49 protein-coding genes, 3 tRNA genes and 1 pseudogene (2 of these 53 cut by a window edge) are annotated in these 57,671 nt (G+C 64.3%); 14 read left to right on the forward strand and 39 right to left on the reverse strand.

The annotated features are described in order from the left end of the window. From KIH76_RS05910 to KIH76_RS05950, 9 genes are all read right to left on the reverse strand, one after another. A protein-coding gene (locus KIH76_RS05910) for an MATE family efflux transporter (protein WP_219069830.1) crosses the window boundary here: on the reverse strand, positions 1-770 show its 5' portion. The gene continues 613 nt to the left of window position 1, outside the view; the window shows 770 of its 1,383 coding nt (coding positions 1-770); its start codon is at positions 768-770; the stop codon falls past the left edge of the window. A gap of 163 nt (positions 771-933) precedes the next feature. Next, a complete protein-coding gene (locus KIH76_RS05915; RefSeq protein WP_219069832.1) occupies positions 934-2,127 on the reverse strand; it encodes a DUF3322 and DUF2220 domain-containing protein in 1,194 nt (397 codons plus the stop codon). A 3-nt stretch (positions 2,128-2,130) separates the two neighbouring features. After that, positions 2,131-5,628 (reverse strand): ATP-binding protein, encoded by a 3,498-nt coding sequence (locus tag KIH76_RS05920; protein ID WP_236036860.1) that lies wholly within the window; start codon positions 5,626-5,628, stop codon positions 2,131-2,133. Between the two features lies 1 nt (position 5,629). Then, the gene (locus KIH76_RS05925) at positions 5,630-6,337 is read right to left on the reverse strand and encodes a DUF4194 domain-containing protein (protein ID WP_219069834.1); all 708 of its coding nucleotides are present in this window, start codon (positions 6,335-6,337) and stop codon (positions 5,630-5,632) included. A gap of 1 nt (position 6,338) precedes the next feature. Beyond that, positions 6,339-7,865 (reverse strand): DUF3375 domain-containing protein, encoded by a 1,527-nt coding sequence (locus KIH76_RS05930; RefSeq protein ID WP_219069836.1) that lies wholly within the window; start codon positions 7,863-7,865, stop codon positions 6,339-6,341. A gap of 85 nt (positions 7,866-7,950) precedes the next feature. After that, complete coding sequence (locus KIH76_RS05935; protein WP_219069838.1) at positions 7,951-9,150, reverse strand: ABC transporter permease; 1,200 nt, start codon at positions 9,148-9,150, stop codon at positions 7,951-7,953. Then, positions 9,143-9,931 carry an ABC transporter ATP-binding protein gene (locus KIH76_RS05940; protein WP_338023589.1) on the reverse strand — a complete coding sequence of 263 codons (789 nt, stop codon included), beginning with the start codon at positions 9,929-9,931 and terminating at the stop codon, positions 9,143-9,145. Before KIH76_RS05940 ends, KIH76_RS05935 begins: the two co-directional genes overlap by 8 nt. After that, positions 9,928-11,055: a peptidoglycan-binding domain-containing protein gene (locus tag KIH76_RS05945; protein ID WP_219069840.1), complete on the reverse strand. Its 1,128-nt coding sequence runs from the start codon at positions 11,053-11,055 to the stop codon at positions 9,928-9,930. The genes KIH76_RS05940 and KIH76_RS05945 overlap by 4 nt, the downstream gene beginning before the upstream one ends. Before the next feature lie 152 nt (positions 11,056-11,207). Beyond that, positions 11,208-11,996 (reverse strand): hypothetical protein, encoded by a 789-nt coding sequence (locus tag KIH76_RS05950; protein ID WP_219069842.1) that lies wholly within the window; start codon positions 11,994-11,996, stop codon positions 11,208-11,210. Between the two features lie 160 nt (positions 11,997-12,156). Here KIH76_RS05950 and KIH76_RS05955 point away from each other — a divergent pair, with 160 nt between their 5' ends. After that, positions 12,157-12,828: a response regulator transcription factor gene (locus tag KIH76_RS05955; RefSeq protein ID WP_219069844.1), complete on the forward strand. Its 672-nt coding sequence runs from the start codon at positions 12,157-12,159 to the stop codon at positions 12,826-12,828. Next, complete coding sequence (locus tag KIH76_RS05960; RefSeq protein WP_236036861.1) at positions 12,825-14,225, forward strand: sensor histidine kinase; 1,401 nt, start codon at positions 12,825-12,827, stop codon at positions 14,223-14,225. Before KIH76_RS05955 ends, KIH76_RS05960 begins: the two co-directional genes overlap by 4 nt. 36 nt (positions 14,226-14,261) lie before the next feature. Here KIH76_RS05960 and KIH76_RS05965 read toward each other — a convergent pair whose 3' ends face one another. Together KIH76_RS05965 and pcp are read right to left on the reverse strand one after the other, a co-directional pair. Beyond that, entirely contained in the window at positions 14,262-15,071 is an 810-nt protein-coding gene (locus KIH76_RS05965) for a M15 family metallopeptidase (RefSeq protein ID WP_236036862.1), read from the reverse strand. Between the two features lie 215 nt (positions 15,072-15,286). Then, complete coding sequence (gene pcp, locus KIH76_RS05970; RefSeq protein WP_214373779.1) at positions 15,287-15,937, reverse strand: pyroglutamyl-peptidase I; 651 nt, start codon at positions 15,935-15,937, stop codon at positions 15,287-15,289. 211 nt (positions 15,938-16,148) lie between these two features. On the opposite strand from pcp, the gene KIH76_RS05975 reads away from it, so the two are divergent. From KIH76_RS05975 to KIH76_RS05985, 3 genes and pseudogenes are all read left to right on the forward strand, one after another. Continuing rightward, positions 16,149-17,750 carry an ABC-F family ATP-binding cassette domain-containing protein gene (locus KIH76_RS05975; protein ID WP_214373778.1) on the forward strand — a complete coding sequence of 534 codons (1,602 nt, stop codon included), beginning with the start codon at positions 16,149-16,151 and terminating at the stop codon, positions 17,748-17,750. Between the two features lie 183 nt (positions 17,751-17,933). Next, positions 17,934-18,962 (forward strand): annotated as a pseudogene (locus KIH76_RS05980) (cation diffusion facilitator family transporter). Between the two features lie 112 nt (positions 18,963-19,074). Next, a complete protein-coding gene (locus KIH76_RS05985; protein ID WP_214373777.1) occupies positions 19,075-20,205 on the forward strand; it encodes a 5-methyltetrahydropteroyltriglutamate--homocysteine S-methyltransferase in 1,131 nt (376 codons plus the stop codon). 104 nt (positions 20,206-20,309) lie between these two features. Here the strand turns inward: KIH76_RS05985 and KIH76_RS05990 are convergent, their stop codons facing one another. Next, positions 20,310-21,080: a carboxymuconolactone decarboxylase family protein gene (locus KIH76_RS05990; protein ID WP_219069846.1), complete on the reverse strand. Its 771-nt coding sequence runs from the start codon at positions 21,078-21,080 to the stop codon at positions 20,310-20,312. Positions 21,081-21,115: 35 nt separating this feature from the next. Further along, positions 21,116-21,589 carry a MerR family transcriptional regulator gene (locus KIH76_RS05995; protein ID WP_214373775.1) on the reverse strand — a complete coding sequence of 158 codons (474 nt, stop codon included), beginning with the start codon at positions 21,587-21,589 and terminating at the stop codon, positions 21,116-21,118. Positions 21,590-21,764: 175 nt separating this feature from the next. Here KIH76_RS05995 and KIH76_RS06000 point away from each other — a divergent pair, with 175 nt between their 5' ends. Next, on the forward strand, positions 21,765-22,550 hold the full coding sequence (locus tag KIH76_RS06000) for a hypothetical protein (RefSeq protein WP_219069848.1): 786 nt from the start codon (positions 21,765-21,767) through the stop codon (positions 22,548-22,550). 25 nt (positions 22,551-22,575) lie between these two features. Here the strand turns inward: KIH76_RS06000 and rlmN are convergent, their stop codons facing one another. From rlmN to KIH76_RS06055, 11 genes are all read right to left on the reverse strand, one after another. Next, the gene (gene rlmN, locus KIH76_RS06005) at positions 22,576-23,763 is read right to left on the reverse strand and encodes a dual-specificity RNA methyltransferase RlmN (protein WP_214373773.1); all 1,188 of its coding nucleotides are present in this window, start codon (positions 23,761-23,763) and stop codon (positions 22,576-22,578) included. 93 nt (positions 23,764-23,856) lie between these two features. Beyond that, positions 23,857-24,843 carry a phosphatidate cytidylyltransferase gene (locus tag KIH76_RS06010; protein WP_214373885.1) on the reverse strand — a complete coding sequence of 329 codons (987 nt, stop codon included), beginning with the start codon at positions 24,841-24,843 and terminating at the stop codon, positions 23,857-23,859. A 73-nt stretch (positions 24,844-24,916) separates the two neighbouring features. Beyond that, the gene (gene frr, locus KIH76_RS06015; RefSeq protein ID WP_214373772.1) at positions 24,917-25,471 is read right to left on the reverse strand and encodes a ribosome recycling factor; all 555 of its coding nucleotides are present in this window, start codon (positions 25,469-25,471) and stop codon (positions 24,917-24,919) included. Positions 25,472-25,545: 74 nt separating this feature from the next. After that, on the reverse strand, positions 25,546-26,286 hold the full coding sequence (pyrH, locus tag KIH76_RS06020; RefSeq protein WP_214373771.1) for a UMP kinase: 741 nt from the start codon (positions 26,284-26,286) through the stop codon (positions 25,546-25,548). A gap of 136 nt (positions 26,287-26,422) precedes the next feature. Then, a complete protein-coding gene (locus tag KIH76_RS06025; protein WP_214373770.1) occupies positions 26,423-27,106 on the reverse strand; it encodes a hypothetical protein in 684 nt (227 codons plus the stop codon). A gap of 158 nt (positions 27,107-27,264) precedes the next feature. Beyond that, positions 27,265-28,122, reverse strand: a complete 858-nt coding sequence (gene tsf, locus KIH76_RS06030; protein WP_214373769.1) for a translation elongation factor Ts — start codon at positions 28,120-28,122, stop codon at positions 27,265-27,267. 74 nt (positions 28,123-28,196) lie between these two features. Next, complete coding sequence (gene rpsB, locus KIH76_RS06035; protein WP_214373768.1) at positions 28,197-29,018, reverse strand: 30S ribosomal protein S2; 822 nt, start codon at positions 29,016-29,018, stop codon at positions 28,197-28,199. A gap of 282 nt (positions 29,019-29,300) precedes the next feature. Then, positions 29,301-29,786, reverse strand: a complete 486-nt coding sequence (locus KIH76_RS06040) for a peptide deformylase (RefSeq protein WP_214373767.1) — start codon at positions 29,784-29,786, stop codon at positions 29,301-29,303. 3 nt (positions 29,787-29,789) lie between these two features. Then, a complete protein-coding gene (locus KIH76_RS06045) occupies positions 29,790-31,838 on the reverse strand; it encodes an AMP-dependent synthetase/ligase (RefSeq protein WP_214373884.1) in 2,049 nt (682 codons plus the stop codon). A gap of 61 nt (positions 31,839-31,899) precedes the next feature. Beyond that, on the reverse strand, positions 31,900-32,379 hold the full coding sequence (locus KIH76_RS06050) for a hypothetical protein (protein WP_214373766.1): 480 nt from the start codon (positions 32,377-32,379) through the stop codon (positions 31,900-31,902). Positions 32,380-32,573: 194 nt separating this feature from the next. Further along, on the reverse strand, positions 32,574-33,695 hold the full coding sequence (locus KIH76_RS06055) for a GuaB3 family IMP dehydrogenase-related protein (protein ID WP_214373765.1): 1,122 nt from the start codon (positions 33,693-33,695) through the stop codon (positions 32,574-32,576). Between the two features lie 151 nt (positions 33,696-33,846). On the opposite strand from KIH76_RS06055, the gene KIH76_RS06060 reads away from it, so the two are divergent. The 5 genes from KIH76_RS06060 to KIH76_RS06080 all read left to right on the forward strand — a co-directional run bounded on the left by KIH76_RS06060 (position 33,847) and on the right by KIH76_RS06080 (position 40,460). Next, complete coding sequence (locus KIH76_RS06060) at positions 33,847-35,067, forward strand: NADP-dependent isocitrate dehydrogenase (RefSeq protein WP_214373764.1); 1,221 nt, start codon at positions 33,847-33,849, stop codon at positions 35,065-35,067. 130 nt (positions 35,068-35,197) lie between these two features. Then, positions 35,198-36,844 carry a type 1 periplasmic-binding domain-containing protein gene (locus KIH76_RS06065; RefSeq protein ID WP_236036863.1) on the forward strand — a complete coding sequence of 549 codons (1,647 nt, stop codon included), beginning with the start codon at positions 35,198-35,200 and terminating at the stop codon, positions 36,842-36,844. Positions 36,845-37,036: 192 nt separating this feature from the next. Continuing rightward, complete coding sequence (locus KIH76_RS06070; protein ID WP_420829258.1) at positions 37,037-37,471, forward strand: YraN family protein; 435 nt, start codon at positions 37,037-37,039, stop codon at positions 37,469-37,471. Further along, positions 37,471-39,000 carry a YifB family Mg chelatase-like AAA ATPase gene (locus tag KIH76_RS06075; protein WP_214373763.1) on the forward strand — a complete coding sequence of 510 codons (1,530 nt, stop codon included), beginning with the start codon at positions 37,471-37,473 and terminating at the stop codon, positions 38,998-39,000. The genes KIH76_RS06070 and KIH76_RS06075 overlap by 1 nt, the downstream gene beginning before the upstream one ends. Positions 39,001-39,047: 47 nt before the next feature. Then, positions 39,048-40,460, forward strand: coding sequence for a DNA-processing protein DprA (locus tag KIH76_RS06080; RefSeq protein ID WP_214373762.1), 1,413 nt, complete (start codon positions 39,048-39,050; stop codon positions 40,458-40,460). On the opposite strand, the gene KIH76_RS06085 is transcribed toward KIH76_RS06080, so the two are convergent. Beyond that, entirely contained in the window at positions 40,437-40,781 is a 345-nt protein-coding gene (locus KIH76_RS06085; protein ID WP_214373761.1) for an MGMT family protein, read from the reverse strand. The two genes, KIH76_RS06080 and KIH76_RS06085, sit on opposite strands and share 24 nt — an antisense overlap. 48 nt (positions 40,782-40,829) lie before the next feature. Here KIH76_RS06085 and KIH76_RS06090 point away from each other — a divergent pair, with 48 nt between their 5' ends. The 3 genes from KIH76_RS06090 to KIH76_RS06100 are packed head-to-tail and all read left to right on the forward strand — an operon-like array spanning position 40,830 to position 44,436. Then, entirely contained in the window at positions 40,830-42,719 is a 1,890-nt protein-coding gene (locus KIH76_RS06090) for an FAD-binding protein (RefSeq protein ID WP_214373760.1), read from the forward strand. A gap of 59 nt (positions 42,720-42,778) precedes the next feature. Then, positions 42,779-43,723 (forward strand): succinate dehydrogenase/fumarate reductase iron-sulfur subunit, encoded by a 945-nt coding sequence (locus KIH76_RS06095; RefSeq protein WP_214373759.1) that lies wholly within the window; start codon positions 42,779-42,781, stop codon positions 43,721-43,723. A gap of 41 nt (positions 43,724-43,764) precedes the next feature. Beyond that, complete coding sequence (locus KIH76_RS06100) at positions 43,765-44,436, forward strand: O-methyltransferase (RefSeq protein ID WP_214373758.1); 672 nt, start codon at positions 43,765-43,767, stop codon at positions 44,434-44,436. Here KIH76_RS06100 and KIH76_RS06105 read toward each other — a convergent pair. The 14 genes from KIH76_RS06105 to pflB form a co-directional block, all read right to left on the reverse strand. Then, on the reverse strand, positions 44,426-45,184 hold the full coding sequence (locus tag KIH76_RS06105) for an LOG family protein (RefSeq protein WP_214373757.1): 759 nt from the start codon (positions 45,182-45,184) through the stop codon (positions 44,426-44,428). The two genes, KIH76_RS06100 and KIH76_RS06105, sit on opposite strands and share 11 nt — an antisense overlap. A gap of 48 nt (positions 45,185-45,232) precedes the next feature. Next, entirely contained in the window at positions 45,233-46,507 is a 1,275-nt protein-coding gene (locus tag KIH76_RS06110; RefSeq protein WP_214373881.1) for a Na+/H+ antiporter NhaA, read from the reverse strand. Between the two features lie 195 nt (positions 46,508-46,702). Further along, positions 46,703-46,776, reverse strand: a tRNA-Arg gene (locus KIH76_RS06115). A 34-nt stretch (positions 46,777-46,810) separates the two neighbouring features. Next, a tRNA-Arg gene (locus KIH76_RS06120) sits at positions 46,811-46,884 on the reverse strand. A 47-nt stretch (positions 46,885-46,931) separates the two neighbouring features. Beyond that, a tRNA-Arg gene (locus tag KIH76_RS06125) sits at positions 46,932-47,005 on the reverse strand. A gap of 80 nt (positions 47,006-47,085) precedes the next feature. Beyond that, positions 47,086-48,420 carry an ATP-dependent Clp protease ATP-binding subunit ClpX gene (gene clpX / locus KIH76_RS06130; protein WP_214374548.1) on the reverse strand — a complete coding sequence of 445 codons (1,335 nt, stop codon included), beginning with the start codon at positions 48,418-48,420 and terminating at the stop codon, positions 47,086-47,088. A gap of 76 nt (positions 48,421-48,496) precedes the next feature. Then, positions 48,497-49,222, reverse strand: coding sequence for an ATP-dependent Clp protease proteolytic subunit (locus KIH76_RS06135; protein WP_214374547.1), 726 nt, complete (start codon positions 49,220-49,222; stop codon positions 48,497-48,499). A 5-nt stretch (positions 49,223-49,227) separates the two neighbouring features. Continuing rightward, positions 49,228-49,833 carry an ATP-dependent Clp protease proteolytic subunit gene (locus tag KIH76_RS06140; RefSeq protein WP_214374559.1) on the reverse strand — a complete coding sequence of 202 codons (606 nt, stop codon included), beginning with the start codon at positions 49,831-49,833 and terminating at the stop codon, positions 49,228-49,230. 59 nt (positions 49,834-49,892) lie between these two features. Then, on the reverse strand, positions 49,893-51,335 hold the full coding sequence (locus tag KIH76_RS06145; RefSeq protein ID WP_236036864.1) for a chloride channel protein: 1,443 nt from the start codon (positions 51,333-51,335) through the stop codon (positions 49,893-49,895). 135 nt (positions 51,336-51,470) lie between these two features. Further along, positions 51,471-52,868 carry a trigger factor gene (gene tig, locus KIH76_RS06150; protein ID WP_214374546.1) on the reverse strand — a complete coding sequence of 466 codons (1,398 nt, stop codon included), beginning with the start codon at positions 52,866-52,868 and terminating at the stop codon, positions 51,471-51,473. 54 nt (positions 52,869-52,922) lie between these two features. Continuing rightward, positions 52,923-54,212 carry an HRDC domain-containing protein gene (locus KIH76_RS06155; protein ID WP_214374545.1) on the reverse strand — a complete coding sequence of 430 codons (1,290 nt, stop codon included), beginning with the start codon at positions 54,210-54,212 and terminating at the stop codon, positions 52,923-52,925. Then, entirely contained in the window at positions 54,209-54,853 is a 645-nt protein-coding gene (locus tag KIH76_RS06160) for a DUF3000 family protein (RefSeq protein WP_214374544.1), read from the reverse strand. Before KIH76_RS06160 ends, KIH76_RS06155 begins: the two co-directional genes overlap by 4 nt. A gap of 143 nt (positions 54,854-54,996) precedes the next feature. After that, positions 54,997-55,878, reverse strand: a complete 882-nt coding sequence (gene pflA, locus KIH76_RS06165; RefSeq protein ID WP_214374543.1) for a pyruvate formate-lyase-activating protein — start codon at positions 55,876-55,878, stop codon at positions 54,997-54,999. 90 nt (positions 55,879-55,968) lie between these two features. Beyond that, a protein-coding gene (gene pflB / locus KIH76_RS06170) for a formate C-acetyltransferase (RefSeq protein ID WP_219069850.1) crosses the window boundary here: on the reverse strand, positions 55,969-57,671 show its 3' portion. The gene runs 670 nt beyond the window's last position; the window shows 1,703 of its 2,373 coding nt (coding positions 671-2,373); its start codon lies off the right edge, out of view; its stop codon occupies positions 55,969-55,971.

A 57,671-nucleotide genomic window follows, 5' to 3' on the forward strand; every position in this document is an offset into this window, starting at 1 on the left:
AGGTTGGTGATGGCCGCGGGGATACCGATGGCGAAGATGTCGCGAATCTCATGCGCGGCGATGCGCAGTCTGCGCGCGGCGTGGTCGATGATGAGCCGCGGGTCGATCGACAGGTTCGGACTGCGATGCCGCAGGAACCAGACGAAGTACAGGTCGGTGCAGATGTTCGCGATCACGGTCGCGCCGGCCGATCCGGCCGCACCCCAGCCGAACACGTGGATGAACAGCGAGTTGAGCACGATGTTGACGGCGGTGCCGGCCATCGAACCGATCATGGACTGCACGGCGTGCCCTTCGGTGCGCAGCAGGTTGACCGGCGTCATGGACACGATGATGAACGGCGAGCCGATGATGATGAGCGTGTAGAAGTCGGATGCATGCCGCCACGTGTCGGTGGTCGCGCCGAGCAGGGTGAGCATGGGATCACGAAAGACGAGACCGAGCATGAGAATGAGGATGCCGGTGGCGATGGCGGCGTAGAAGCAGAACACGCTCAGTCGTTTGCCGTCCGCATACCGGCGCTGGCCGAACAGGCGGGAGATGACCGAACTGCCGCCGAGACCGAAGATGTCGCCGAGCGCGATCATCACCGTGAACACGGGTGCGGTCAGGGACACGCCGGCGACCATGCTCGTGTCGCCGGTGTGCGCGATGAAATACGTGTCCACCATGTTGTACACGAGCGTGACCAGCATGCCGAGCACCACCGGCATCGCCAGCGAGAAATACGCCTTCGGCACCGGGGTCTTCTCGAACAGTTCGCTATCCATGCGTCTCGTCCTTTCCTCTCACGCGTGCATCCGTCGATCACCTGTCACTTTGCGCAATGTCACGGGCATCATAGCCGCCACAGTGCGGACAAACGACACGCCGGCATCGACATAAGCACAAGCAAAGGTGCGGATGGCCAGGTACAAGGGCCGGCCGTCGTCCTCAATCCATCACCACGGGAATCCCCATGCCTCGCAATGCGACCGCCGCATCGAGGATCGGAATGCGTTCCTGTTCAAGCCGCAGATACGGCACTCCGTCCCCCGTACATAGTGCTTCATACAGTTCCCGTTCGTCGCTGCGCAATCCGGGTGAAGGTTTCGGCTGCCGAGGCTTGAGCGGCCTGTCGGCCTGATCGTGGTTCGTGCCGTATCGGCCATATCGATCATAGGCAGCATGATCCATGAACAGGGACTCGCAGTCGATTCCCAGTTCTCGCACGCCCGACAGTATCTCGAATCCATCCGCATCCATATCGCCCCAATACACCACGCGAACGTGCTTGGCACGCTCATCGAACAGCCAAGGCAGCAATCGCAGACCATCCACCGCTGCTTTGCCCGAACCGAACACGCACAGGCCGTCCCGGATCGGCGGCATCAGCTGGTATGTGTCCTTGTTCTCCACGATCACCACATACCGGGTGCCCAGCCCGACACCGTCATTCCATGGGCGGACGACCACCGCATCCGGCAACGGCACGCGTGCCGGATCAAGATGCCGGAACCGCAGCTCCCGCGGCCGTTCGTCCAGTTCCAAAGACCGTTTGCCGCACAGCAGCTCCACCGCCCTGTGACGTTTCGTCTTCTTACGGTCCAACCATTTCGCGCTGAACCCGGCAAGCGGCACCGCGCGTGGACGCAGACCGGTGACGTCATGCGTCGCACAGTATTCGGCGACCTGCAGCAGCAGATCGAAATCCACGTCGTTTTCCGTATCCGTCATCTTGGCCGCGGACAGCAGATCCGTCTCGTCGACATGCCGGAACCGTTCACGAATCCGTTCGACGCGTCGACGGGCGCGACGATACGTGGCCGCCGACGCACGATCGACCGACCGCAACGCGACCGTCTCATCGTTCACGGTGACGTTCGCGATCAGATCGACCGTCACATTGCCGATCAGGCGACGCTGTACGGTCGTCCCGCAGCCGGTGTTCGCCGCCCAGTCGCGAATCGCCTTATTGTTGGCATGCACGTTGTCATCGGCATGCACGGCGAGCGCCGCGTCCTCGAGATCGCTTTGCCGCGCCGGCAACTGCACGGATACTGTGTATGGCCACGCGTCGCCGGCCGCGTATCTGCTTGCCGATAGTCGTTGGCCGATCATCGCCGTGATGTCCCTGACCGTGCGCATCCGTTACTCCCGGGCGGCGTCTGCGTCGAGGCTGGCCTCTCGCAGCGTGGTGTGCCCGGTGTCGGGATCCTTGTAGGTGACGTACGCCTTGGTCGACACCTCGAGGATCTCGCCGGTCTTGCTTTCCGGGGCGGAGACGATCACTTGGAAGCCGAGTCGCGGCAATACCATGAGCGCACGCTTGGTGTACCGGCCGTCCGCCTTGATGAGCGCCTCGTCGAGGAACAGCGTTGTATAGGATGGCTCGCCGGTCACGCTGCCTTCGCCGAGCAGATAGATGAGCGCCGCGCCGTAGACGAACGAGGTGAGTTCCTGCAGTGCGCCGCCGGAACGGCCGCCGGTGGAAGTGATGCGTTCGTCCGGCCCGTCCTCGTGGTGCACGATCGCATAGAACGAGGAACGGCAGCGTGGGTCGAGATCGCGCGCGCCATACTGTTTGATGCCGGCGGAGTCCTTGACCTGTGCCAGCTGGTCGTGCAGCATGTCGACGAACGGTCGACAGGATCGGAACGTCTTGCGCAACGCGATCACGTCGGCGCCGGATTGCTGCTGCCATGAGGTGAGCGTTTCGCTCATGCGCCGTAAGGCCGTGCCGAACGCGCGTTCGGGAGGGCGTACGGTGATGTTCAACGACAGGCGACCGCCCTTGGGGCCGAACTGCTGGCCTGTGAGCATCGAGTTGATGCGAGACAGCTGTTCCTTGATGGTGGCCTCGTCGGATTTGAGCGTGCGCTGCAAGGTGAGGACGTCCCAGTACAGTTTGTGCAGGCAGTTGGCGTATTCGGCTTCGGTCGCGTCGTTGGCCGCCAGATGCGACAGGCTGTCCAATTCCTGCTCGTAATACCGGTAATCGGCCACGGTGGCGGTCAGCGCGTCGTCGTCCTTCGCATACACGTCGCGGTACGCCTGCATCTGCGATTCGAGCGTCTTGCGGGCCGCGTCGGCTTGCGCGGCAAGCATGGTGCGACGGGTGTCGATCTCCTTGCCGATCTGGTCGATCATTGTGTTTTCGAATCGCATGTCGTCAGCCGCGGCCGCACGGCCGGCTCCGATGATCAGATGCGCGCGCGTGGCAGGGTCGGTCTGGCCGGCGAATTGGCGTTCGTATGCGGCGCCCAGGCGTTCCGCCACATCGTCGCCGAACGCGGTACGCCCCTCCTTGGCGTCTGTCGCATCCCCGTTGCCGGCTCCGTTGCATTCGAGCCATTCGCGGGCGGCGTTCACCGCCTGCGTGCACTGGTCCGCGGCGTTCTGAGCCTTGAACCGTCGGTCGTTGCTGTGGTCGAGTTCCTGTTCCAACCGCTCCCGCGCGGCGGTGAGTTCGGCGAGTTTCGGATCGCGGCGGATCGTGTCGATGTCCTGTTCGATGCGCGCGATGCGTTGCTTGACGTCCTGCACGGCGACGCTGTTCCAGTCCGTGTCGTTCAGGGTTTCGGCGAGCGCGAGTCCGCGGCGCAATTGTTCGGCTTGTTGTCGGATCGCCTCGTATGTCTGGTCGGCCTCTGCAAACGCGGTTTTGGCGTCCTGCGTCTGCCGGAGCAGCTCGTCGAGGTAGGCCTGGTTGACGAATCCGATGACCTGGCGGATGTCTTTGATGCCGTGCTGGCCATGTCGGCCGGATTTGATCTGGCCGTCGGGTTGAACCTGGCGGGTCTGTTCATCCGTATCGTCGATCACGTCGACGCATAGCGCGTCGTACCGTTCATTGGCGGTCTGTGCGCGTAGCCAGCCGACGAACGGGGAGTCTTCCCGGTAGCGCAGTTTGCCGGACAGCCAAGGCCCGTCTTCGACGTGGTTCTCGGCGGTTTCCGGATTCCCGTGGTCGCGGCCCGTGTCCACGAACCGCCAGGTGCGCCGTGACATGAGATGCGGGTCGATGGTGCTCACGCGTGCGGCGAATCCCTGTTCGTGGCGTTGGTCGACGAGGATCGTGCGGGCGATCGGCCCGTAGGCGACGTTCATCGCGGTGCGCCATGTCTCCTCGTCCTCGCGCACGTCCATGAGTTCGGCGACGTAGGGCAGTTCCTCGGCGTTCAGGCCGGTGGCGCGGCAGAGCATGACGCGCTCCTCGTCCATCTGCTGGGAGATGCGCGTGCGTTGGGTGCGCTGGCGTTCGTAGTCGCGGGTGAGACGATCCAGTTCGTCGTTGGCCTGCGAGCGCGCGGCCGCGGCCTCGTACTGGTCGTGATCGAGCTGCGTGCGTCGCCGTTCGTAGTCCGCGACGAATCGTGCGGCCTGTTCCTGCCGTGCCAGCCATGCGTCGCGGGTGTCGGGAATGTGCTCGCCGATGGCGGCGAACTGGCGGGCGATCCGGTCGTGGTTGTCGGCCACGACGTTCAGGGTCTGCTTGGCTTGGGTCAGGTCGAGTTCGAGCCGTGCGAGGCTGCCGCCGTCGACGCCTTGGATCTGCGCCTTGACCGTGTCGATGCGCGCGGTGATCTCGTCGCCGTGCGCGCGTTCGGCGGCGGCGTCCTGCATGTGCCGGTCGCGTTCGCGTTCGTCGTGCGGCAGTTGGGCGGTCACTTCCTCGGCCATGTGCGCCAGCGCCCAGCGGCGGATGGCGGTGCGGCCCCGTTCGCCGTTCGGGTCGACGACGTCGAACGCGTGCACGTTTGCCTGCGCCTGGTCGTATTGTCCGTGGGATTGGCGGATGCCCTGCAGCATCTGCATGCGGCGGGCCTTCTCCTCCATGCTGTTGAAGTTGGCGGCGTACCGCTCGTAGTCGCCGACCAGGTCCTCGGCCTTGCCGATCGCCGCGGGCACGCCGAGCACGCCCTGTTTGAAGATGTCGTCCAGTCGTGACGGCGCGTCGGCGGACTGGATCTTGTGCAGCAGCCGGCATGCCTCCTCGGTCAGGCCCATGACGCCCCAGATGCGGGCGTGGAACGCGTTCGCGTTCGAGAAGATCGAACAGCCCTCGTAGGTCGCCTTGAGCTGGGTGGGTGTGAACGGGCCGTCGCGGAACTGGTCCATGAGACGCGGGTCGATGGCATGGTTCCAGGTGACGTACTGGCGGCGCACGTCGCCGCGGCCCTCGCCCGGCATCAGGTAGAGGAACTTGCCGCAGGAGAGCGTCTGCCCGGTGGTGGCGTTGCGGTACGTGTCCACGATCGCGCCCCATACGCTGTGCGGCATGCCGTCCGCGTCGGTGCCGCGCAGGTACATCGGCGCGTCGTCGGTGTCGCCCACGCCGATCATGCCGCGCAGGTACGTGTAGTCGCTGCGTTCGGAACGTCCGGAGTTCGACGCCTTGTTGAACGGCGTGCCGGACGGGTACAGCAGGGAGATCTGCGCGTCGACCAGCGTGGATTTGCCCGATTCGCTGGCTCCGGCGAGCAACGTCACCGGCAGCTTGTCGTCCGTGGACGGGCGGAACACATGGTATCCGTCGTAGGAGCCCCAGTTGACGAGCTGTCGGCTTTCCATCATCCACCGGTCGGGAACGATCTGGATGTCGCGCGCGCCGTCCGGCATCGTGGGCTCGCTCATGGTGTCCGTCATGTCACTCCCCTTCCTCGTTGTCGGCTTCATCGTCCGTGCCGGCCGCGCCGTTCGCATCGTCGTTTTCAGCGTCGTCGGCCGGATCGTCCGAGCTGTCGTCCACGTCTTCGTCGTCGATCTCGTCCCGGCCGTCCAGCCATGTCTGTGCAAGATCGCGGTCCAATACGACGGGTACGAGCGCGGTGATGCGCAGCATCGCCTCGTCGTCGGCCGAACGTTCCAGATACCCGTACGTGGTCAGGGACGAGACGATCGCGCCGATCAGCTTGAGCACGCCCTCCTCGTCGTTGCGCGAGGCCAGATAGCCGGCGCCGGTGGCGAGCGCCGCGCGGATCTCCTCGAAGCTGACGAACCATTCGTCCGCTGGCGTGTGCAGGTTCTCGTATTCGAGGACGCGGATGCGCAGGAACGCGAGCAGCGCCGCCTCCTCGCGGCGCAGGCTGACGCGCGTCTTGAGCGACCGGGGGTTCTGGTCGGCGTCGGGGACGGGGGTTGCGTACATGATCCGGTAGCGTTCGTTGACGACGAGTTCGAGCATGTCGTTGTTGAGCGAACGGGTCACCTGGTCGAGGTTGTCCATTGCGGTGTCGTAGGTGGTCCCGCTGATGTACCGGTCGCGTTTGAGTGCGATAGCGGCCATGCGGGCCGGTGCGCTCATGTCGCCGGTGTCGCCTTCGAACAGTGCTGCGGTCGCGTTGTCGTCGCCCATGTCATCCTTCCTTGATCGTCTCGTTGAGTTCGTCCATGCCGGCCGTGACCCGTCGTGTCGTCCAGTCGCGCGGCGTGCCATCGAGTGATGTGCAATGCCAGACCGTCTGTTCGCCGCCGACCGTTGCGAGTGCGGACAGGAAGCCGACGATCTCGCTTTCGCGTCGTTCGTCGGCGGGCAGCCGGTTGAAGCTGGCGGCGATGTCGACGCGTTCGGTGCCGTCCTGTTCGGTCACGGTAACCGGGTCGTGCATGATGAGCCGGATCATGTGCCGTATGCGCGGGCCTCCTCCGACGATCATGGAGCGGATGTCCGGTTCGGGGACGTTGACCGGCGTGGCATGCTCGTCGAGGCCGGGCACGGCCGCGCGGGACATCGATCGTGCCGGCCGGGTCGGCAGCCCGGCGAACGTGGCGTCGCCCACGTCCGTGCGGTAGGGACGTGTCTCGTCGTTCGGATGCGTTCTCGCCGCCGCGTTGATCGTGGTGTACAGGCGGTTGAGCGTGACGAGCATGGTGCGGTATCTGGTGTCGGTCTGTTGGCGGACGAGTCGGCTGATCGCCTCGTCGGAGACGCGTATCTGCTGGCGGACCGCTTCGATCCCGTCGTAGATACGTTCGAGTTCGGCGGTGACCTGGTCGAGCAGCACGCTGGATTCGCCGGCCAGATACGGTGTCGTGGCGATGGCCGCGACGGCCTCGTCGATCTGCTGGCGGCCTTCGTCGGTGATGATCACCTGGAAGGCGTCGTTGAACCGGCGTCCGGAGTCGGACTCGCTGAACGAGCGGCGGAACGCGTCATGGTAGGAGGTGAGGTTGTCGTTGACGTCCATGTCGCCGGCCTGCATGCGTCGGCGCAGCGCGTCGCCGTTGTCGCGTTCGGCGAGCGCGAGTTCGCGCAGGTCGATCGGCACGTCGCGCAGTGTTTTGTGGATGACGGCGATGATGTCGCCGACCTGTTCGTCGCTGAGCCGGTCGCGTTGCCGTCCCTGTTGGATCTGTTCGATCTCGCGTTCGCGTGCGGCGATCTCCGCTTTGAGCAGTCGGATGCGTTCGCTTGGATCGGCTGTCAGCTGCATGCGCGCGTGTTCGATCTCCATGATGATACTGTTGGCCTGAGCGCCGGACAGCGAGCTGGTGGTGTCCTGCAGACGGTCCAGCGCTTCGATGGCGCGGTGCGCGCGGGCGGTGAGTCGGTAGAGGAATCGGTGCGAGGCCATGTCGAGCGAGTTGGCGAGCCACGCGTAGTCGCCGTTGCCTTCGCGGGTGAGATCGACGAGGATCTGGTGCGCGGAGCCGATGAGGTCCTGGTCGTCCTCCAGCGCGTATTCGCCGGCGTCGATGAGGCTTGACAGGCTTTGCGCGAACCGTTCCTCGAGGATTTCGCGGGGCAGTTCGCCGGTCAGCGGGTTGAACGCGGCGCGCAGCAGCGCCACGTACGTCATGGAGTGCTTGCGCAGCAGCAGGCGGAGCACGCCGGTTTCGTAGACCGGTCGCAGCCGTTCCATTTCCCGCCTGACATCGCCCATGAACCCAGCCTCGCTTTCCTTGCCGCAACTTACAAGGCTATCATGCCGGTTCCCGGGATTCGGCGCGGCGATCCCGGGAACCGGTTTACTCGCTTCTGAGCGCCTCGGTCGGGGTGAGCCGGGCGGCGCGCGAGGCCGGGTAGAGGCCGGCGAGGATGCCGACCGTCACGGCCGCGCCCCATGCGAGTGGCAGACCTTCCCAGTCCAGGGCGATCGGCTGGCCGGCCGCGAGCGCCACGCCGCCGGCCGCGCCCGCGCCGATGAGGATGCCGGCCAGTCCGCCCAACGCGGAGAGCATGGCCGCCTCGGTCACGAACTGCATGCGGATGTTGCCGGGCGTGGCGCCCAAGGCGCGTCTCAGGCCGATTTCGCCGCGGCGTTCCATGACAGTGACGATCATCATGTTGGCGATGCTCATACCGCCCACGGCGAGCGCGATCACGCCGATCATGAGGCCGAGCGTGGTCAGCGAGTCGTTGGTGGCGTTGCGCGCCTTGGACAGGTCGGCGGATGCGGTCACGCTCACGTTGCCGCCCGTGAGGTTGGCCGCGTGGGCGATCGTGCGGCGCAGGGTTTCGGCATCACCGGACGTGGTGCGTACGTAGATCGCGTTGATCCTGGCGATGCTGGCCGCCTGGTCGGGATAGTGCGCGATCGCCCATGCCCGGCCGATGATGGCGGACGTGTTGAGCGTTGCGGCCTGCGGCAGCGGATCGAGGATGCCGATGACCCCGTACCATTCGTTGTCGATGAGCACGCGGTCTCCGACGTCGGTGACGCCGAGCCGCCATGCGGCCTCGGAGCCGAGCACCGCGACGGGCAGATGCTCGTTATTCCGGTCGATGCCGCGGCCTCGCGCGTAGGTCGCGCCGAGCGTGTCCAATGCTCCGGGCGCCATGATGTTGAGGGCGAGCGCGTTGCCGTTGGAGGTCGGCACGAGCTGGTTCTTGAAGATCTGGATCTTCTCGGGCGGTGTGTAGAAGACGCCGACCTGTTCGACGGCCGGTTGGCGGGCGATCGTCTCGGGCGCGTAGTCGGGCAGCGGGATGGTCTGCCGGGACGCATCCTGCCCGGGGGTGACGACCTGCAGGTTCGCGCCGAGCGCATCGAGCCGGGCGAGCAACGCCGCCTGGTTGGAGGCCGCGATGCCGGACAGGGCCACGTAGGCGGCGACGCCGAGCGCGATGCCGAGCGAGGCGATCACGGTGCGCGAGACGCGTCCTGTCGCGCCGATCCACGCGGAATGCAGCAGGTCGGCGATACGTGTGCGCAGCGGCTTACGCATGATTACTCTCCTCTCGCGTCATCGCAGTTCGTGCGGCATCCCCGGTCAGTGGGAGCCGTCCGACTTCGTCGGATTGAGGGGATTCCGCCGTTGTCTCCCCCGCTATCTCACGCACCACGCCGTCGCGGATGCGCAGTCGCCGCGGGAACCGTGCGGCCACGTTCGGATCATGCGTGACGACGACGAGGCTCGAGCCGCTGTCGGCCGCGTCGAACAGCAGCTCGAGGATCGTGTGTCCGGTGTCGGTGTCGAGCGCGCCGGTCGGCTCGTCGGCGAAGATGATGTCGGGCCGTTTGACGAGCGCTCGCGCGATGGCGACGCGCTGCTGTTCGCCGCCGGACAGTTGCGACGGCCGGTAACTCAGCCGATGTCCCAATCCGACCTGCTCCAATGCGACGGCCGCACGGTCGCGGCGCTCCGCACGCGGCAGGGTCGTGTATTGCAGGCCGACCATCACGTTCTCCAGCGCGGATACGCCGGCGATGAGATGGAACTGCTGGAACACGAAGCCGATGCGCTCGGCGCGCAGGTCGCTGCGGTGCCGTTCTCCCATCGCGGTCACGTCGTCGCCGTCGTAGCGCAACGTGCCGGACGTGGGCATGTCGAGCGTGCCGAGCAATGACAGGAGCGTTGATTTTCCGGAGCCAGACGGACCCACGATCGCGATGCGTTCGCCGCGTATGATCGTCAGGTTCGTCGGATGCAGGATCTGCGTCATCGTCCCGTCCTTGCCGGCAAACGCCTTGGTGACGTTTTCCAACGTCAGCAGAGGATCCGTCACGACACCACCACCTTGTCGCCGGTCTTCAAGCCGTCGGCCTTGGTGAGCTGCACCTGCGCGTCGGCGACCAGTCCGATCTCGACCGGCACGCGCACGAGCGCGTCGCCGCGCACCACGTCGACCGCGTACGTGGTGCCGGCGGAGGCGACGATCGCGGTCACCGGCACGATCAACGTTTCGGTATTCGCCGACGCGGACGTGTTCGGAATGACAAGGCTGACCGCAACCGGCCCGAACTGCGCGACCTGCGACTGGTCGGGGAAGTCGACGCGCGCCGACGGCGAGGTCACCTGCCCGTCCGTACCGGTGGACTGGCCGCCCTGGTCGACGGCCGTGAGCGTCGTGTCGAGAGTCGTGTTGTCGGGCAATACGACCTGCGCCTTGTCGCCGGCCTTGAACGTGGCGGCCTGCGTGGCGGTGAGCGTGGCCTCGACGTGCAGGGTGACGTTCGTGTAGCTGGCGGGGCTTACGTTCGACTCCCCCAGTTTCGCCTTGACCTGCGTGATGCGGATCGGCGCGGACGAGGCGAGTGCCACGGACGACGGCTGGAACACGCCGTCCGCCGCATCGCCGGTCAGTCCCAGCGACCGTTGCCATTGGCGGACCGCCTCGCGGGTCAGCCAGTCGAAATGTGTGTCTGGCGCACCGCTGAAGAAGCCGAGTTCGACGAGGTTCTGTTCGAGCTGGGTCACGTCCGGACCGTCCGCGACATCCGTCTGCAGGGTGCGCCAGAACGGGCGCTCGCCGTGGAACAGCGGCACGGGCACGCCGTCCATCTCGTACACCTGTTCGCCGGTGTTGATCTGTTTGCCGGCGACCGGCAGTTGCGTGATCGTGCCGGTCGCGGCCGCGAAATCGTTCGCCTTGTCGTATTGCAGGGTCGCGCCGAGCCTGGTTTCGGCGTTGAGCACACCCTTGGTGACCGACGCCGTGCGCAACGTGGCCACGTCGACGTTCCGCGACGCCGCCGAGCCGGACTGCTCGCCCGCGGTCAGATGGCCGATCAGGTTCCACGGTTTCGTCACCGCACACGTTGTGACTAATCCGGCGATGACGACGATCGCCGTGATCGCCGCAACGACCTTGCGTCGTCTGTCGAACCGTCGCGTTTCCGTTCGTGTCATATTCGTTGCTCCTTGACGTGAGTTCATCAATGTCTGTCATGTCGACCGGAGGCGCAGCCGGAGCGGAGACATCCTTTCCTGTCGGACATTCCCCGTGCAAGATTTCTCGACTCGCCGCGCTCGTTCGAAATGACCGACACCGCCCGACGCGCTCACTGCGCGTCGCGCATCACCTGCGTGTAGTCGTAGCCGAACTCCTCGGGCGTGCCGTCGAAACCGAACGAGACGCCCGTCTCGCCCACCGGGCAGTCCTTGAGGAAGCGGCGGAATTCCTCCTCGCTTACGGTCTTCGGGATCATGATCGTCGTCGGATTGTCGCCGTCCGGGTCCGCGACCCAGCCGTACCCTTTCTCGCGCGCCTTCCTGGCGAAGTCGAGCGCCGCCTGCTTCTGCGCGTCGGAGACGGCCGGCTGCATGTCCGCGCCTTGCACGGGCTGGGTGAAGCCCGGCACCTGCGCCTGGCACGCCGCGTAATCCTGCTGCTTGGATTCATACGGGCTGCCGGCGAGCGCGGTGGCGTCCGCGAACATGACCCACACCTTGTCGTCCTCGACGGATGTGAACGTCGCGCCCGTATACAGTTGCTGGGCGTCGGAGTCGACGGTCATGCCGTTCGAGTCGCCGCCGACCGGAACCGGGTTGCCGGCCTTGTCGATCATGCGCAGTTCGACCGCGTTCTTCACCGTTGGCGTCTTGGATGCATCCGCGGAACCGGACATGTCGGGTGCGGCCGCGGCCTGCGCCTCGAAGCCCTTGCCAGTGAGGCATGCGATGAACTTCTTGACGTTTGCATCGGTCGACACGGCGGCGTCGTTACCGGAAGCGGCGGTGTTCGACGGGTCGCCGCCGTTCGCCGTGAGCGGCGTGGAGCAGCCGGCGAGCGCCGACAGGGCGAGCGTGGATGTGAGGGCGACGGTCAGGATGCGCGGGTTGCGGTTCATGGTTCCTCCTTGGGATCGGTGTCGTCATCCATCCAACCGTGTCGTCCGTGGCGTGTCGGTGAGGTTGAGTCTTACCTTCGCATTACCGACAGGGCGGGAGGATGGGGATGATAATGGGTGGAGCACCCGAACCGTACGCATCGCACGAAAGAGGCACGACATGCGAATCCTGATCGTCGAGGACGACCACGAACTGGCCGCCGCGCTGGATGACGCGCTGCGCTACGAAGGCTATGCGACGAGCCTCGCCGCGACCGGCACCGAAGCGTTGCAGGCGCTCGCCGACCAGAGCATCGACATAGTGCTGCTCGACCGTGATCTGCCGGTGCTTTCCGGTGACGCGGTGATGGCGACGATCGCCGCGAACCGCATCCCCGTCGCCGTCATCATACTCACCGCCGCGGCCGAAGTGAGCGACCGGGTCAGCGGCCTCGACCTCGGCGCCGACGACTATCTGACCAAACCGTTCGCCTATCCGGAACTCCTCGCCCGCATCCGCGCGCTGCAGCGGCGCTCCGGCAAGTCCGCCGCTACCGCGGCGGTGTTTACGCGCGGCGACATCACGCTCGACACGACGCGACGATTGGTGTTCCGCGACCACGGGCGTACGCTCGTCAAACTCACGCCAAAGGAGTACGGCGTATTGCTCGAGCTCATGCGCGCCGACGGCGGCTACGTGAACGTGCCGGAACTCTACGAGGCCGTATGGGACGATCCGACCGCCGCGGAACCGGCCGACGTGATCAAGACCACCGTGTACTTGCTGCGCCGCAAGCTCGCCGACCGCGACGCGATCGTCTCGACCCGCGGGGAAGGATACCGGCTGCGATGAACCGTATGCGAACGATCTCCGCGCGGTTGAGACCGCGCACGTTCCGGGCCGTCATGGTGCTGTCCATCGCGGTCATCGCCATGCTGATGATGGCGGCCGTCATCATCACGCAGAACGTCATCGTCGCCCGCGTCGCCGCCGAACAGAACATGGCCGTCATGTGCGTTTCCTCGTTCGACTCGTCTGGCTCGTCCAACTCATCGGGCGGCACCGATGCCGACTCCTCGGATACGAAGTCGGCGGATGTCTGCGATCAAGGCGCGGTCACGCTCGGCGACGGGGCGAACATCGACGTGTTCGGCCAATCCGATGCGGACCACTACTCGTTCGGCATCGCCCGGACCGTGGACTCGGTCACCAGTTCGTTCGTGAACACCATGCGGGCGTCGTCCATCGTCATGATGGTCGTGTTCGGACTGCTCGCGCTTGGCGTCGCATGGATCGTCGGCACGAAGCTGTCGAACCGTGTCGCCGACGTCGGCCGGCAGGTCGAATCGCTCGACCCGGACGATCTGCACGCACGGATCGACGATACGCATAGCCAAGACGAGATCGGCCGGCTGGTCACGTCGATCAACGGTCTGCTCGACCGCGTTCAAACCGCGTCCGAGGCGGAGCGACGGTTCGTGTCGAATGCGTCGCATGAACTGCGCACGCCGATCGCCGCCGTCGAAACGAACCTCGACGCGCCGCTCGCCCAAGGCCGCTTCCCCGCCGACGTGGAACCGTCCGTGCGACGCGCGCTCGCCGCGAACCGGCGTGGCGCGCAGCTCGTACAGGCGCTGCTCACGTTGTCGCGCATCCAGAACGGCGCGATCGGCGGACGGCGGACGGCATCGGGCATGCCGAACGATGGTGCACATGATGCCGCGCACGGCAAGACGGTACCGCAGGCCGCGGCGAACGCCGCCGTTGGCACGGCCGATGTCGCTCGCGCGACGGATCTGACCGGCTGCGTGAACGACATGGTCGACGACATCTCGGACGATGCTGCAACGCATGGCATCATCATGTGCACCGACGACCTGCCGTCCGTGCATGTGACGGCCGACCGTGCGCTGCTCGAACTGGCCGTGGGCAATCTCGTCCGCAACGCCGTCGTGCACAACGTGGACGGCGGGTCGATCGACGTTGCGATTACGACGGGCGAAGACGGCGATGGCGTCGGCAACGTGACGTTGGTCGTGACGAACACCACCGACGAGACGTTGCCCGACGATCTCAATGATCTGATCCAGCCGTTCCATCGCGGCGAGCATTCGCGCATCAGCGCCGTGCCCGGCGTGGGATTGGGACTGTCGATCGTGGACGCCGCATGCGATGCGATGGGCGCGACGCTCGACCTGTCACAGCCCGATTCCGCCACGTTCCGTGCGACGATCCGGTTCTCTCGTTAGCATTCCCGCTCCACTAGAAGTGGGAGCAGGTTATGGTCACCGCGTGTATTCCTCGAGCGTGATGCCGCGGTCGTGAATGGCTTTGGCCACGTCCGCGCCAACAAACCGGTAGTGCCACGGCTCGTATTGGTTGCCGGTCACGTCGGTTTTGCCGTCCGGGTAGCGCAGGATGAACCCGTATGCCCACGCGTTCGCGGCGAGCCAGTTATACACGCGCTGGTTGGCGTCCGCGTTCGCTGCGCCAACCGCATTGAGGTCGACGGCCAGTCCGATCTCGTGTTCGCTGGTACCGGGGATCGCGACGAGCTGTTCTGCCTCACGAGTGGCGTCTTTGGCGCTCATGCCCTGGTTTTCGTACAGGAAGACCTTGTCGCTCATGATCTGCTGTTGCTGCGCGTGGGTGCGGTATCCGGCCGTCACCTCCGGGTCGAGCCCGTCGGCACGCATCGCGTCGAACATGCGCTGCAGGTCCGGGTAGATGCGCGAGTCGACCTGCTGGCCGTTGGCAAGCTGCGTGAGTTCGGGCGCGGGATAGTCGTCAGGGATGCGATGCCAACGGTTGACGACGATCATGTTCCATGACTGCGCGGAATATTTGGCCTCGGGGATACCCGGGGCGAACGGCCCCCAGTGGGCGATGCGGCCGAGGCCGAACAGCGCGCCGACGATGAGCGCCACGGCGGCGATCATCGTGACGGTCAGACGCGCCACGGACTTGGCCATGCGCTCGCGCCGGTATTGCGCGAAATTGCGCACCGCTCCCCTGCCGTTTGCCGCTGACCGGCCCTTGTGGCCGTTCGCATTCATGCACCCCGATGCGACGGGGCCCATCGTGGTTCGTGTCATCGTTCATCCCTTTCCCTGCCGACGGTCGCACCGCGGTTGGCGTGCAGCCGAATCCGCGTGCAATAGAAAACCGTTGCGATACCTCTCAATCGTAGGAATCGCAGCGGTTTCGCACTATCGGCCGGCGGGATGAACCGACCCTGATCCTTGGGGATGACCGCCCGGAATCAACCCCTAAGGGTCACCCCGAACCGGCCGTCTCGGCCGCTCTCCGGTCAGTGGGTCTCGCCCATGATCTCGGTCGCGTCGGTCGTCGCGGTCACGGCCGCTTCGATCGCATATCCGAGGGCCCTGGCCATCGTGGCGATCTCCATGACCGGCGTGCCGTTCGCCTTGCCGACGCCCTGTTCGACCGCGTACGGCACGTGGATGAAGCCGCCCTTGACGCCGGGGAACCTGCGGTCGAGCAGGTAGAGCACGTGGTACATGATCGCGTTGCACACGTAGGTGCCGGCCGTGTACGACATGAACGCGGGAATGCCGTGGTCGTTGATGTTCTTCACCATCGCCTTGACCGGCAGGGTCGCGAAGTACGCGGTGTCGCCGTCGGCGCGCAGAGGCGTGTCGAACGGCTGTTCGCCGTCGTTGTCGGGGATGCGCGCCTCGGCGAGGTTAATCGCGACCTTTTCGACGGTGATCGCGGAGCGGCCGCCGGCCTGGCCGACGCACAGCACCCAGTCCGGCCGTTCGCGTTCGATGGCCGCCTCGACGACCTGTGCACTGCGCGTGAACGCGGTCGGGATCTCGAGTGTGACAACCGTCGCGCCGGCGATCTCGTCCGGCAGCAGTGTGACGGCCTCGAACGCGGGATTGACGGATTCGCCGCCGAACGGGTCGAATCCGGTGACGAGGATCTTCTTGGACATAACTGCTCCTTACCTACCTGCGCTGGAATGACGCCACGGCCGCTCATACGGACCTGCGCATGCCACAGCGTAGCGCGGGATCCGACGCATGTTCGGCACCCCTTCGCTATAGTGGACGGTTGGACTTTGACCGGCACGCGGCATGCGGGCCGGCATATGACGATACGCGACGCAATACGACGACACAGGCGAAAAGGACGGACGAACAGGCATGGCCATCGAAGCGCAGGGACTTGAGATTCAGATCGGCGCGCGCACGCTGCTGCACGCCACCGACTTCCATGTGGCCAAGGGCGACAAGATCGGTCTGGTCGGTCGCAACGGCGCCGGCAAGACCACGCTGACGCGCGTGATCACCGGCGACATGCTGCCGTCCGCCGGCAAGGTGCGCGTCTCCGGCAAGCTCGGCTATCTGCCGCAGGACACGCACGCCGCCGACCAGACGCAGACCGCGCTCGACCGCATGATGAGCGCGCGCGACATCGCGACGATCATCGCCCGCATGCGCAAATGCGAGAAGGAAATGACCGATCCGGACCCGGACGTGATGACGCGTGCGATGAACCGGTACGACAAGATCATGCAGGACTTCGACAAGGCCGGCGGCTACGCGGCGCAGTCCGAGGCGATCGCCATGGCCGACAGCCTGGGCCTGCCGCAGGACGTGATGAACCGCGAGCTCGGCACCCTGTCCGGTGGCCAGCGCCGTCGCATCGAACTGGCCCGCATTCTCTTCTCCGACGCGGACACACTGATCCTCGACGAGCCGACCAACCATCTGGACGCCGATTCGATCGAATGGCTGCGCGGGTTTCTGAAGAAGTTCGAGGGCGGCTTCCTCGTGATCTCCCACTCGACCGAATTGTTGGACGAGGTCGTCAACAAGGTGTGGCATCTCGACGCGCAGCTCGGCCAGATCGACATGTACTCGCTCGGCTGGAAGGCGTACCTGCACCAGCGCGCCGTGGACGAGGAGCGCCGCCGCCGTGAACGCGAGGTCGCCGAGAAGAAGGCCGAACGCCTCATGAAGCAGGGCATCCGCCTGCACGCGAAGGCCACCAAGGCCGTGGCCGCGCAGAACATGATGCGCCGCGCCGAAAAACTCCTCGAGAACACGTCCGAGGCGCAGAAGAAGGAGAAGGTCGCCGACATCCGCTTCCCCGAACCGGCGCCCTGCGGCCGCACGCCGATCATGGCGAAGGACATCTCCAAGGCGTACGGTTCCAACATCGTGTTCGCCGGCGTGAACCTCGCCGTCGATAAGGGCTCGCGCGTGGTCATCCTCGGCTACAACGGCGCCGGCAAGACCACCACGCTGCGTCTGCTCGCGCACATCGAACAGCCCGACACCGGCACGGTCGAATACGGCCACGGCTGCAAGATCGGCTACTTCGCGCAGGAGCACGACACGCTCGACCTGAACGCGACCGTGCTTGAAAACCTCACGCACGTCGCGCCCGAGCTCAACGACACGCAGGCGCGTTCCATCCTCGGCTCGTTCCTATTCTCCGGCGACGACGCGTTGAAGCCCGCCCGCGTGCTCTCCGGCGGCGAGAAGACCCGACTCGCGCTCGCCACGCTCGTCACGTCCCGCGCGAACGTGCTGCTGCTCGACGAGCCGACCAACAACCTCGACCCAGCCTCGCGCGACGAGATTCTGAAAGCCATCGCCAAGTATGAGGGCGCGATCGTGCTCGTCACCCACGACGAGGGCGCGGTGCAGGCGCTCAACCCGGAACGCGTGCTGCTCATGCCCGACGGCGACGAGGACCTCTGGAACGACAGCTATTTGGAGCTTGTCGCCGAGGAATAGCGGTTGTGCGATAACGGAGCGTCCTCCACGTTGCTCCTCGGTCGACGTGCTGAAGCACGCCTTCCCTCGGTGCGCCTTGAGGCCGCACACGTTATCGCGCACCGTCCTTCATCATTCGCCGCAGGTCCCCGATGCTCCTACAATGTGTGGTGTTTCAAGGCACATCATGGGCAAGAGGGAATCATGAGCGAAACGCATAACCGGATTGCGGCCGACGACGCGGCGATCCACCAACAGACCAAGCATGCAGGAGCCGCCGTCAAAGCGGCCCTCGCCGCGAACATCGGCGTCGCGGCCGCCAAACTGTGAGCGGCCGCGTTCACCGGATCATCCGCCATGCTATCCGAATCCGTGCACTCGATCGCCGACTGCTCGAACGAGATCGTCCTCATGATCGGCGGCCGCTTCTCCAAGCATCGCACCGACGGTGACCATCCGTTCGGCCTGTACCGTGCGAAATACCTCGCGTCGTTCGTTGTCGCCACGCTGCTGTTCTTCGTCGGCGGCTTCTTCTCCACCTCCGAGGCGGTCAAGAAGATCATTGCCGTCGCCGCCGATCCGGCGTTGCGCGACGCCAACCAGATCGAACTGACGGCCGCGCTCGTCGTGGTCGTCGTCAGCGCCTGTCTCGAAGGCTACGGCCTGCATTCGAGCGTCAAAGAAGCGAACGAACGCATGACGCGCACGCGCACGCCGCACATGGGCATCTTCCGGTTCTGGCGGCGCACCAAGTCGGCCGAACTTGCCTCCGTCATCATGGAGGACACGCTCGCGCTGATCGGTCTCGCGTTCGCCGGAGCCGGCATAGGCCTCGCGATCATGCTCGACGATGAACTGTGGGATGCGATCGGCGGCCTGATGGTCGGTCTGGTATTGATCGCCGGTTCGCTGCTGCTCGCGTTCAAGTCCGGCTCACTCTTGCTCGGCGAGACCGTCGACCGGGTGACGCGCGACGAGATCGTCGCCGCGGTCACGTCGACGCCCGGCGTGGACCGGCTGCTCAACATGCAGACGATCCACATGTCCGAAGACGACATCCTGCTGTGTCTCAAGGTCGAAACGTCGAAGCTCGACCGCGACTACGACGTGGAAACGGTCGACAAGATCGAACGCGCGGTGCGCGGCGCACTGCCATGGTACCGGTTCGAAATCTACGTGGAACCCGATGTCTTCCGCCCGGAGGCGCACCGCAACGCGAACGCGAACGCGTGACATGACCGGTGCGTGGGACGCGCGGCGTACCAAGTCGGCCGGGTTGCGGTAAGGTTACGCAACGTACCAACCAATCGCAATGCGCAACCGATGCGCAAGATCGTGAGGAATCATGGCATATTCGCACAACGCGCCGTTCCGCGCCGACGTGGTCGGCAGCTACCTGCGTCCGGCCGAGCTCAAGGCCGCCCGCGCCGACTATGAAGCCGGTCGGATCGACGCCGCCGCGCTCAAGGCCGTCGAGGATCAGTGCATCACCGAGCTCGTCGCCAAGCAGAAGGCCGCCGGACTGCACGCCATCACCGACGGCGAGTTCCGCCGCGGCTGGTGGCACCTCGACTGCATGTGGGGCTTCGCCGGTGTTGAGAAGGTCTCCATCGACCAGGGCTACGTGTTCCACGACGAGGTGACCCGCGCCGAATCCGCCCGCCTATCCGGCAAGATCGCGTTCGACAGCACGCACCCATTCGTCGACCACTTCCGCTTCCTCAAAGCTTTCGAGGACGACACGGTCGTGGCCCGCCAGACCATCCCCTCCCCCTCGCAGCTGTACGCCGAGCTGTTCCGTCCGGAGAACATCGCATCCGTGCACGAGTTCTACGGCGACGACCAGGCCGCCTACGACCAGCTGGCCGACGACACCGCGGCCGCGTTCCACGGCCTGATCATGGCCCTGTACGAGGCCGGCTGCCGCAACGTGCAGCTCGACGACTGCACGTGGGGCATGTTCTGCGACCCGAACTTCAACTCCCACTACACTCCCGAGGAGTTCGCCGCCATGCAGGAGCAGTACGCGGCGATGAACAATGCGGCGATCGCCGACCTGCCCGCCGATCTGGTGGTCGCCACGCACGACTGCCGCGGCAACTACCATTCGACGTGGGCGTCCGCCGGCGGCTATTCGGTCGTGGCCGACGTGTTGTTCGGCAAGGAGAACGTCGCCGCCTACTACCTCGAGTTCGACGACGACCGTTCCGGCGACTTCGCCCCGCTCGCCAAGGTCTCGGGCGACAAGAAGGTCGTGCTCGGCCTGATCACGTCGAAGAAGCCCGAGCTCGAGGATCCCAAAGTCATCAAGGCGCGCATCGCCGAGGCCGCGCAGTATGTGCCGCTTGACCGTCTGTGTCTGTCCACCCAGTGCGGTTTCGCCTCCACCGAGGAGGGCAATAAGCTCACCGAGGAGCAGCAGTGGGCCAAGATCGCGCTCGTGCAGTCCATCGCCAAGGAGGTCTGGCACGACTGATCTCGTCGCGAGGCGAGCCGTCATGACATGAGAACGGGGTTGTGGCGGCCGGGGAGAATTTCCCTCCGGCCGCCACAACCCCGTTCTCGTATGTTCGGGCTGTTTTACTGCTCGTCCGCCTTCGCAGCTGCCTCGTTGATGCACCGGATCGCGTTGAGCGTGCGTGGATAGCCGATGTACGGCATGCACTGCGAGATGACCGCGATCAGGAACGCCTTCTCGTTGCCGACCTTGAGGTTCGCGCCCGCATGCGCGACCAGCTGCGGTTCGCAGCCGCCCTGCGCTGCCAGGAAGCACAGCGTGATCATCTCGCGCTGGCGATGATCGAGTCCGCCGCGCGTGTAATAGTCGCCGAAGCAGTTGCCGGCCAGCCATTTGTTGATATGCCGCGTCTCCTTCGGACCGGAGTGCGCGAAGCCGCGCATGTGCTCGCCGAAGATGTCGACCTGCGCTTTCTCCCCGGCATCCACACGCGTTTCCGGCGTGGTGGTCGACTGCGGTGCGAGCGGCAGGGCGATGTTCTTCGACTCGAACACCTCGTTGGTCTTCTTCAGGAACGGCAGCACGCGGCCGAACCCGAGATAGGCGACCGACTGGTACACGATCTCCTTGATTTCGACAGGACTGACCCCTGATTCCAGAGCCACCGGCACCATCAGCTCATAGTCATCAAGCCCCTGGCATCCGATCAGCGTGGCGAGGATCGCCATCGCCCGCGTCGCGTCGTCCAAATCGGGATGGTTCGCTCCCGGCTCGTTGATCACCTCGTCATACGCGAAATTCGAGAACAGTTCCACGAATTCGGGATCGGTTTCGGCCAGCGTCTTATCGCTGTTCCAGAATTTGTTCATGCTGTTGCGCAGCCCCTCGAACATGTTCGACTCCTTGAAATCCGTTCATTGTATGGTGGTCACTGTCCGGCTTTGCCGCCGACTTGCAGCCGCTTGACCTTCTCCACGATATCGCGGTTCTCCTCAAGCAGTTGCTCCGCATCCTGCTCGCGTCCCTCGGCGATGGCCCGCCAATACAGGGTCTTGAACGAGACGTACGCCTGCTGCATGCGGATACTCTCCGCCTTGGCCGCCAGCCGCAATGCCTGCGCGTCAAGCAGTTCCATCTGCCGGCGCGCCCCGTCCGGACCGTCGAAACGGTTCCTCAGATACGCGCGCATCGCATCGATCGGCATGCCCGTGGCCGCAAGACAGGAGACGATGGAGATCGCTTCGAGATCGTCGTCGGAATATGCGCGGTGCCCGGAGCTTGGATCGCGCGCGATGGGGTCGATGATGCCGATCTGCTCGTAATAGCGCAACGTGGATTCTGGCAGTCCGGAAATCAATGACGCCTCACGGATCGTGTGCCAAGTGGTGGTCGTGGTGCTCATGATTCGTACTCTAGATACTTCAAGCACTCGAAGTAAACCGACGACACGCCAGGCATGTCCGCGTTCGCCATTCGTTCCCGTCCGATCATCGCGTGGCACGGGGCACTAGACTGTTTTGCCGACGACAGGATGCGCGGGCATGGCGTTTGCCTCCACGCGGAAAGGAACGCGAGCAATGGGACTCTTCGCAACGATCGAACATCTATTCAATCATCAGATCGGTCGTCAGGCGACGATCGGCCAGCCGCTGACGCTGAAGGACGCGAAACAGGTGCTGTCCGTGATCGCAGTGCATCAGCCTCTGGCGGATATGCGCAAGGTCGCCGACGCGGTCAGGGAGATACAGGACACCACGCCGCAGTATGTCACGTTCGGCATGTCGCACTACTACAGCGAGCCGAAACGCGTTCGGTTCCAATCCGAAGGCGGCAGATTCGTCGACGCTGATGCGATCGCCACCGCATACGCGCAATCCGCCGTGCTGATCGACGAATGCGACATACAGCATCTTATGGGAGACATCGCCGACAACCGTGAGCATCGCGATCCCGAACACACGCCGGCCGTGCCGATCGAGCCGCTGGTCGCGGCGACCCGCGAACGGCTCGACGGGCCTATCGCCGGTCGCCGCGCATGGCTGTTCGCCCTGTACGATCAGCTGGATGACATCGACGAGGCGACCAAACATGATCTTGCGCCGTTGGCGGCGGCACTGTCCTCGGCCAACGGCCATGTCTCGACATCGAACGGTGCCGTGCATGATGCGACGAAGGAAATGGTGGCCGGTTTGGTCGTCGCACTGCTGTTCGACGACCAAACCCACTCGTCACAGGCTTCAGGTGGGGACGAGCGCACGGTGCTTGCCGCCCCGCAGACGCCGTCGACAGGCTACATGGCCGCCGTCGACGTTTTTCGCCGGCACGGCGTCGCCATCGCACCGAAAATCACCTTGGACGATTAACCGAACGACGTCCGGAGCTGCCGGTTCATGACCGACGCTCGAACGCCGCCTTGGTCTTGGCAGCAAGCTGGCCGCACGCGCCGTCGATATCCTGACCGCGCGTGTCACGCAGCGTCGCAGTGATGCCGGCGGCGTGGAGGATATCGAGGAACCGCTGTTCGTCCTCGGGCTTCGACGCCGTCCAGCGCGATCCCTCGATCGGGTTGAGCGGGATCGGGTTGACGTGCGCCCAGTCGTCGCCGTAATGGTTGAGCCGCTTCGCCAGCAGACGGGCATGCTCGGCCTGGTCGTTGATGCCGCGCATGAGCGCGTATTCGATGCTGACGCGGCGTTTGGAGGCAAGGAAATAGTCATGCGCGGCATCCAGCACCTGCGTGGTGTTGAACCGGCGGTTCATCGGCACGAGCTCGTCACGCAATTCGTCACTTGGCGCGTGCAATGACACAGCAAGACGCACCGGAATGCCCTCGGCGGTGAGTTTCTTGATGCCGGGGACGACGCCGACGGTGGAAACGGTGATGTTGCGGGCCGAGATGCCGAATCCCTCGGGCGGCATGGCGCTGATCTGACGCACCGCGGACAGCACGGAATTGTAGTTGCCCATCGGCTCGCCCATGCCCATGAACACGATGTTGCTCAGTCGGCCCGGGCCGCCGGCGACTTCGCCGTCGCGCATCATGCGCGCGGCGACACGCACCTGTTCGAGGATCTCCCCTGCGGACATGTTCCTGGTAAGTCCCAGTTTGCCGGTGGCGCAGAACGGGCAGCCCATGCCGCAGCCGACCTGCGAGGAGATGCACAGCGTGGTGCGCGTCGGATAACGCATGAGCACCGATTCGATGTGCGATCCGTCGAACAGGCGCCACAGGGTCTTGATGGTCATGCCGTTGTCGGCGACCTGCCTGGTGACTTCGTGGATCAGCTCGGGGAAGAACGCCTCGGCCGCTTCGGTTCGCTTGGCGGCGGGGAAATCGCTGAATTCCTCGGCGTTCACGTCGAAATGGCCATAGTAGTGGTTGGCAAGCTGCTTGACGCGGAACTTCGGCAGGCCCAGCTCCTTCGCCTTGTCGATGCGCTGTTCGGCGGTCATGTCGGCGAAATGCAGCGGCGGCTTGCCCCGTCGTGCGTGATCCTTGGACAGCACGTCGCGGAACGCGCCGCTGGTGCCGCCGGGCGTGATGCCGGTCTCCGGCATATCGTGGTGTTCGCTCATGTCATGCTCCGATCATGAAGAATGCCATCCCGGCCCGTGGCACGGAATGGCATTTCGATTGTCATCGTTGTTCGTCAGTCTCTCCGGGACGAATCACAGCCCGGTGGCCCATAGCAACAGGCAGGTGAACGGCGCCGACAGCACGATGGAGTCGATGCGATCCATCACGCCGCCGTGGCCCTTGAGCAGATGGCCCATGTCCTTGATGCCGATGTCGCGTTTGAGCATGGACGCGCACAGATCACCGAACGTGCCGACGACGCCGATCATGATACCGGCGACGACCGGCACCCACCAGCGGTCGGCCCAGCGGGACGGTTCATACGTGCAGGCGAAGATCGCGAACGCGCCGGCCATGGCGAACAGCATGGAGCCGATCAGTCCCTCCACGGACTTCTTCGGCGAGATGCGCGGGCTGAGCTTGTGCTTACCGAACCATGCGCCGGCGAACAGGCCGCCGGTGTCGCTCAGGGCCGGCAGGAACACGAGCATGATCGCGTGGGCCACCGGATGCCCGTTGAACGTCAGCGGGATCACGATGCACGAGCCGAGCAACGGGATGTACAGCAGCGTGAACAGCGAGACGGCCACGTGGCTAAGCCGGCTGTGATGCTGTTCGCCGCCTTCGTGGTTGAAGGAGGATTCCAGGCGCGCCGCGGCGTCGGTGTTGGCGAGCTTGCTGGCGACGGCGGTGGACAGCCTGGTGCCGATGCTCACCTTGGCGCTGGCGGACAACGCCACCAGCACCGCCGAGACCATGATGCACATCGCCATGGCGACGATGTGGTACGGGCTGTAGTATGCCGCCACCAGCGTGACGGTCGAGCAGATCCACAGCATGATCACCGGAATGTGCAGTCCGGCCGTCGCGAAATCGACGCGCAGCTCCCACAGCGCGAGCATCATGAACACGACCAGCAGGGCCACGAACAGATCGATGCTGATCAGCAGGCATGCGAGGATGATGGCGATCAGGATCACTGCCGTCGCAATTGCCTGCGGCATGTTACGGCCGGTCTTTTTATTGATCGCGTCGATGGCCTCCTCGGCCTCCTGCTCACGCTGCGCGCGCGTCTCCATCACGTATCTCCCGTTTGTCGTCCGACATCATGAAGGCTCCCCTATATGGGGAAGCCGGTGCACAGGGGCCTGTTCAGACCTCCATGATCTCCTTCTGCTTGGTCTCGAGCAGCGCGTCGAGCTCATCGGTGACCTGCTTGGTGACCTTGTCGAGCTCCTTGAGCAGACGATCGCCCTCGTCCTCGCCCATGTCGCCGTCCTTGACGGACTTGTCGATGGACTCCTTGGTCTTGCGGCGGATGTTGCGCACGGCGACCTTGCCCTCCTCGGACTTGGTCTTGGCGAGCTTGACGTATTCCTTGCGACGTTCCTCGGTGAGCTCCGGCATGGTCAGTCGGATCACGTTGCCGTCGCGGCGCGGGGAGGCGCCGAGATCGGAATCGCGCAGCGCCTTCTCGACGGCGTTGGCCTGCGACGGATCGAACGGGGAGACCGACAGGGTGCGCGGTTCCGGAACACCGATGGTGGCGACGGACTTGAGCGGCATGGTCATGCCGTAGGACTCCACGGTGATGCCGTTGAGCAGCGCCGGGTTGGCGCGGCCGGTGCGGATGCCGGAGAAGTTCTCCTTGGTGTTCTCGACGGTCTTCTTCATCTGGTCCTTGGCCTGTTCGACAAGATTAGCCATGATGTGTTGCTCCTTTGGATTGGTTGATGGTTGCTGTATTCGTCGTTGAATGCGCCTGGGCGCGTCCGGTGCCGTCAGTCGGCGAGTGTGGATTCGGCATCGGAGACAAGCGTGCCGATACCGTCGCCGAGCAGCGCCTTGGTCACGTTGCCGGCGCCCTCGAGCCCGAACACGCGGATGCACTGCTTGTTGTCGCGGGCCATCGACAGCGCGGACGCGTCCATGACGGCGAGGTTGTCGACGAGCGCGCGATTGTAGTCGAGCGTGGCGAACCGCTGCGCATCCGGGTGCTTGCGCGGATCGGCGGTGTACACGCCGTCGACGCCGTTCTTGCCCATGAGGACCTCATCGCAGTGGATTTCCAGCGAACGCTGGATGGAGACGGTGTCGGTGGAGAAGTACGGCATGCCGGCACCGGCGCCGAAGATGACGACGCGGCCCTTTTCAAGATGGCGGATGGCCTTGAGCGGGATGTACGGCTCGGCGACCTGGCCCATGGTGATGGCGGTCTGCACGCGGGTGGCCTGGCCTTCCTGCTCGAGGAAGTCCTGCAGCGCGAGGCAGTTCATCACGGTGCCGAGCATGCCCATGTAATCGCCGCGGGAACGGTCGATGCCGGCCTGCTGCAGTTCGGCGCCGCGGAAGAAGTTGCCGCCGCCCGTCACGATCGCGACCTGCACGCCCTGCTGGACGGCGGGCACGATCTCCTCGGCGATGCGACGCACCACATGCGTGTCGATGCCGACCTTGCCGCCGCCGAACGCTTCGCCGGACAGCTTGAGCAGCACTCTGCGAGGCTTGTTTTCTCCAGTCATACACAGCCTTTCTTCAACCGGCCCGTGAACCGATATGGTCCGACGGACCGTAAATTTACCGTCTATCAGACTATCCGTAAACTACGACAGCGCCGGTTCATGGCTTGTGCGCCCGTCTGCAGATCGTCCTTCGTCGTCACCGCAGGGTCGCGGAACGCGCATATCGCACGACGTTCTCGGTCACCTCGCCAAGATAGCGCATCGAGGTGCGCCAGTCCCCCGGAATCTCGATCGAATGGTTTGCATCGGCGTATTCGTGGACCTTCGCGCTCAGACGATGCGCGCGTTCGCTGTCGTACAGAGGATCGGCGGTGCCTGCGCAGATCAGCGGGTCGGGAGCGTGCCCGGCGTGGTAATCCGTGTCGCCCGGCACGGGGATCACGGAACGGGCGGGATCGAAATCGGCCGGGGAGAACACCGGCGTCAGCAATGCCATCGGCACGCCGAGTTGCGCAACGTGCGGATAGATGAAGGTGGACAGCGATTTGCCTACGACCAACACATCCGGCATGGATCCGTCGCCGGCGTCGGCACGCACGTCGTCCAGCCACTGGTCCACCGCCGCGGACAGCATGGCGAAAATACGGGGCGCAGGAGTCTTCGACAGGTCGGCGTTCACGTCCAGCCGGTCGGCGTGCCAACCGTCCTCGACCAACGCCGTCGCCGCGTAGTACAGCAGCGGACGATCGCAGTTGTAGCCGGTGCCCGGCATCAGCAACACGCGTTTGGCCGCGTCCTGCGCGGCGATCCTGTTCTTGCACCAGCCCCGTCGTGCGCAGGTGGGCTTGATGCCGCCCTTCCCCATCGTTGTCTCTATCATGTGGCTCCCTCATGTCGTTTCACAGGTCGGATGGTGATTTCCGGGTACCACTATAGACCGATGAAGATGCAAAAAGACGGACCATGCGCCTTGGCATGATCCGTCTTTGTCAGTGCGGTTCAGCGTGAGCCGCCGTGTGATGAGGCATGAAGCCTAGATCACTCGGCGTCCTCTTCGCCCTTGCCGACCTCGATGCGCGCGAAAGCGGTGGCCTTGCCGCCGACTTCCTCGAACAGCTTGCCGACGGTCTTGGACGGATCCTTGACGAACGGCTGCTCGAGCAGCACGACTTCCTTGTAGAAGGCGTTGAGACGACCCTCGACGATCTTCGGGACGATCTTCTCCGGCTTGCCTTCGGCCAGGGACTTCTCGGTGGCCACACGACGCTCGGACTCGACCACATCGGCCGGGACGTCCTCACGGGTCAGCCACTTGGCGCCCATCGCGGAGATCTGCAGAGCGGCCTCGTGGGCCACGGCGGCACCGGCCTTGTCGGTGGCGATCATGGCGACGATGCTCGGCGGCATCTCGACGGACTTCTTGTGCGCGTAGATCTCGACGTGCTCGCCGGAGATCTTGGCGAACTGGCCGACCTTGACATGCTCGCCGAACAGGGCGGCGGCCTCTTCGATGGCGACCTTGACGGTGCCGTCCTCGGCCTTGGCCTCGAGCAGTTCGTCGGCGGAGTTGGCGTCGGCGGCCACGGCGTAGCCGAGCACGGTGTCGGCGAACTCGACGAACTTCGGGGTCTTGGCCACGAAGTCGGTCTCGGAGTTCAGCTCGACGGCGTAGCCGGTCTCACCGTTCGCGGTCTCGACGACTTTGGAGGCGATGGTGCCTTCCTGGGCCTTGCGGCCTTCACGCTTGCCGGCGGCCTGGATGCCCTTGGCGCGGATGATCTCCTTGGCGCGTGCCACGTCGCCTTCGGCCTCGGTCAGGGCCTTCTTGACGTCCATCATGCCGGCGCCGGTGTCCTCGCGCACCTGCTTGATCAGAGCTGCAGTGATTGCTGCCATGTTTGTCTCCTCTAGACTCGATGTGTTCCCATATATGAATGGGAGACGTTGCCGCCTCCCATCATAACGGATGCTCAGGCCTGGGCTTCGCCCTCGGCTTCAGCGGCGGCGGGAGCGGCCTGCGGGGCGTTGCCCTCGGTCAGCAGCTCCTTCTCCCAAGCGGCCATCGGCTGCTCGGTCTCGCCCTCGGCCTTGGCGGCCTTGCCGGAACGCTCCAGCAGACCCTCGGCCACGGCGTCGGCCATGAGGCTGGTCAGCAGCTCGATGCCGCGGATGGCGTCATCGTTGGCCGGGATCGGGTACTCGACGGCTTCCGGATCGGCGTTGGTGTCGACAAGGGCCACGACCGGGATGCCCAGCTTGTGGGCTTCCTCGACGGCCAGGGCTTCCTTGTTGATGTCAACGACGAACATCGCGGAAGGGGTGCGGGTCATGTTGCGGATACCGCCCAGCTGCTTGGACAGCTTGTCCTTTTCGCGCTCGAGCAGCAGCAGTTCCTTCTTGGTCAGACCGGAGCCGTGCACGTCGGAGAAGTCCATCTCCTCGAGCTCCTTAAGACGGTTCACGCGCTTGGACACGGTCTGGAAGTTGGTCAGCATGCCGCCGAGCCAACGCTCGGAGACATACGGCATGTTCACGCGGGTGGCCTGGGCCGAAACGGCTTCCTGAGCCTGCTTCTTGGTGCCGACGAACAGCACGGTGCCGTTGTGGGCGACCGTGGTCTTGATGAAGTCGTACGCCTTGTCGATCATTTCGAGCGACTTGAACAGGTTGATGATGTGGATGCCGTTGCGCTGGGTGAGGATGAACTGCTTCATCTTCGGGTTCCAACGACGGGTCTGGTGACCGAAGTGGAGGCCGGCCTTGAGCATTTCGCTCATCGTGATCTGTGCCATAGTGCACTACCTTTCTTGTCGGTTATTGCCTGGCCATGCGCGCCTGCGTGCAGCATACGCCCTTGCGGGGCTCAGCCGACCGACACAGGCCGTCGCGGACATGGCGCGATATGTCGTGTGCCGGTTGACAACAGTTGGTTGGCTCGGGCCGCCTGCGACTGCGGCCGTTGCCGGATGGCACACGAAGTTTCAGAATACTATGTGCCGCATACAAATGTGCCGCGCCCATCGGTCGGCGACGGGCGCGGCACATTTGCATGCGGTATGGAAGGATGCGGACGCTCACTTCGCGTGACTGCGCATGTAGCGCATGGCCTCGCGGCGCTCCTCCTTCTCGAGCCGGTCAAGATAGACGTGCCCGTCGAGGTGGTCGCATTCGTGCTGAAGCATGCGGCCCATCAGGCCGCTACCTTCGAGCACCACTTCGTTGCCGTCCAGATCGATGCCGCGTACGCGGGCGTAGTCGGCGCGCCGCGTCTTGTACCACAGGCCGGGCACCGACAGGCAGCCTTCGTCCCCGTACTGTTCGCCGCGCTTCTCCTCCATCACCGGGTTGAGGATGTAGCCGATCTTGCCTTCGATGTTGTACGAGAACGCGCGTAGGCTCACGCCGATCTGGTTGGCGGACAGGCCGGCCCTGCCCGGGTCGTCGACGGTTTCCAGCAGGTCGGCGACCAGCCGGCGCACGGCCGGCGTGATGGACGTGATCTCGTCGCACGGGGTGCGCAGCACGGGATCGGGTACTACTCGGATTTCTCGGATGGCCAATTGTCACTCCTCGTTGTCTGTACCGGCGGTCTTGCCGTCTGCCTCGTTCGTCTCGCCGCTGTCCGACTCGGTCTCGGGATCGGCCTGCTGACGCTTGATCCTGTCCTGCATGGTATCAAACGCCTGGCGAACCATCGGCGTCACGTTCTCGGACGCCTGCTTGACGCTTTCGGACGCCTGCTTGACCGTCTCGGTGGTCCGGTCGAGGATCTGCACGGTCTTCGGCAGCGGGCGAGCCGGCGACTTGGACGTGTAGATCTCGTTTTCGATCACGTCGGCGTAACGCTGCAATACCTTCGGGCGCACGACCTTCATACTGGCGGTCAGTGTGCCCTTGTCCTGGCTGAAGGTGTCGTCGAGAATGACGAACTTGCGTACCGACTCGGCGCGGGACACATTGCTGTTCGCCTGGTCGATGTACTGCTGGACGAACGCGCGGACGGCGTCCGACTGCGCGACCTCCCCCAGCGGCATGTCGGGGTCGAGACCTTGGGATTCGAGCCAGGACCGGGTCATCTCCGGATCGAGTTCGATGAGCGCGGAGACGAACGGCTTGCCGTCGCCGACCACGACGGCGTGTGAGACGATCGGACAGGTGCCGATCGTGTCCTCCATCGGGGCCGGACTGATGTTCTTGCCGCCTGCGGTGATGATGATGTCCTTCTTGCGGCCGGTGATGTAGATGAACCCGTCGTCGTCGATTGTCGCGAGGTCTCCGGTATGCAGCCATCCATCCGGCTCGAGCACTTCCTTGGTGAGCTCCGGCTGCTTGTAGTAGCCGAGGAAGACGCTTTCGCCGCGGATGAGCAGTTCGTCGTCGTCGGCCAGCTTCACCTCGGCGCAGCCCGGATGTCCGACCGACCCGACGCGGTTGGAGTCCTGGAAGTTGACCATGCACGGCGCGGCCGTCTCGGTCATGCCGTAGCCCTGGATGAACGTGATGCCGTCGAGGCCGTTGAAGAAATGGGCGAGGTCGACGTTGAGCGGCGCTCCGCCGCAGGCAAGGTACTTGAGATTCGGTCCGAGGGCGGAGCGGATCGATGCGCCCACGGTCTTCATGAAGAAGGCATGCTCGAGCCGGGACCTGACCGAATGCCGGCCGGTGTCCTGCTCGTCCTTCGACCACTGCACGAAATGGGAGACCGCCTTGGCGAATACGCGTCCCTGAATGCCGTTGCCGGCCTTCTGCGAGGCGGCGTTGTAGACCTTCTCGAACACGCGCGGCACGCCGAGCAGATAGGTCGGCTTGAAGCTGCGCAGGTCGGACAGCAGATGCTTGGCCCCCGGAATGTATCCGACCACGCCATGCGACCCGATCGCCACATACTGAATGTACCGGGCGAAGCAGTGCGCCAGCGGCAGGAACAGCAGCAGACGGCTCGGCTGGTAGAGCATGTCGTTGAGCACCTCGTAGCCGTTGAGCACGGTGTGGGTGAAGTTGCGGTGCGAGAGCATCGCGCCCTTCGGCTTGCCGGTGGAGCCGGACGTATACACGATCGTGGCCATGTCATCGGCCTTGACGCGTTCGATGGCACGGTCCAGATCCTCGTCGGAGACCGACTCGCCGAAGTCGGCCACCGCATCGAGGCCGGCGGCCTTGAAGTTGAACACGTATTTGAGTCCGTCTCGGCCGACGCGGATCTGATCCAGCACCTGCGCATGCGCGTAGTCGCCGGCGAAGGCGATCACCGGGTTCACGTCTTCGACGATGTTCGCCGCCTGCTTGGCTGAGTCCGTCTCGTAGACCGGCACGCTGACCGCGCCGATGGCGGCGCACGCGAAATCGACGACGCCCCATTCATAGCAGGTGGCAGAATAGATGAGCACCATACTGCCGGGCTTGACACCCAGCCCCATGAGTCCCTTGGCGATCTGACGTACGCGTGCGCCCATCTCGCCGGCGGTCACGTCATGCCATTGACGGGTCTCATCGTCCTGCCATTGGGCGATCAGATCATCGGGATCGTGCTCGACGCGGTTGGCGAGCAGCGAGTAGATGGTGTCCTTCTCGGTCGTGGGCCGAATCGTATCCACTGAATATTCACGCAACATACGGAACATAATAGCGCCTCGCGCCCCGTGCGTGGCACACCGGCCCGCCGCGGCTGCCGGCCTATCCGACGTCGGCAAGCACGCACATCCAGCGTGATCCGTTCTGCTGGAGCACGAGATTCACCCAGTGATGCGTGCGGCCTATCGTCAGATGCGCCATCGTCTCGACACGCGAGGGACTGATGAGCATTCCCCTGATCGATTGAGGAATGACCGGAAGAATGCCCATGGGGTGACCAAGAAAAGCGCGTTCGCGGCTTTCACGGGTCAGGATGGCCGACATCGTGTCCAGTTTCCTCAGGCAGGGGCCGGCGACCGTGCGCTGCAGCTTGTGCGATGCTATGCGGCCTCGCACCACATCGGTCACCATGCATGAGATGCGGCACGACGACAGTGCCAGTGCCTGGCAGGTGCGCGAGTCGATTTCGCCTTCGAAACAGCGGGCGAAATGGTACGGCACCGGTTTGCGTGACAGCTCGATGTGCAGGAATCCGTCTTCGGGAGGGATCGGGTCTCCCTGCCAGGAATGGTAGTAGTGCATGGGCTTCCTCTCGTTCTTTCGTGGTCGTTGCCCGACCCGCAACCGTTGCAGGCGAGCCTGCCTCATTGGAGACACCTGTCAAGAACAACACATGGCGGTGCTCCCGTCAAGTGTCGGGAGCACCGCCATGTGGACAAATGTGGATAACCGCGGGTGGTCGCCCCGCGGTTATCCGACGGAGAGGGCTTGCACCGTCAGCGACCGTACGGCGTGACCACCACGTTGCAACGCTGGAAGTTCTTGACATCCACGTAGCCGGTGGAGGCCATCGCGCGACGCAGCGCACCGATGTAGTTCACCTGGCCGTCAGCCTGATGGCTCGGCCCGAACAGGATCTGCTCGAGCGTGCCCACCGTGCCGACGTCCGTACGGAAACCGCGCGGCAACGTCTGGTGACGGGCCTCGGAACCCCAGTGCTTGCCGTGGCCCGGGGCCTCGACCGCACGGGCCAGAGGAGCGCCGAGCATCACCGCGTCCGCGCCCATCGCGAGGGCCTTGACGAAGCTGCCGGAGTCGCCCATACCGCCGTCGGCGATGACCTGCACGTAACGGCCGCCCGACTCGTCCATGTAGTCGCGGCGGGCCTCGGCCACGTCGGCGATGGCGGTCGCCATCGGGGCGTGCACGCCGATGGTCTTGCGCGTGGCCGCCACGGCGCCGCCGCCGAAGCCGACCAGCACGCCGGCCGCACCGGTGCGCATCAGATGCAGGGCGGCGGTGTAATTGGCCGCGCCGCCGACGATGACCGGAACGTCGAGGTCGTAGATGAACTTCTTGAGGTTCAGCGGCTCATGGTCCCGGCTGACGTGTTCGGCGGACACGACGGTGCCGCGGATCACGAACAGGTCGACACCCGCATCGACCACGGTCGAGTAGAACTGCTGGGTGCGCTGCGGCGAGAGCGCGCCGGCCACGGTCACGCCGGCGTCGCGGATCTCGTGCAGGCGCTCGGTGATCAGCTCCGGCTTGACCGGCTCCGCGTAGATCTCCTGGATGCGGGCGGTCGCCTTGTCTGCCGGCAGATCGGCGATCTCGGCCAGCAGCGGCTCGGGGTCCTCGTAGCGGGTCCACAGGCCCTCGAGGTCGAGCACGCCGAGCGCGCCGAGCTTGCCCATTGCAATGGCCGTGGCCGGGCTGGTCACGGAGTCCATCGGGGCACCGATGACCGGCACGTCGAACTCGTAGGCGTCCACCTGCCAGCCGGTGGACACGTCCTCGGGATCGCGGGTGCGGCGGGAGGGAACAATGGCGACGTCGTCGAGCGAATAGGCCAGACGGCCCTTCTTGCCCAATCCGATTTCAATTTCCTGAGACATGGCTTCAAGGCTAATGCCGGCACGTGACAGTGCGTGCCGGTGCGGGCTGGGCAGTCCCACGTTTCGGAAGGCCCCGTCGCGCCGTTACAAACATGCGTTATGACTTGGAAGCGTATCCGCATCTGCACGATATCCCCGCCAAGGAGGGAACATGGCCAAAATCAAGGTCGAAGGCACCGTCGTCGAACTCGACGGCGACGAAATGACGCGCGTCATCTGGAAGGACATCAAGGACCGCCTGATCCTGCCCTATCTGGACGTGAACCTCGACTACTACGATCTGGGCATCGAGAACCGCGACGCCACCGACGACCAGGTCACCATCGATGCGGCGCATGCGATCCAGCGCGAGCACGTCGGCGTTAAGTGCGCCACGATCACGCCCGACGAGGCACGCGTCAAGGAATTCGGCCTCAAGAAGATGTGGAAGTCCCCCAATGGCACGATCCGCAACATCCTGGGCGGCACGATCTTCCGCGAGCCGATCGTCATGAGCAACGTGCCGCGTCTGGTGCCCGGCTGGACCAAGCCGATCGTCGTGGCCCGCCATGCGTTCGGCGACCAGTACAAGGCCACTGACTTCAAGGTGCCGGGCGCGGGCCGGCTGACTGTCACGTTCACCCCGGAGGACGGCTCCGAGCCGATCCAGCACGTCGTCTACGACTATGGTCCGGACGGCGGCGTGGCGCAGGTGCAGTACAACGTGAACGATTCGATCCGAGGCTTCGCCCGCGCCTGCTTCAACTACGGCCTGATGCGCCACTACCCCGTGTACCTGTCCACCAAGAACACGATCCTCAAGGCGTACGACGGCCAGTTCAAGGACATCTTCGCCGAGGTGTACGAGACGGAGTACAAGGACCGGTTCGAGGCCGAGGGCCTTACCTACGAGCACCGCCTGATCGACGACATGGTGGCCAGCTCGCTCAAGTGGCATGGCGGATACATCTGGGCGTGCAAGAACTACGATGGCGACGTGCAGTCCGACTCCGTGGCGCAGGGCTTCGGCTCGCTGGGCCTGATGACGTCGGTGCTCATGACGCCGGACGGCCAGACCGTGGAGGCTGAGGCCGCGCATGGCACGGTGACGCGCCACTACCGTCGCTGGCTCAAGGGCGAGAAGACCTCGACGAACCCGATCGCCTCGATCTTCGCATGGACCGGCGGTCTCAAGCACCGCGCCGACCTTGACGGCACGCCCGAGGTCCGCCACTTCGCCGAAACGCTGGAGAAGGTGATCGTGGGCACCGTGGAAGGCGGACAGATGACCAAGGATCTCGCGATGCTCATCGGCCCCGACCAGCCGTGGCTCGACACGGAGGGCTTCATGAACGCGCTTGACGAGAATCTCGCCAAGGCGCTGCACGACTGATTCCACTTATTTCCGCTTACGGGTTCAAGGCTCCCGGCCGCATCATCCGTGCGGCCGAGAGCCTTTTTCATGGTCGTGCGACTAGAATTGGCGCAGACACGAACCGAACGCGACTGGCAAAGGACGGATCATGACCCTGCGAGGCACCATGGCCTTATCACGCATCACCACGCTCGCCGCGGCGGCATCACGGCTGATCGCGCTGACGGCATGCGCCGCCCTGATACTGGGCGTGTCGTCCTGCTCGTCGCCCGACGACCGCAACGATCAAGACGGGCAGGACGATGGCATGACGGCCGTCTCGGGCCAAGTCGCAGTGTTCACTCCGGCGGATGGCGTGACCATCTCCGGGAACACACCGCTGAACAAATGGACGGCGTTCGTCCCCGCGTTGACCGACGCGCTCATCTCCGGAGGGGTGACGAAGAAGCACATCTCCACGTCCACCGCCGACAGCCTTGACCGGCAGAGCCGCGACATCCAAGATTACGTGGTCGACCGGGTCTCGGCCTCCGGCGATGATTCGTCGGACGATGCCGCGCACACCACTCTGGTCGTCGCCCCGGTGACGGGGGCCGACGACACGGTGCGGCAGTATGGCGACTACGTCAGCCAGTCGGTCGCATCATCGTCCGCTTCTGATACGACCGATGGCGACGACACGTCTGCGAATGACGAAGCGGTGTCCCGTCTCGTCTCGGCGCTCAAGCTCGCGCAGGAGAACGGCATGCACGTGATCATGCTCGCCTCCACGATCGAGGGATTCCAGCCCGACATATACGTCCGCATGTCCACCGCGGAACAGATCGGCCGGATACAGGCGCTCAAGCTGGTCAGCAAACTTGACCTGGACAAGGTCAGCAAGGACAATCCGAAGACCATCGAGGTCCTGCTGCCGTACACCACGCGTTCCGCGCAATCCTCCAAGACGGTGGGAGGCGTGCTGAAGATCCCATCGTCTTCCCAGGACGAAGACGATACCCAGGAGCCGACCGACGACAGCGCCGTATTCGCGAAGGCGGCATTCAAGGGACTGTGGTCGGTGTTGCGGCCGTATTTCAAACAGGGACGGGCAATCAGCGCATCCGGGTTGCTGACCGCTGATACCACCGTCGACGATTGGCGTGACGTCTCGTTCGCCTGCGTCAAGGACGACGATGCCCGTGCCGTGTTGCGTGAACGGCTGACGATGGACTCGGCGGGCGACGCTCACACGCGCATCGACGGCGTCATCGCGATGAACGACTACGTGGCGTCCGGGGTCGCCAAGGAGCTGTCCGAACTCGGCTATACGGGTTCGGCGGCTGACATCAACCCGTCGATCACGATCTCCGGTATCGTCGAGAACATCACCGGCAAGAAGGACCTACAGCGGCAGAAAGTGCCGGATCCGATCAAGGCGCCCGAAAGCGACGCAGGCGCGACGGAAGGCGATACGGACAAGGACAAGTCAGCGGAGGAGACGAATTCGCGCTGGCCGATCGTCACCGGATACGGAGCATATGTGGACGTCATGCCGCAGATCGTCTCCGGACAGCAGTGGATGACCGCGCTCGAGGACAGGGACGCACTCGCTCGGAGCGTCGCGAAGGCGTGCCTGCTGTTCGCGGACGGCACCACGCCGAACGCCGGCACGCTGCCGTCACTGGCGTCCTCCAAGGTCAATGGCAAGACCACCGCCACGATCGAGGAGGATCTGCTCGCGGTGAGTGCCTACAATCTCAAGGCCACGTTGATTGAGCCGGGGTACATCACTCTGGCCGACGCGGGCCTGTGACGCGTCTGGACAAGTTATCCACATTCAGGAAATATTCAGCGAAATTATCCACAGCCAGTTATCCACAACACGCCGAAGACTCGAGGTTGCGTCCACATAGCCCCGTTCCCCTTGTGCGCGACGCGGCGTGTCTGTTGCACTGGTGTCATGGATATCGCAACAACAGCAACAACGACGGCGATGGCCGACTCCATGCCGCGCCTGCGCGTGCCATGCGTTCGGCCATCGCTGGACGATCTGTCCGAACGCATGGCACGCGCGCAGGTCGGTCCGAAACAGCTCGGAGCATTGGGAGAACAGGTCGCGGCCTTGTGGCTGCAAGCCCACGACTGCATCATGCTCGATCGTAACTGGCGTTGCCGGTACGGAGAACTTGACCTGATCGTCTTGGATCCGGACGGCGCGATCGTGTTCGTCGAAGTCAAGACGCGGCGCGGCGTCCGGTTCGGTTCCCCGCAGGAGGCGGTAACCGGGCGCAAGCAGGTAAACCTGCGCCGCGCCGGCGTGCAATGGCTTATGGAACCCGAGCATCGTGTGGCGCATAGGTCGGTAAGGTTCGACGTGATCGCGGTTCTTGCCCCGATCGGCCAGGCGGTGCGCGTCACCCACATCAGGGAGGCGTTCTGATGGCCATAGGAAGCGCATTGTCGGTCGGCCTGTTCGGATTGAAGGCATTCATCATCCAGACGCAGGCGTTCATCTCCCCCGGACTACCCTACTTCTCCATCATCGGGCTCCCTGACGCGTCGCTGAGCGAGGCTCGCGAACGCGTCAGGTCGGCCTGTCAGGCAAGCGGATTCCGCTGGCCGGAAACCCGCGTGACGGTGAACATGTCCCCCGCGTCGATGCCCAAGCGTGGGTCGTCGCATGATTTAGCCATCGCGGCGAGCGTGCTGAGCGCATCGGGGGCGATTCCGCATGACTGCCTAGCCGACACCATTGTGCTCGGAGAGGTGAATCTCGATGGCACCGTGCTGCCGGTCCACGGGCTGTTGCCGATCATGCTGCATGCGCGGGAACGCGGCGTCCGCCGACTGATCATACCGCAGGCCAATGCGGATGAGGCCGCTCTGATCGACGGCCTGGATGTTCGCCCCGTGCGTCATGTCGGGGAGCTGATTTCGATGATGGGAGGTGATGCACGCTACACGCTGCCGGACGATGCACCCGCAGCCCAGCCTGGCGATATGGAAACGTTCGCGCAGCCTCCGCTGGGCGATATGGGAGAGGTCGTCGGACAGAAAATGACGAAATGGGCGTTGCAGGTGGCGGCGGCGGGCGGACACCATATGCTGATGACCGGCCCTCCCGGCTCAGGCAAGACGATGCTCGCCTCACGCATGCCGGGCATCATGTGCCCGCTGACCCCGGACGAACAGCTGGAGGTCGCATCGATACGTTCGCTGTGCGGCACATTGCCGAATTACGGCATCACTGACGTGCCGCCGTTCGAAGCGCCTCATCACACGGCGTCAACGGCATCGCTGGTGGGCGGGGGCAGCGGCCTCGCACGACCGGGAGCCATCACCAGGTCGCACCACGGAGTGCTATTCATGGATGAGGCTCCCGAATTCTCGACCCGCACGCTGCAGACGCTGCGCGAGCCGCTCGAATCGGGATACGTGTCGCTGTCACGGGCCAAGGGCTCAACCTACTATCCGGCGCGCTTTCAGCTGATCATGGCGGCCAACCCCTGCCCGTGCGGATTCGCCTACGGCAACGGGGAACGCTGCACCTGCAAGGAGAAGGACCGCATCAAATACTTCTCGCACCTGTCTGGGCCCATCCTCGACCGGATCGACATCCAGGTGGAGGTGCCGCCGGTCGACCGCATCGAGATACGTTCCGACCGATGCGAGGAGTCGAGCCGCGACATGCGTCGTACGGTGATCCAGGCGCGATCCGCTGCCCGTGAACGGTTTTCGAAACTGGGATGGTCATGCAACGCGCAGGCCTCGGGGGAATGGCTGCACCGCCACACTTCCGAAAAGGCGATCGCGCTGGTGAACCGTGCGCTCGAATCCAAACGGCTGAGCCTACGCGGGGCAGACCGCGCACTGCGGCTGGCCTGGACACTGTCCGATCTGTCAGGACGGATATCCCCGGGCTACGAAGAGGTGAACCAGGGCATCATGCTGCGCGCGAGGGTCACATGAACGCCGGCACACATGGAAACGTCACGAATACGGACGGAAGCGGTGCCATGCCTCTCGACGACGAAACACTGGCCCGGGCGATGCTCACCTTCTGCCTCAACGATGCCGATGCGATCATGTTCGCCACGATCAAGGGAACGGGCTGCGCCCGCGAGGCCCTGCGGCTGATCGAACGGTGCAGCCCGCGGCGTTCGGGCCCGGACAGCCGCGCCGCACGCCGGGCATTGGACGAATCGTTCGCCAAAGGCCTGATCCGATGGGGCCGACAGGCGAACGCTCGGTCGTCGGAAGCATTCCGTCTCGCGTTGGCCCGCTGGCATGCCCGGCTCGACCTTCTGCCATCCTTGGACGCCGACAGCCTTCGTGCATGGTTCACCGCTGACGGTACGCAGTGGATCATCGGGCCGGACAGCCCGTTATGGCCTCATCAACTTGACGACCTGTCCATTCGCAGGGACTGGGCTCCCCCGCTGTGCCTGTGGGGAATCGGCGATCCGGCGGCATTGACAAGTTGCCCGAAGCCATTGGCCGTGGTCGGATCACGCGGGGCCGACGAGTATGGTCTCATGCTGGCCCGCGCGATCGGCGAGCGAGCGGCCGCACGAGGGCATCTGGTAGTGTCCGGCGGAGCCATGGGAGCCGATGCCGCGGCGCACTGGGGGACGCTGTCCACCGTGGATTCCGCCGCATCCTATGGTCTGTCGGCGCAGGAGATCGGCCGTACCGTAGCCGTGTTCGCCGGAGGTCTGAACCACGTCGGCCCGCAATGCAACCACCGACTGTTCAAACGTATCGTAGGCGGTTCGGGTGCGCTGGTCAGCGAATTGTGCCCGGACACGATTCCCGAAGGAAGGCGCTTCCTGCTGCGCAACAGGCTCATTGCCTCGTTGGCCTCGACGGTGGTGGTGACGCAGGCCAGACTGCGGTCCGGCGCGCTCAACACCGCTCATTGGGCCGCGGAACTCAGTCGTGAGGTCTATGCGGCCCCCGGCAATGCGGGCATGCCCTATAATGCCGGATGCAATCGCCTTATCCGCGATAACGAGGCGATGTTGCTCATGTCCGCCGACGAGATCGACGACATCTGCCACGCGGCGCATAGACCGACACTGGCTGAGACATCCGATCCGCGAACGAACAAGGTCAAACGGTCCGAACCGTCCGAACGGCAGGAAGCCGATTCGTACGAGACACAGCCGGGAAGCTCCGGCGACACGCGGTGGAGACCGGTTCTCGACGCCATCCGTCGCTGCCGGCAACGGCGTTTGCCCGCCACCGCCGAGAACATCGCATCCTGCGCCGACGGCATGTCCTTACCCGAAACACTGACGTCTCTCGGATGGATGGAGCTCGACGGACTGATCGCAATCAGTCACGGGGTCGTCATCGTCAACGCGCGGCGCGACGATGCGGACGATACGCGACGGGAGGCGGGATCATGCCTGCCATTGGCACCGTGACAGGTCGACCCGCCAGCCGTCATCGCCGGCATTGCCGTGACCGGGTTGCGGCGCGATGAGCGGCACGCCCTCCGATTCAAGCAACATGCGCTGCCGGCCCGGCCCGCCGAACGCGAACCCGGGAGCAAGCGATCCGTCGCGGAACACCACCCGATGGCATGGGATCACTCCCGGTTCGGGATTGGTATGCAGCGCGAATCCGACGAACCTCGCGTTGCGCGAGTTACCGGCCAAGGCCGCGACCTGCCCGTATGTCGCGACCTTGCCGCGCGGTATGCGCCGCACCACGTCGTACACCCGCTGATTGAATGCTCCTGTCATACGCCCATTATCGCGCGTTCGTCCCGACGTCTCCCGACAATCAAGGGTATGAGTCCGAAGCATATCGAAGACATGTATGATGCGGTGATCGTCGGCGCCGGCGCAGCCGGACTGTCCGCGGCGCTGGGAGCGTTGCGTTCCGACCATATCCGCAGCCTGCGCGAGGCCGGCATCGAGCCGAAGATCCTGGTGATCTCGAAGTTGCAGCCGCTGCGCTCGCACACCGGTTCGGCCGAAGGCGGCATCGCCGCGAGCCTGGGCAATGCGGAATCCGACGACTGGCATTGGCATTACTACGACACCGTCAAGGGCGGCGACTGGCTGGTCGATCAGGATGCGGCAAAGCTGCTCGCCGAATACGCGCCGCAGACGGTGATCAACCTGGAACGTGACGGCGTGGCGTTCTCTCGTACCGACGACGGGCATATAGCGCAGCGTCGCTTCGGCGGTCACACGCGCGACTTCGGCAAGGAGCCGGTGCGTCGTGCGGCGTATGCGGCAGATCGCGTGGGTCATCAGATCCTGCATTCGCTGTGGCAGCAGTGCGTGGGAGCCGGCGTCGAATTCGCCGAGGAATGGTATGTGACCGATCTGGTGCTGGACGAGGACGGCCGTTCGGCCGCGGGCGTGGTCGCCTACGACACCCATGAGGGCAAGATCCACGCGGTGCATGCGCGCAATGTGCTGCTGGCTACAGGAGGCGCGGGTCGATTGTTCCACACGACTTCGAACTCGTGGGATCTGACCGGAGACGGCATGGCGCTTGCCCTGGCTGCTGGTCTGCAATTGGAGGACAGCGAATTCGTGCAGTTCCATCCGACCGGGCTCGCACATACTGGCATTCTGCTGTCCGAGGCGGCGCGAGCCGAAGGCGGTGTGCTGCGCAACGCCGATGGCGAGGCGTTCATGGCCCGTTATGCGCCCGACCACCGTGACCTGGCGGCGCGCGATGTGGTGAGCCGCTCGATCATGGCGGAGATCGACGCAGGCCGCGGCGTGGCCGATCCGAAGGATCCGGACGGCCCGAAGGACTGCGTGTGGCTGGATATGACCGGCATCGACAAGGATCATATGGAGGCGGTGCTGCCGCAGGTCGTCGAAACGGTGCGCAAGTACGCGAACATCGACCCGGTGCATGATTGGGTGCCGGTCAAACCGACCGCGCACTACACGATGGGAGGCATTCCTATCACCACGGACGGCGAAGTTTACCGCTGGTCGGGCGACGGCGAGTCCGCACGCCGTGAAATCGTCGACGGACTGTTCGCCGCCGGCGAATGCTCGTGCGTCTCCGTGCATGGCGCGAACCGTCTCGGCGGCAATTCGCTGCTCGATGCATGCCTGTTTGGTACCCGCGCGGGCCGGACGATGGCCGCGCGCATCGCCGAGCATCCCGTGGACGACCCGATGAGTGACGGCATGAATGACGAGGAGGGAACAGCAAGCGTCGACGCCGCATCTACGGTTCGAACAGCCGAGCTTGCGGCGTTGCTTTCCCCCGCCGAACACGGCGGAGCGGATGAGAAGAACGAGGACGCCGCGGACGACAACCCGTACCGGCTGCTCGCCGATCTCGGTCGCGTCATGGAACAGGCCGTGGCCGTCCGATGCAACGCCGACACGATCGAATCGGCGCTCAAGCGCCTGCGGGACGAACTTATGCCACGTTCACAGGAACTGCACGCCCACAGCGACACCGCTGCGTTCAATCAGGAGATCACCGCGATCTGGGAGTCCCGCCACCTTCTTGCTCTGGCCGAGGTGATGCTCGCGGCGTCCGGTGCCCGGCACGAGTCTCGCGGCTCGCTGCAGCGGCTTGACTTCCCCAGCCGAGACGACGAACGGTTCCTCGCCCATTCGATGACCTCCTGCGACGGCGGGATCCTGTGGCAGCCGGCGCATATCGTCGATTATCCGCCCAAGGCACGTGAATACTGACGGCCACGGCTTATGGCACAATGTAATGTCGTTTCTTGTGTGTTGAGGAGGCTGGAAGTATGAGCGGCATCGACGATGCGCTGACCACGGTGACGCTGAGGGTCAACCGGTTTGCTCCGCGTCCCGAGCGGGACCGAGGCTCCCGTGGCGGCAGTCCGTTCGCAAAGAAGGGCGGTTCACCGTTCGCAGGGGGATCCTCGCGCAACCGGCGGCCACGAGGCAAGCAATGGACGCAGGACTACACGTTGCGTGTCCGCCCCGAGGATACGGTGCTGGATTGCCTGCTGACCGTCAAGCGCACCATCGACCCGACGCTCGCTTTCCGGTATTCGTGCGGGCATGGCATGTGCGGTTCGGATGCGGTCGCGATCAACGGCACACCGACCTTACTGTGCACGGCCAGCGTCGGCGATTGGGCGAAACGGCCGAATCGGCTCTCGCAGGCCGACGACGAGGGGTTCCGCCGCACCGGAGACGCGGACGAGCCCGCCACGGATGTCGTCACGGACGTGACCGGCGACGAGGATGGTCTGGGCGTCATCGAGCTCTCCCCTCTTCCGGGCTTCCCCGTGCAGCGCGACCTCATCGCGGACATCGACCCGATGCTCGATCAGATTCGCAAACTCAAGCCGTATCTGCAGGCCGACGGCGTGCTCGCCACCACGCACGACGGCAAGGTGGACGTGTTCGAATACCTGCAGAACCCGCAGCAACTCGCCAAATACGAGATGCTGACGAACTGCATCGCCTGCGGCGTGTGCGAGGGCAGCTGCCCGGTGTTCGCCGGCGGCGACGCGTTCATCGGACCGGCCGCGCTGATCGCGGCGTCCAGATTCGTCAACGATTCCCGCGATACGGCGACCGCCGCCCGTCTCGATGCGATCGACACGGCGGACGGCGTGGCGGCCTGCCAGTCGGTGCGCGCCTGCTCGCGCCAATGTCCGCGCGGTATCGACGTCGGCGAAGAGATGTGGCAGATCGTCGCCAAGGTCAAGGAACGCTGACCAGTATTGCCGAGCGTATGCTCTGATTACAGTAGGTGGTTATGGATAGAACGTCGTACACGAATCTTGCGAAGACCTGGGAGTTCGCCGAGGATCATGCTTTCGCACGCCAATCGGCTGCGCTGAACGAGGCCCGGCTGCGTGCACAGGAGGCCGGTTTCCCGCAGGGTTCCGCCGCGCAGGCCGAACTGCTGGCCACGCTGGTGCATCTGGTCGACGCGTCTTCGGCGATCGTGATTGGAACCGGTTCGATCGTGGAGACGCTGCAGGTGATCAACGGTCTCGATGGTACCGGCCAGTTGACAGCCGTCGACTCGTCCGCGCAGGGCATCGTCATGATCCGTTCGCTGTTCTCCGATCTGGCCGATGACGTGACGACCAAACTGCGCGCGGTGAATGCGCCGGCCGGCGTGTTCCTGCCGCGTCTGAACGGCGACGATTACGATCTGATCGTCGTTGCCGGCGACCCCGCGAACTATGCGGCCGCGTTCGAACAGGCTCCGCGTCTGCTGCGTCCTCATGGCACGGTGGTATTCACCGACGTGCTCGCCATGCAGTCGCCCGAATCCAACGGAGGCGTGCTGAACCCCGCCGATCGCAGCGATAAGGCCGTGGCCATGCGTGAGTTCATTGAGACCGTGGAAGCGGATGAGCGGTTCGTATCCACCCTCACTCCCACCGGTACCGGCCTGCTGCTCGCGGTCAAGCGCTGATGATGCCGGTGGCGACGGCCACCGCTTCGTCGACGTCATCGGTCAATACGACGAGATTCGGATCGATGTCCGATATCATGCCTTGTTGCCTTACGATGTCGTTCAGCCAGTCGAATAGTCCCTGCCAGTAGTCCGTTCCGTACAGGGCTACTGGCAGGGACGTCATTTTGTGCGTCTGTATGAGCGTAAGCACCTCGAACATCTCATCGAAGGTGCCAAAGCCGCCCGGGCAGATGATCACACCGGACGCGTATTTGGTAAACATGGTCTTGCGCACGAAGAAGTACCTGAAGCTCAGACCGAGATTCACGTATTCGTTCAGCCCCTGCTCGTGGGGCAGCTCGATGCCCAGTCCGACCGACGTGCCTCCGGCAAGTGCGGCCCCTTTGTTGGCGGCTTCCATGATGCCGGGGCCTCCCCCGGTGATGACCGCCATACCACGTTCGGCGATCATGCGTCCCATACGTTCGGCGGCACGGTAGTCGTCGCTGTCCTGCGATACCCGGGCGGAACCGAATACGCTGACGGCCGGACCGATGCCGGCAAGCTCGTCGAATCCCTCCACGAATTCGGACTGGATACGCATCACGCGCCAGGGGTCCATGTCACGCCAGTCGGCGCTTTCCTCGTTGCCCAGCAGCGTCGCCGTACTGCTGTCCAAGGGAATCATCGCACCTCGCATGATGGCCGGCCCACGTTGATAGGTCATGCCCAGAGGCTCCTTGCCGCCGTTGCCTGTGATATCCATGTGATTCCATTCCTTCCGTGTATGTAAGACGACCGTCAGTCAAGGTCATCAGTTAGAGCATGCGTCCGCGTATCGTTTCGATTGCCGACTGAGCAGAACACCGGAAATCGCAGCGGCGATCAGCGAGGCCACCAACACGCCGAAACGCGCTTCTGCGGACAGCTCGAGGTTCTCATAGGCCAGCGAGGCAATGAGGAACGACACCGTGAAACCAATGCCGCAGGCGCAGGCAGCCGGGAACATGTCGCGCACGTGAAGCCCCTCGGCCATTTTCAATCCGCCGAGATGCGTGGACAGCCACGCCGTAGCCATGATGCCCAGCGGCTTGCCCACGACAAGCGCCACGATGATGCCGATGACCACGGGGGACAACAACAGTCCGGGCGTCAAGGCCTCGAAATGCACGCCGGTGGCAAACAGCGCGAAGACCGGCAGCGCCAGCAACGCGGAAAACGGCTGAAGCTTGCCGGCGTATCGTTCGGCACGAGGGCTCGTCTCGCCGAACCGTTCGCGAGCGGGAGTCAGCAGGCCGACCAACACGCCAGCCAACGTGGGATGGATGCCCGCCTCGAACATCATCGCCCATGCGAGCACGCCGACTACGGCGACGGCGATCCACGGCACGTGTCTCATGCGTACCAGCAGGGCCCAGACGGCCGCGCACACGGCGATGCCGATGAACCAGTACCATTCGTTGACAGACGAGAAGAATACGGCGATCAGGATGATCGCCAGCAGATCGTCGACGGTGGCCAGCGTCATCAGAAAAGCACGGATCGAACCGGGCAGCCCCTTGGCGAACAGAGCAAGGACTGCCAGCGAGAAGGCGATATCCGTGGCTGTGGGCACCGCCCAGCCGTGTGCCGCCTCGGAAAACGGGATCACGCTGCCCGTGGTCGGCAGGATCACGCTGCCGGCATCCCCCGGGCCGAACGTGGCGAACAGGAAGGTGACCGAAACGAACAGGATGGGAGGAACGATCATGCCGCCTACCGCGCACAGCATCGGCACCGCCGCCGCCTTGGGATTGGCAAGCGAACCGGTGGTGAGTTCCTGTTTGAGATCCAGGCCGACCGTCAGGAAGAATATGGTCAGCAATCCGTCCTGCGCCCAATGCCCGATCGGCAGATCGAGATTGGTGTGTGGCACGGCGATATGCGTTTCCGCCACCGCTTCGAACGCATGGGCCGTCGCCGGCAGATTCGCAAGAATCAGGCCGGCCAGTGCGAATCCAAGCATGATGAGACCCGACAGCCGGTCAGATGCGGCGATATGCCGAATCGTGCCCCATAGTCCCTGTCTCACGGTCGTATCGTCCTTCATGCGCCATCCCGTCCTCGTGCCGAACGGATTCGCATTACGGGTTCCGTTCGGCATGCTCCGTATCAATTGCTCCGATTATAGACGAACATATGTTCTATTCTGCTGAGAGCGTGTCATCGCCGCAACGTCATCGCGGCCCACTGACATGGCATTGAAAAACCCCTTGCCTCCATTCGGAAGCAAGGGGTTTCAGCGTGCGCCAGACAGGATTCGAACCTGCGACCTGCTGATCCGTAGTCAGCTGCTCTAATCCGCTGGGCTACTGGCGCAACACCACTCTTTAACCTCTTGTGGCAAGAGGTGTGCGCCAGACAGGATTCGAACCTGCGACCTGCTGATCCGTAGTCAGCTGCTCTAATCCGCTGGGCTACTGGCGCATACCGTTATTCGGTTTTGATGATGCCGCAAATCACTTCGCGACTCGTGCGCCAGACAGGATTCGAACCTGCGACCTGCTGATCCGTAGTCAGCTGCTCTAATCCGCTGGGCTACTGGCGCATGTTGTCTTGTTTTCGGCAACCCGTATAAACTACAACAGTGTCGTTTAAAATGCAAATGTCGGCATGTCGCGCCATTTTCTAGGCTTCTCGTCGTCCTGAAAGCCGTGGGGCACTTTCAGCGCGAACCAGTTTCGGCAGGCTCTCGCCCCGCACCGACGCGGCATCCACGATCACCTGGCCGACATCGTCCATACCCGGCAGGTCGAACATCGTCTCCTCCAGCGTCTTCTCGATGATCGAGCGGAGTCCGCGGGCGCCGGTCCCCCGAGTAATGGCCGTTGCCGCGATCTGTCGCACCGCTTCCTCGGTAAACGCGAGATCAACGCCGTCCTCCGCGAACATCTTGCGGTACTGTTTGGTCAGCGCGTTGCGCGGCTCGACAAGAATACGAGCGAGATCATCCTCGGTCAGTTCGTTCAACACGCTGATGACCGGAAGCCTGCCAATGAATTCCGGCAGCAGACCGAATTCGGCCAGATCGTCGGCGTTGACCTGCGCCAGTAGCTCGCCGGACGTGATGTCGCGGTCATGCCATGCGGTGCCGAACCCGCTCTCGCGTGTGCCAAGCCGACGGCCGATGATGTCGTCCAATCCGACGAACGCGCCGCCGCAGATGAACAGGATGTCGCGCGTGTCGATCTGTACGGTCTCCTGTTCCTTGTGCTTGCGCCCGCCCTCGACCGGTACGGATGCGATCGTGCCTTCGAGGATCTTAAGCAGGGCCTGTTGCACGCCCTCACCGGACACGTCGCGCGTGATGGACGTGTTCTCACCCGATTTACGCGCGATCTTGTCAATTTCGTCAATGTAGACGATGCCGTGCTGTGCGCGTTCCACGTCGCCGTCGGCGGCTGCGATGAGCCGTTGGAGCACGGTCTCCACATCGTCGCCCACGTAGCCCGCCTCGGTGAGCGTGGTGGCGTCGGTGATGACGAACGGCACGTTCATGACCTTGGCGAGCGACTGCGCAAGATACGTCTTACCCACGCCGGTAGGCCCCAGCAGCAGGATATTCGATTTGGCGACCTCGACGCCGTCCAGCGGATCGGAACGACGTCGAGACGACGGCAGGGACCCGCCCCGGCCGTCCAGCTGCCCAGCGGCTTCGCGCAGTTCCATGTTGACGCGTTTGTAATGGTTGTACACGGCGACGGACAACGTGCGCTTCGCCGCCTGCTGGCCGACGACGAACTGGTCGAGGTACGCGTTGATGTCGGCCGGCTTGGGCAGGGACAACGCGTTGACGTCGGCGCTGTGGCGACGTTCCTCGGAGATGATCTCGACGCACAGTTCGATGCATTCGTCGCAGATCGCGGCGGACGGGCCTGCCACTAGCTTACGCACCTGATGCTCGGTCTTGCCGCAGAACGTGCAACGCGGCACATCCTCGTTGTAGCTCACCACGCGTCCCATACCACTCCCTTGTCGTCATACGCCGTATACGAAGGTACCCTCAACCAAACCGGCTGAGGGTACCTTCGTCTGGACATCACGAACGGTGCTCGAGCACCTCGTCCACGATGCCGTATTCCTTGGCCTCCTGGGCCGTCAGGAACGTGTCGACCTCGATGTCCTTGCGGATCTTCTCGACATCCTGACCGGTGTGCTTGGCGAGCGTGTTCTCGAGCCATGCCCGCATGCGCAGCATCTCCTTGGCCTGGATCTCGATCTCGGTGGCCTTGCCGAAGCCCTGATCGATGGCCGGCTGATGGATGAGCACGCGCGCGTTCGGCAGGATCAGTCGCTTGCCCTTGGCGCCGGCGGCGAGCAGAATCGCCGCGGCGGATGCGGCCTGGCCGAGGCATACGGTCTGCACGTCGGGCTTGATGTACTGCATGGTGTCGTAGATCGCGGTCATCGCGGTCATGGAACCGCCGGGCGAGTTGATGTACATCATCACATCGCGGTTCGGATCCATGCTTTCGAGCACGAGCAGCTGGGCCATGATGTCGTCGGCGGACGTGTCGTCGACCTGCACGCCCATGAAGATGATGCGGTCCTCGAACAGCTTGGTGTACGGATCCTGCGTCTTCATGCCGTACGGAGTCTTCTCGGAGAACTGCGGCAGGATGTAACGGTCCTGCGGCGTGACCGATGCCATGCCGCGGCCCGCGAACGCGGCCTCGCGCGTGGCAGCCGGCATGAAGCCGACGACGCCGGCATGACCGGCCAGGCGCTCGGCACGCTGGATGAACTTCGCCTCTTCGGATGCCATGATGTTCACTCCCCTTCCCCGGCGCTCATCGTGTCGTGCGTGGACACGATCTTGTCGACGAACCCGTATTCGAGTGCCTCCTGCGCCGTGAACCAGTGATCGTATTCGTTATCGCGGTAGATCTCCTCGACGGTATGACCGGTCTGCTTGGCGGTCAGTTCGGCGAGGGTCTTCTTCATGTCCATGATGAGCTCGGCGTTGATGCGCACATCGGTCGTGGTGCCGCCGATGCCGCCGGACGGCTGGTGCATGAGCACTCGCGCATGCGAGGTCAGGAACCGCTTGCCCGGCGTGCCGGAGCTCAGCAGGAACTGGCCCATCGACGCGCACATGCCCAGACCCACAGTGGCCACGTCCGGCTCGATGAGCTGCATGGTGTCGTAGATCGCCATGCCGGCGGTGATCGAGCCGCCCGGCGAGTTGATGTACAGCCAGATGTCCTTCTTCGGATCCTCGGCCGCAAGCATCAGCATCTGGGCGCAGATGCGGTTGGCCATATCGTCCTTGACCTCTTCGCCCATCCAGATGATGCGGTCCTTGAGCAACCGGTTGAAAATCGGATCCACCATGGACGGGGCGTCGCCTTCGCCCATCGTGGGTGAGGGTGTCATGAATCCTGCCACCTTATCTCCTTGGTCCATAAAACATTACGTCTAGCTACATTACCCGTTCAAAGCGACCGTCGTCGCCCGTACACCCCCTTTTCGGCTACCCGCATAGCGACGTCTGCCCGTTCCTGACGCGGCGCGGTGTGCAGGAGATGGCGAGAGAGGAATGCCGAGACGGCGACGCCTAGGGCAACGGGGACGTAGAACGCGCTGGGGGCGGCAGTGAGTTCCAGCACGAGGCACATGGCCATGAGCGGGGCCTGCTGGGAGGCGGACAGGAGCGCGGCCGCGCCGATGAGGGCGCATGCGGTAACCGAATCCGCGGGGAACGCGAGCGTCCACAGCACGCCGACCATCGCGCCGAGCGTAGCGCCGAGCGCGATGCCGGGCTGGAGCACGCCGCCGGACGCGCCGGAGCGGATCGTCAGCAGAGTCGCCGCGGCCTTGGCGATGAGCGTGACGACCAGTACCAGCAGCACGATGGCGAGCTGCGACTGTTGCGAGTCGAGCCCAAGCAACGCCCACGGCGAGACTGGCTGTTCCCCCGCCGACGCGCCCTGTTCGGCTACGATCACGGCATTGGCTTCAGTATCGCCTCCGGACGCAAGTACCGCTCCCTGCAGCAGCGACACCGTGCTGAACCCGAGCTGTGCGGCGGCACGTCCGTTGCCCATGATCTGCGGGATCACGATGGCGATCAGACCGGTGAGTACGCCGGCAAGCGGCATCTGCCACAGGATCGCCATGCCGGACGGCTTATGAGATTCGGCCCACTGCGAACCACGCCGGAACCATGCGCCGGCCACGCCGCATGCCGCGCCGATCAGCAAGGCGGCCAGCATGATCGTCGGCGTCAGATCGTTCTGCATCAGCGAGATGTCGTAGAACACGTGCCGGCCCTTGACGCTCGCCGCGACGAATGCCGCGACCGCGGACATGCCCAGTCCGAACGCGACGTTCTCGATCGCGACATCGGCCAGCAGGATCTCCACGGCGAAGAACATGCCGGCGAACGGCGCGTTGTACACGCCGCCCAAGCCGGCTCCGGCCGCGACCGCGACCGCGACGCGACGATCAAGACCATCGAGCCGGAACAGGTCGCAGAACCGCTGCGCGAGCATCGCGCCGAGTTCGCGCGGCGCGACCTCGCGGCCGATGGACGCGCCGGTGCCGACGATGAAGATCTGCAGACACACATGAACGATCGTCTGCCAGAGAGGCATGCGATCGCCGGCGACGGCCTTCTTGACTGACGGCACCTTCGTGGTCTTGGTGCGCAACAGCCACCAGATCACGCCGGCGATACTCAGACCGATCGTCACCGAGATCGCACGCCGCACGGACGGCACGTCGAACGGGCCGGACATGGCCGCGCCTTCGATATAGCCGAGCATGAGATGCTCGATGCCGTACAGCAGCAAGGTCAGCAATCCCGCGCCGATGCCGATGATCGAGCCAAGTACCAGTGCGGCCGCGGTCATCCAGCCAAGTCGTTTCCAATCCATCTTCCATCCCATCCCGTCATGCGTGCGCATCGTAACTTGCAGACCGTCCGCATGGGCGCGCACATATAACAACAAAGGCTTGGAACCTTGCGATTCCAAGCCTTGTCAGCGCATTACCACGCTATTGAGCTATGCTCACTCGGCGTCGGCCGGGGCTTCCTCGGCCTTCTCGGCGGACAGCTCGTCGGCGACGGCGGCAGCGGTGGCCGCGGCCTCGACGCTCTCGTTCTCGGCGGCATCCTCAGCGGCCTCGTCCTCACCGAGGAAGGCGCTCAGGTCGAGCGGCTCGCCGGCGGAGGTGAAGGAGACGGCGCGCATGCCGGCCAGCAGGCCCTTGGAACGGCCGACCTCGGCCACGGCGGAGCCGAGCTGGCCGTTCTTCACGATCGCGTTGATGAACGCGTTCGGATCCATGCCGTACTGCTGGGCGATGGAGGCGAGGAAGTTGAACACGTCGGACTGGGAGACCTTGACGTCGAGCTTCTCGGCGAGGGTGTCGAGCAGGATCTGATCCTTGAGTTCCTTCTCGGCGGCTTCCTCGGCCTGAGCCTTCTGCTCGTCGGTGGCCTTCTCCGGATCGGCGGTCAGGGACTTGAGGTGCTCGGTGACGGCATCGGCCTTCACGCCCTTCGGGACCGGGATCTCGACGCCCTCGGCCAGCTTGGCGAGGAACGCGTCGCGGGCCTCGGTGGCCTGACGGGCTTCGCCGTCCTGCTCGATCTGCTTGCGGATGTCGGCCTTGAGCTCGTCGAGGGTGTCGAACTCGGAGGCGTCCTGGGCGAAGTCGTCGTTCAGCTCCGGCAGCTCCTCGGCCTTGACGGTGTTGACCTTGACCTTGACCTGGGCCTTCTGGCCTTCGTGCTCGCCGGCTTCCAGCGTGCCTTCGAAGGTGGTCTCCTCGCCGGCGGACAGGCCGTCGAGCGCCTCATCGAGGCCGTCGAGCATGGTGTTGGAGCCGAGCTCGTAGCTCACGCCCTCCTGGGATTCGACAGTCTCGCCGTCGATCTCGGCGGTCAGGTCGATGTTGGCGAAGTCACCCTTGGCGGCCGGACGGTCGACGCCCACGAGGGTGCCGAAACGCTGGCGCAGGGTCTCGAGGCGCTTGGCCACGTCCTCGTCGGTGACCTCCGGCTTGGCCACGTCGATGGTCATGCCTTCGAGGGCCGGCAGCTCGATGTCGGGACGACGCTCGACGGTGGCGACGAACTTAAGCTTGGTCTCATCGTTCGCGGAGGACGGCACTTCCTGCACGTCGATCTCCGGCTGGGCCATCGGACGGATCTTCTTCTCGTCCAGGGCCTGAGAGTACAGCTCCGGCACGCCGTTGTTCACAGCCTCGCCGGCGACGGCCGCGAAGCCGATGCGCTGGTCGATGATCTTGCCGGGCACGTGACCCTTACGGAAGCCGGGGACATTCACCTGCTTGCCGATCTCCTTGCGGGCCTGATCGAGGAAGGGGTTGAACTCCTCCGGCTCGACGGTGATGGTGAGCTTCACCTTGGTGGGTTCGAGGTTCCTGACGCTGATCTTCACGCTAGACGCTCCTGAAAAGTCGTTACTGTCATAGTTCTGCCCTAAGGGCAACCTCTATATGATAACCCTACTCACGGACGCCGCAACCAGCCGGACCTGCCAGTCGCGTGCGCCCTGGGCTGAAAGGAAGTCCGCGACGTCGATGCGGCGCGGGTCCTCGCTCCAGCACAGGTTGCGGATGATCTGCGGTTTGACGATGATTTCGGGCGGCGTGCGCGTGTCCTCGGCGATCTGGTTGATGACCTTGCGCACGCGTTGCAGACGCTTGTATCGTTCGGGATGACGTGCCTCCCACACCTTGAGCGAACGCGGGCCTCCTCCCCCGTTGGAGTCGTCGCGGGACGGCGCGGGAATGACCGGCCACTGGTCCGGCTTGAGAGCGAGCGCCTGACGGATCGTTTCGCGCCATACGGACGGCTTGACCTTGCGCTGGATCGGCGCGTACCGTTCGAACATCTTGTCCTGTTCGCCACCGGTGTTCATGCGCACCCGCTCGTTCAGGGAACGGATCGCCCGGAATTCGCGTGCGTTATGCGGTTTCTTCACTGCCGCTTCGATGATCGACGAGTCGGCGAGCAGCAACGCCGGAGAGATATCGTATTGCCGTGCAAGACGGTCGCGTTCCTCCCACAGCGCCTTGGCGATGGCCAGCCCCTGCATGTCGCGGTTGAGTCTGCTGATATGCGATATGCGCATCCACGGCACCGGATGAATCTTACGCGGCCCCATCCCCTCGGCCAGCGCGTATGTGAACTCCTCTTCGGCCCACTGCTCCTTGCCATGGGCCTTGAGATCGGCGCGCATGAGCCGTTCCAGCTCGATGAGCAGTTCGACGTCCAATGCCGCGTAGTTGCGCCAGTCGCGCGGCAGCGGACGGTACGACCAATCCGCTGCGGAATGTTCCTTGGCGAGGGTGATGCCCAGATAATGCTCGGTGACGGCGGCGAGCCCGAATCGGTGCAAGCCAAGCAGCCGGGCCGCGATCTCCGTGTCGAACAGTGACGCCGGCCGCAATCCGATATCGGCGAAACCGGGAAGATCCTGCAGCGAATCGTGCAGGATCCACGTCGCATTTCCGACCGCATCGTTGAATTCGTTCCAGTCTGCTCCGAGCCCGGTCAGCGCGATCGGGTCAAGCAATGCTATGCCCGCGCCGTCGCGTTTGAACTGGATGAGCCAGTCCTCATGGCTGTACCGGAATCCCGACGCACGTTCCGCGTCGGCCGCCAGCGATCCCGAGGCCGCGGCGAACCGTTCGCATACCGCGTGGTATCCGGCGATGGTCGAAGTGACATCCGGCACACCGCCGCGTGGTTCAGCCTGCAGTCTCGGCTCGTCAGTCAACGGAACGGTTCCTCCTCGGTCACTGACATGGATCGGATGAACCGTGCCCACAGCCGTATCTGTTCGCCGGCATCCAACCCATGTTCTCTATCGTCAAGCGGCGTCCATGATACCCGCAACTCGCAACCGACGCCGTTGCCGGCATGGCCGCCGGTCTCCGTTGTGCCGGCGACATCGCCGGTCGGGGGGAATGCCGTATCCTGTTTGATCGTCACCGTACCGTTCAGTCCGGCGCACGAGGGCGGTTTCAGATACCCGCGCGCATCGCTCCAATACCGGGCGGCAGTCGCCGTGCCATTGTTGCCCGGCAGATCCGCATAGGCCACGCACCGCCAGCGGGAGCGCCACGTGCGGGGAATATCGTGCCGGTACAGCACCATGATCCAGCCCTGCGCGGCAGGTCGGCCGGCGTCATCGGCCGCGCACGCCAACGACACGCCGATGCCATAGTCGGCCGCCGATTCGGGAACGGGGATCTCGCAGTAGCGTATGCCCCGCACGCGCCGCATCGCGCGCACCGATTCGACGGCATGCCACACCTCATCGGGGATGCCGTCCGGACGCGGGAACGATGCGACCTTGCGTTGCGGCGTCGTCGCCGTCTGACCGTCCGCCGAGGAAAAAGCGAAAATCTCAGCCATAGTCCAAGGCTACGGCATGGACGGCATCACGCATCGCATCGGCACGCGGGAACATGCAAAAACATCGTATGGGCCGTCGAGCCGTCCGGAAAAATCGGCCGGCCCGACGGCCCACGATCAATCGAACGCCGACCGACCGCAGATCAGTACACGGTCAGGCCGTGCGATTCGAACTGTTCGACCACGCGCTTCTTCAGCGCGGCGCTCGGGCCTTTCTGATCTTCGAGCGGATACGGGATGCGCAGTTCGTGCCACTTGGGCCGGCCAAGCTGGTGGAAGCCGAGCACGTCGACGTGCTCGACCGCATCGCCGAATGACTCGCAGATCCTCGCGACATTCTCGACATTCTCCTCGGACGAGGTGAGTCCGGGCACAAGCACGAAGCGCACCCAGATCTTCTTGCCGGCCTTGGCGAGACGCTGGCCGAAGTCGATGGTGGGCTGCAGCAGGCCGCCGGTCACCTTGTGGTACGTCTCCTCGTCGCCGGACTTGACGTCGAGCAGGCACAGGTCGATGTCGTCGATCATCTCGTCCGTGTAGTTCCTGTTGAGGAAGCCGGATGTGTCGAGGCAGGTATGCACGCCCATCTCCTTGGCCGCACGGAACACGCGCGAGACGAACGCGGGCTGTATCATCGACTCGCCGCCGGAGAACGTGATACCGCCATGCGTGGCCTTGAACAGGTCGGCGTAACGGGCGACCTTCTTGATCATCGCGTCGAGGTACACCGGCTGGCCGTCGCGCATCTTCCACGTGTCGGGGTTCTGACAGTACTGGCAGCGCAACGGGCAGCCGGACATGAACACGGTCATGCGCGTGCCCGGCCCGTCGACGGAGGTGTTGATGTCCCATGAATGCACGAATCCGATGTCGCCGGTCTTGAGCGCCTCGATGCGGTCGCGCCGGTCGAGGCCAATCGGCGATTCGAAGCCGGACAGGCCGCCCATGAGGGTCTGCGAGGCGTAGGTCTTCGACTCTTTGAGCATGTGCCGGGTCGTGGTGCGGAATTGCGTGGTGTCGGGCATCGTCGTCCTCCTTCATCGAGAAAGGGGCGGAGCATGGCGCTCCACCCCTTTCAACTGGTTACTGCCGCGTGGTGCTCACGCCGGGATTCGTCACTCGGTGACGGCGCCCTGGTGGAACGTACGGGAGATCACGTCGAGCTGCTGCTCCTTGGTGAGCTTGACGAAGTTCACCGCGTAGCCGGAGACGCGCACCGTCAGGTGCGGGTACTTCTCCGGGTGCTCGACGGCGTCCTCGAGCTGCTCCTTGCGCAGCACGTTGATGTTGGCGTGGTACAGGCCGTGGCCGTTGCCCGCGTCAAGGATGCCGACGAGGTTGTTGATGCGCTCGTCCTCGTCGCGGCCGAGGCCGTCGGGGGTGATCGTGTTGGTCAGCGAGATGCCGTCCAGCGCGTCGTTGTAGTCGATCTTGCCGACCGAGAACATCGACGGGAGCATGCCGTGGGAGTCCATGCCGTTCTCCGGGTTCGCGCCCGGGGCGTACGGCGTGCCCTTCTTGTGGCGGGACGGGAAGGAACCGGTGTTCTTGCCGTACTCCACGTTGGAGGTGATCGTCAGGATGGACTGGGTCGGGACGGCGCCGCGGTAGACCGGCAGGCGCTTGACCTGGCCCATGACCGTGGAGACGACCCACTTGGCGATGTCGTCGGCGCGATCGTCGTCGTTGCCGTAGACCGGGAAGTCGCCCTCGGTGCGGTAGCCGACGACCAGATCGTCATCGGCGCCCTCGACGTACTCGTACTCGTGGCCCGGCAGGTCCTTGGCGTCCTTGTTGTAGATCGGGTACACCTTGGCGTACTTGACGGCGGACAGCGAGTCGGCCGCGATCGACAGACCGGACATGCCGCAGCCGAGGGTGCGGTACACCTCCTTGTCGTGCAGAGCCATCTCGATGGACTCGTATGCGTACTTATCGTGCATGTAGTGGATGATGTTCAGCGCCATCACATAGGTCTCGGACAGCCATTCGAGGGCCTTCTCATAGTTGGCCTTGACCTTCTCGTAATCGAGCGTGCCGTCGGCTTCGGGGGCGATCGGCTCGATCACGCCCTTGTCGATGACCTGCATGCCGGTCATCTCGTCGCGGCCGCCGTTGATCGCGTACAGCAGTGCCTTGGCGGAGTTGACGCGGGCGGCGAAGAACTGCATCTGCTTGCCGACGCGCATCGGGGACACGCAGCAGGCGATGGCCGCGTCGTCGCCCCAGTGGGCGCGAATCTCCTTGTCGGACTCGTACTGGATGGCCGAGGTGTCGATGGAGATCTTGGCGCAGAACTTCTTGTAGCCTTCCGGCAGCTTCGGATCCCAGAAGATGGTGATGTTCGGCTCCGGGCCGGGTCCGAGATGCTCGAGGGTCAGGGTGTTGAGCAGACGGAACGAGGTCTTGGTGACCATCGGACGGCCGTCGTCGGCGAAGCCGGCGTCGGACCAGGTCGCCCAGTACGGGTCGCCGGAGAAGATCGCGTCGTAATCCTTGGTGCGCAGGAAGCGCACGATGCGCAGCTTCATGACGATGTTGTCGATGAGCTCCTGGGCGCCGGTCTCGTCGAGCGTGCCGTTGTCGAGGTCACGCTGGATGTAGCAGTCGAAGAACGCGGAGTTGCGGCCGAAGGACATGGCGGCGCCGTCCTGGCTCTTGACGGAGGCGAGGTAGCCCATGTAGGTCCACTGCACGGCCTCCTGCGCGTTGCGCGCCGGGCGGGTCAGGTCGAGGCCGTACTCGTTGCCGAGGTTGATGAGCTTCTTCAAGGCCTTGATCTGCTCGTCGTGCTCCTCGCGGAAGCGGATCCAGTGCT

Origin of the sequence: Bifidobacterium simiiventris, from assembly GCF_019331715.1 — a bacterium.
GTDB classification, from domain to species: domain Bacteria; phylum Actinomycetota; class Actinomycetes; order Actinomycetales; family Bifidobacteriaceae; genus Bifidobacterium; species Bifidobacterium simiiventris.

Excerpts from the sequence above, each read along its gene's own strand:
- KIH76_RS05915 (WP_219069832.1), bottom strand. The coding sequence starts at position 2,127 with ATGCGCACGGTCAGGGACATCACGGCGATGATCGGCCAACGACTATCG.
- KIH76_RS05920 (WP_236036860.1), bottom strand. The coding sequence starts at position 5,628 with ATGACGGACACCATGAGCGAGCCCACGATGCCGGACGGCGCGCGCGAC.
- KIH76_RS05925 (WP_219069834.1), bottom strand. The coding sequence starts at position 6,337 with ATGGGCGACGACAACGCGACCGCAGCACTGTTCGAAGGCGACACCGGC.
- KIH76_RS05930 (WP_219069836.1), bottom strand. The coding sequence starts at position 7,865 with ATGGGCGATGTCAGGCGGGAAATGGAACGGCTGCGACCGGTCTACGAA.
- KIH76_RS05935 (WP_219069838.1), bottom strand. The coding sequence starts at position 9,150 with ATGCGTAAGCCGCTGCGCACACGTATCGCCGACCTGCTGCATTCCGCG.
- KIH76_RS05945 (WP_219069840.1), bottom strand. The coding sequence starts at position 11,055 with ATGACACGAACGGAAACGCGACGGTTCGACAGACGACGCAAGGTCGTT.
- KIH76_RS05950 (WP_219069842.1), bottom strand. The coding sequence starts at position 11,996 with ATGAACCGCAACCCGCGCATCCTGACCGTCGCCCTCACATCCACGCTC.
- KIH76_RS05955 (WP_219069844.1), top strand. The coding sequence starts at position 12,157 with ATGCGAATCCTGATCGTCGAGGACGACCACGAACTGGCCGCCGCGCTG.
- KIH76_RS05960 (WP_236036861.1), top strand. The coding sequence starts at position 12,825 with ATGAACCGTATGCGAACGATCTCCGCGCGGTTGAGACCGCGCACGTTC.
- KIH76_RS05965 (WP_236036862.1), bottom strand. The coding sequence starts at position 15,071 with ATGACACGAACCACGATGGGCCCCGTCGCATCGGGGTGCATGAATGCG.
- pcp (WP_214373779.1), bottom strand. The coding sequence starts at position 15,937 with ATGTCCAAGAAGATCCTCGTCACCGGATTCGACCCGTTCGGCGGCGAA.
- KIH76_RS05975 (WP_214373778.1), top strand. The coding sequence starts at position 16,149 with ATGGCCATCGAAGCGCAGGGACTTGAGATTCAGATCGGCGCGCGCACG.
- KIH76_RS05985 (WP_214373777.1), top strand. The coding sequence starts at position 19,075 with ATGGCATATTCGCACAACGCGCCGTTCCGCGCCGACGTGGTCGGCAGC.
- KIH76_RS05990 (WP_219069846.1), bottom strand. The coding sequence starts at position 21,080 with ATGTTCGAGGGGCTGCGCAACAGCATGAACAAATTCTGGAACAGCGAT.
- KIH76_RS05995 (WP_214373775.1), bottom strand. The coding sequence starts at position 21,589 with ATGAGCACCACGACCACCACTTGGCACACGATCCGTGAGGCGTCATTG.
- KIH76_RS06000 (WP_219069848.1), top strand. The coding sequence starts at position 21,765 with ATGGGACTCTTCGCAACGATCGAACATCTATTCAATCATCAGATCGGT.
- rlmN (WP_214373773.1), bottom strand. The coding sequence starts at position 23,763 with ATGAGCGAACACCACGATATGCCGGAGACCGGCATCACGCCCGGCGGC.
- KIH76_RS06010 (WP_214373885.1), bottom strand. The coding sequence starts at position 24,843 with ATGGAGACGCGCGCGCAGCGTGAGCAGGAGGCCGAGGAGGCCATCGAC.
- frr (WP_214373772.1), bottom strand. The coding sequence starts at position 25,471 with ATGGCTAATCTTGTCGAACAGGCCAAGGACCAGATGAAGAAGACCGTC.
- pyrH (WP_214373771.1), bottom strand. The coding sequence starts at position 26,286 with ATGACTGGAGAAAACAAGCCTCGCAGAGTGCTGCTCAAGCTGTCCGGC.
- KIH76_RS06025 (WP_214373770.1), bottom strand. The coding sequence starts at position 27,106 with ATGATAGAGACAACGATGGGGAAGGGCGGCATCAAGCCCACCTGCGCA.
- tsf (WP_214373769.1), bottom strand. The coding sequence starts at position 28,122 with ATGGCAGCAATCACTGCAGCTCTGATCAAGCAGGTGCGCGAGGACACC.
- rpsB (WP_214373768.1), bottom strand. The coding sequence starts at position 29,018 with ATGGCACAGATCACGATGAGCGAAATGCTCAAGGCCGGCCTCCACTTC.
- KIH76_RS06045 (WP_214373884.1), bottom strand. The coding sequence starts at position 31,838 with ATGTTGCGTGAATATTCAGTGGATACGATTCGGCCCACGACCGAGAAG.
- KIH76_RS06050 (WP_214373766.1), bottom strand. The coding sequence starts at position 32,379 with ATGCACTACTACCATTCCTGGCAGGGAGACCCGATCCCTCCCGAAGAC.
- KIH76_RS06055 (WP_214373765.1), bottom strand. The coding sequence starts at position 33,695 with ATGTCTCAGGAAATTGAAATCGGATTGGGCAAGAAGGGCCGTCTGGCC.
- KIH76_RS06060 (WP_214373764.1), top strand. The coding sequence starts at position 33,847 with ATGGCCAAAATCAAGGTCGAAGGCACCGTCGTCGAACTCGACGGCGAC.
- KIH76_RS06065 (WP_236036863.1), top strand. The coding sequence starts at position 35,198 with ATGACCCTGCGAGGCACCATGGCCTTATCACGCATCACCACGCTCGCC.
- KIH76_RS06070 (WP_420829258.1), top strand. The coding sequence starts at position 37,037 with ATGCCGCGCCTGCGCGTGCCATGCGTTCGGCCATCGCTGGACGATCTG.
- KIH76_RS06075 (WP_214373763.1), top strand. The coding sequence starts at position 37,471 with ATGGCCATAGGAAGCGCATTGTCGGTCGGCCTGTTCGGATTGAAGGCA.
- KIH76_RS06080 (WP_214373762.1), top strand. The coding sequence starts at position 39,048 with ATGCCTCTCGACGACGAAACACTGGCCCGGGCGATGCTCACCTTCTGC.
- KIH76_RS06085 (WP_214373761.1), bottom strand. The coding sequence starts at position 40,781 with ATGACAGGAGCATTCAATCAGCGGGTGTACGACGTGGTGCGGCGCATA.
- KIH76_RS06090 (WP_214373760.1), top strand. The coding sequence starts at position 40,830 with ATGAGTCCGAAGCATATCGAAGACATGTATGATGCGGTGATCGTCGGC.
- KIH76_RS06095 (WP_214373759.1), top strand. The coding sequence starts at position 42,779 with ATGAGCGGCATCGACGATGCGCTGACCACGGTGACGCTGAGGGTCAAC.
- KIH76_RS06100 (WP_214373758.1), top strand. The coding sequence starts at position 43,765 with ATGGATAGAACGTCGTACACGAATCTTGCGAAGACCTGGGAGTTCGCC.
- KIH76_RS06105 (WP_214373757.1), bottom strand. The coding sequence starts at position 45,184 with ATGGATATCACAGGCAACGGCGGCAAGGAGCCTCTGGGCATGACCTAT.
- KIH76_RS06110 (WP_214373881.1), bottom strand. The coding sequence starts at position 46,507 with ATGAAGGACGATACGACCGTGAGACAGGGACTATGGGGCACGATTCGG.
- clpX (WP_214374548.1), bottom strand. The coding sequence starts at position 48,420 with ATGGGACGCGTGGTGAGCTACAACGAGGATGTGCCGCGTTGCACGTTC.
- KIH76_RS06135 (WP_214374547.1), bottom strand. The coding sequence starts at position 49,222 with ATGGCATCCGAAGAGGCGAAGTTCATCCAGCGTGCCGAGCGCCTGGCC.
- KIH76_RS06140 (WP_214374559.1), bottom strand. The coding sequence starts at position 49,833 with ATGACACCCTCACCCACGATGGGCGAAGGCGACGCCCCGTCCATGGTG.
- KIH76_RS06145 (WP_236036864.1), bottom strand. The coding sequence starts at position 51,335 with ATGGATTGGAAACGACTTGGCTGGATGACCGCGGCCGCACTGGTACTT.
- KIH76_RS06160 (WP_214374544.1), bottom strand. The coding sequence starts at position 54,853 with ATGGCTGAGATTTTCGCTTTTTCCTCGGCGGACGGTCAGACGGCGACG.
- pflA (WP_214374543.1), bottom strand. The coding sequence starts at position 55,878 with ATGCCCGACACCACGCAATTCCGCACCACGACCCGGCACATGCTCAAA.